Origin of the sequence: Gluconobacter sp. R75690 (assembly GCF_015244525.1) — a bacterium.
Taxonomy (GTDB): domain Bacteria; phylum Pseudomonadota; class Alphaproteobacteria; order Acetobacterales; family Acetobacteraceae; genus Gluconobacter; species Gluconobacter potus.
In genome coordinates this window covers 226,993-282,308 of record NZ_JABCQB010000004.1, presented here as the reverse complement: position 1 = coordinate 282,308, position 55,316 = coordinate 226,993, and the positions used below count along the sequence as shown (strand labels likewise).

The following is a 55,316-nucleotide window of genomic DNA, read 5'->3' as shown; positions in this document are numbered from 1 at the left end:
TGGATTTCCACGAGATGGGCGCCCACACGGCGCAGCAGGCCCACGCCAACCGGCTGATCGCAGATATAGGCACGGGAGCGGGCATCCGGCGTAACGATACGGCGCAGGACAACCGGATCCGTCGGGTCTTCGCGCACGATGCCGTGCTCGTCGAGCAGGGCAAAGACGGGATGGTCGCTGGCGATTTCGAAAATGGCCGACACGCTGGCCTGAGACGCTCCCGAGCGGACGAGGCCGCCGCTGGCCCGCTCGCCAAGGGCCAGTCCCAGACTGTCGAGCAGGATGGACTTGCCGGCTCCGGTCTCGCCGGTCAGGACCGTCAGACCGGGGGCGAGACCAAGATCGAGCTTTTCGATCAGAACGACGTCACGGATCGAGAGATGTGTCAGCATGACAGCAATGTTGGGAGCATGCCGTCCCGTTTCAAAGGGACGATATCAGAAGACGCTGTGCCAGACGCGGGAGAAGAAGCCACGGTGAGCCTGCTGTTCCGTGTGAATGACCGGCTTTTTGAGGTCGCTCTTGAGCAGGTGGTTTTCCCGAAGATCATTATAGGCATAACGATACCACTGGCTGTCGGGATAGTTATAGCCCAGAACGGCGGCCGTCTGGTGCGCCTGATCCTTCAGGCCAAGAGCCAGATAGACCTCCACGAGACGCTCGAGCGCTTCGGCGACGTGGTTGGTCGTCTGGTAGTCCTGCACGACGCGCTGGTAGCGGGTCATGGCCGCTTCATAGTTGCGCTGCTGCTGGTACCAGCGGCCGACCAGCATTTCCTTGCCGGCCAGATGGTCACGGCAAAGATCGATTTTCAGCTGGGCGTCACGGGCGTAGGATGTCTGCGGGAAGCGGGTGATGACCTCTTCCAGCGCATCCAGGGCTTCAACGGTGCCCTGCTGGTCACGCTCGACGTTTGCGATCTGCTCGTAATAGCAGAGCGCGCGCAGATAGAAGGCATAGGCCGCATCCGGGCTGGTCGGGTGCAGCTGGAGATAGCGTTCAAGCTGCTGGACTGAAAGCGCGTATTCGCCCTGAAGGTAGTAGGCATACCCTTCCATCAGCTCGGCGTTACCCGTGAAGCCGGAATAGGGGTAGTTCTGCTGGAGCAGTTCGAATTCACCGCCGGCCAGTTCGTAATGGCCCGTGTGCAGGGCATCGATCCCGTAATTGTACAGGGTCTCGGCATCGGCGGTTTTGGGAATCGCGGGCTTTTCATGCTGGTGCGAAAACAGCGAACAGCCGGAAAGCAGCAGAAACCCGCTGACAGCCGCAGCTCTCAGAATGAAACCACCATTCATGACCGATGCTTCAAAATGACGCTGAGTGCTGCTTGTCATACCTGCTCTTCCCGTGGAAGCCCGTCTTATATCACGGGAATGCGCTGACGAAAGACCTGCCATGTGTCTCAGGCAGCAACGCGCGCGCGCAGGGCCTTGGGGACGGCTCGCGATGAGCCTGTGGGGACGAAACGCCAGTTGGCAGCATCGGAAAAAACTGCCCGCAGAAGCCTGTTATTGAGCGCATGACCGGATTTGTGACCAATAAATCCGGCCTGCATCCGGTGGCCAGCGCAATAGAGATCGCCAATCGCATCAAGTAGTTTGTGGCGGGCGAACTCGCGCTCGATTTTCAGGCCTGCCGGATTGAGGATATTTTCTCCATCCACGACGACAGCCGTGTCCAGGGAACCACCGCGCGCCAGTCCGATACTCTGCAGATACTCGATGTCCTTGCGGTTGACGAAGGTGCGGCAGAACGCGAGTTCTTCCATGAAGCGACGTTCATCAAGCTGGATGGCGTAACGCTGGTTTCCGATGGCCTGCGCCGGAAAGCTCAGTGAAATGGCCAGGGAGAGTCCGCGCTGGGCAGGGCGCAGTTCGGCAAAGGCGCCGTTCTCGCCTTCGACCCGGACGTTGCGCAGGATCTCGATGACCTGACGGGGCTTGTCCAGTGTTTTGCGGCCGGCGCAGCGGATCAGGAAGGCAAAGGCATCCGACGCACCATCGAGAACGGGCAGTTCGGGGCCACTGACCGTCACGAGGATATTGTCGATCTCGCAGGCGTTGAGGGCCGCCATGAGGTGCTCGATCGTGGCAACACGCAGGGAGGGATCGGTGGGGCAGCCGACAACCGTTGAAAGACGGGTGTCCACGATATGGTCGTAGAGCGCGGGAAAGGAGGGGGAGCCCTCGATGTCCGAGCGCTGGAACCTGACGCCGGTATCCGCGGGGGCGGGGGAAAGAACCAGATCGACGGTTACGCCACTGTGCAGGGCGATGCCCTGACAGTGAATGGGGTTGGCGAGAGTTGTCTGCAGGTTTTTCGAGCTGCCGCGCTCCGGGCGGGAAGGCGTTCCATCAAGGGCAGAGACCGTTTCCGGCTGTCCTGCCTCAACGCCTTTCGCCGTGCTGCCGCCATGCGTTGGCGTAACCTGCATAAAGCCTCCGAAAAATCTGATTCCGGGGACTAGAAAACAGATACCGGGCGTCAGTTCCAGTCAACGATTGTTGCCGGATATTTCCCCCTCATGGTGTGCATGAGGGGGAAAGACGATCAGCGGCGCAGGTAGGTCGGAATATCCAGGTTGGAATCGTCAGCATTGCCGGAAGGCTGTTCCTGCTGCTGCGGTGCCTGCTGGGGGTATCCGTCGCGGGTGCTGGGCTCCGTCCGCTGGGTGGTCTGCGGGGGCTGCTGCGGCTGGGGCGGACGGCTGCGGAAGGCGCCCGTGACCATGCCGAACAGGCTCCGCGGCGCTTCGGGCTGCGGCGGCGGGGCATGACGGGACGGATCGGAGAACAGACCGGCCCGGGGAGAAGGCTGGTGGGTGTTTTCCTGACGGGGCGTCTGGGTTTCAGTGGCCGCAGGCTGGGTCGCCGGGGCTTCCTGCTGCGGCTGCGGGGCTGTGTTCTGGGCCTGCTGCTGCTGGGGATCAATCGCGAAATTCGGGCGCGGCGGCCCCCCGGCATAGGTCGATCCTGGCTGGAACGAGGACGCTGCCGCGCGGGTCCCGGCGCTTTCGCGCGGAGCGGCCGTTCCGGCGTTCGTCTGCGGCGCAGCGGCCTGACGGGTTTCCGTGCTCGGAGCCGAAGGATCCTGACGCGGCTGTGTGTCGATGCCGGTGGCAACGACGGACACGCGGACACGACCGTTCAGCTTTTCGTCGATCAGTGCGCCGAAAATGATGTTGGCATCATCGGCCACTTCCTCACGGATGCGATCCGCAGCAGCGTTGACTTCGTACAGCGTCAGGTCTTCGCCACCGGTGATGTTGATGAGCAGGCCACGCGCACCTGCCATGGACGCGTCTTCCAGCAGGGGGTTGGAAATCGCGCGCTCGGCTGCGAGCACGGCACGGTCTTCCGCATCTTCCTCGCTGGAGGCTTCACCTGTCCCCATCATGGCTTTGCCCATCTCTTCCATTACGGCCTTGACGTCCGCGAAGTCGAGATTGATGAGGCCCGGGGAGACCATGAGGTCCGTAATGCCGCGAACGCCCATGTTCAGGACATTGTCGGCCATCCGGAAGGCTTCGCGGAAGGTCGTGTTCTGCGTTGCCGAATTGAACAGGTTCTGGTTCGGGATGACGATCAGCGTATCAACGTGCTTCTGCAGCTCGGCAATGCCGTTTTCTGCAGCAGTCGTGCGACGGCGGCCTTCAAAATTGAAGGGTTTGGAAACAACGCCGACCGTCAGGACGCCGCGCTCACGCGCCATACGCGCGATGACCGGAGCCGCACCCGTGCCCGTGCCGCCGCCCATGCCGGCCGTGATGAAGACCAGATTCGCGCCTTCGAGCTGACGGTCGATTTCCTGTGCGGCTTCTTCGGCGGCTTCGCGACCGATTTCCGGCTTTGCACCTGCACCCAGACCGCGCGTCAGATGTGGGCCAAGCTGGACGCGGCGTTCGGCCTTGGAGTGGGCAAGCTGCTGGGCGTCGGTGTTGGCAACGACGAATTCCACGCCCTTGAGTTCAGACGCGATCATGTTGTCGACGGCATTCGTGCCGCCGCCGCCAACGCCGATCACGGTAATCCGTGGCGCCAGCTCAACGTGGGAATTGGGAGTAGGAGTAAGGTTCAGCGTCATGATCTGGTCCGGAACTTCATGAAAGCGACAGGTGTGGGCGTTGTCATCTGTAGTAGACTACACATTGTTGCGTATGAAGCCTACGAGACGTTTAACAAGTCCGCGAGGTTTGGGTTCAGGAACGGAAATATCTCCGAAATCCCGATCCGCACCCGCTGCCCAGGCCAGAAGCCCCGCAGCGGTTGAAAATCCTGCCGAAGCCGCGGCTGTCTCGGGCAGGCCGTAAATGTTCTGGGGTTTTCCCATCCGGACAGGCCGGCCAAGAATACGCGTTGCGACGGGCACGATTCCTTCAAGAAGCGATGCGCCGCCTGTCAGCACGACCCGACCATTGGCCAGGCGCCCCAGTCCCGCATTATCGAGCGACTGCCGCACGAGTTCGAGCGTTTCCTCGATCCGGGGCTGGATGACGGAAATGACCTTGGAGCGCTGAAGCCGGACCAGCCGGTCGCTGTTCTCGCCGATCAGCGGCACCGAAAGGATTTCCCGCTGGTCGTCCGAACCCATCTGGGCGGCACCATACATCGTCTTGAGGCGTTCGGCCGTTTCCAGAGACGTCGAGAGCACGCCGGCAATGTCGCGCGTGACATGCAGGCCGCCAACCCGGATCTGGGCCGTGTGGAGCAGCTTGCCTTCACAGAAAACCGCCAGTGACGTCGTGCCGCCGCCCATTTCCACCACAGTTACGCCCAGTTCGCGCTCTTCGGCGGCCAGAACTGACACGCCGGAGGCAAAGGGACTCGCGACCAGCCCGTCCAGCTTCAGTTCGGCGTGTTGCAGGACGGCATCCAGAGTGCGCAAGGCGCTGGAATTCATGTCCACGACATGCATCCGGGTGGCTAGTTCTTCGCACTGATGCCCGATCGGATCTGCGATTCCCGGAATGGAATCCACGACATATCCGATGGGAAGCGTGTGGATGACTTCGCGGCCTTCCATCCAGGCACGGGCCTGTCCTTCGGCGATCAGGCGCTGCACGTCACCGGCGGTAACTTCGCGGCCACCGATCGGAATCTGCGCGTCAACCAGACGGCTCAGCGGGCGGCCGCAGGAGAGGTTGACGACGAGCGAGTCCATGCGCCGCTCGGCGGCTTCCTCGGCCTGTCCGACGGTAGCCCGGATCGCGGCTTCGGCTTCGCGGATATCGACGATGGAACCTGACCGGATGCCGTGGGAACGGCGCCATCCATGGCCCAGAACCTGAATGGATCCATCCGGTTCGCCCTTGCCGATCAGGCAGGTCATTTTCGTCGTGCCGATGTCCAGCGCACCGAAAATCCCTGGACGCCAGCTGACGTTCCGCTGGGTGTCTTCGGGGGGAAGCGGCAGGATGTCACGCGGGACGCGGTTGACGCTGACGTCACGTTCGCCGCCAACGGGAATGAGGGACCGGCCCCTGAGACCGCCCCGGCGCCGGAATGCCGGAAGATCTGACATGGAGTTGTGGTCGTTCATGGCTGCTTCGTGCTGTCTGCTGGTGGTGACGGTGAGGAAGGGTCAGGCTTTGCGCCATCCGGGGGCGGAGCTGCCTGAGGCGGCTGGAGGACGACCATCCGGTCCGGAAGGCGCAGATCGATCGACTGGACCGGCCGCTCCAGCAGACGCATGCTCTGCTGATAGCGGGCCAGACGGGTGAATGCCGCGGCTTCCTCGCCCTCAGGCAGCATGACTGTCGTCCCGTCCTTGAGCGTGGCATTCCAGCGCCGGTTGCCCACGCGGATCAGGGCCGTGACCTGGCTTTTGACCAGCGGCTCCTTGTTCAGGGCGTCGATCACACTGGCGGCTGCCGTATTCGCACCTTCCCCCACCACGAGGGGAAGTTGCAGAAAAGCCTGTGCATTTTTCCCGGTCAGGCCCTGATCGGAGACTTCCTCTCCCGCCCGGTTGATGAGCATGAAATGCCCGCGATCCTGCCAGACGGCGATCGGCGTGCGCTCCACAAGCGTGATGATGACGGTATCGGGCATGTGCCGTTCAACCGTTGCGTGGTCGATGAACGGCAGTTCATCCAGCCGCTGCCGTGCGGCTTCAACGGAAAATCCAAAGATCGGACGTCCGACGGATGTGCCCAGCGCTTCCTGGATCGAGGCTTCGCTGGTCATGCCACGACCGTTGATGACGATGTGGCGGATGGGCAGCGGCTCCATTTCGACCAGCCGTGCCCGCAGCGGGGCGAAGCGCTCTTCGGAGGCCGCGTCATACAGAAGGCGAATGCCCGCCCCGGCAATTCCCATCACAACCAGAAACACGATCGCAGGCCGGACCAGCCGCCGTTGCCGGCGCCAGAACAGCTTTGCCCGCGAGGGGCGGTCTTCCTGGGGCGGGAGGGCCCCGGAAAAACGCTCCCGAACAAAATCGTCTCTCTGAAAGGACGGATCCTCCCGCATCAGCGCGCCAGTGCCTCCTGGACCATCCAGTCACACAGTTCCGGATAGGAAATCCCGCAATAGGCGGCCTGCTCCGGCAGCAGGGATGTCGGCGTCATGCCGGGCTGCGTGTTGACTTCAAGGATGACCAGCGTGTCGGTGTCCTCGTCGTAGCGGAAATCCGTGCGGCTGGCCCCCTGACAGCCCAGTGTCTGATGGGCGCGCAGGGCGTAATCAAGCGCACGGTCCGTCACCGCCTGCGGAAGCTCCGCAGGGACCACGTGCCGCGAGCCGCCAGCCTTGTACTTGGCCTCGAAATCATAAAACGCAGCCGTTTCGCTGGGCAGGATGTCCGTAACGGCCAGAGCCCGGTCTCCCATGACGCCTGCGGTCAGCTCGCGGCCGGGAATGAAGCTCTCGACCAGTGCCTCTTTCCCGAAACGCCAGGTCCGCGCGATTTCGGCGCGACGGTTGTCTCCTGTCCGCACGATCTCGACACCGACGGAGGAACCTTCTGCGACCGGCTTGATGACATAGGGTGCGGGGAGCGGATCGGCTTCGGCCAGTTCATCCACCGTTACGACGCGTCCCTGCGCCACGGGCAGACCGGCGGCGGCCAGAAGGATACGGGTCGCACCCTTGTCCATTGCCACGGCTGAAGCGCGGATGCCGGAATGGGTATAGGGCAGGCCAAGCCATTCCAGAACGCCCTGAATGGCACCGTCTTCGCCACGCGGCCCGTGCAGGGCGTTGAAAACGACGTCCGGTGCGGCGGCTTTCAGGCTGGCGATGGTTGTTGCGATATCCGGGCCGACATCGATCGGGGTGACGTCATGTCCCTTTTCGCGCAGCGCCTCGATCGCGGCCTCGCCACTGACGAGACTGACAGGCCGCTCACTGGATGTTCCCCCCAACAGGACTGCGACCTTCATACCGTCTGTTCTCCTTCGGACTGACGTCCGATCCGTTTGATTTCCCAATGCAGGTCCACGCCGCGCTGTGCCAGCACTTTTTCGCGTACGGTTTCACCCAGCGTTTCCAGATCCGCGCTGCTGGCCTGTCCCAGGTTGAGCAGGAAGTTGCAGTGCTTCTCGCTGACCTGCGCGTCCCCGATCTGAAGACCACGGCATCCGGCTTCGTCAATGAGCTGCCAGGCTTTGTGGCCTTCGGGATTACGGAAGGTGGAGCCGCCGGTTCGTGCCCTCACGGGCTGCGAGGCTTCGCGCGAGGCCCTGATGTCCGCGATGCGGGTGCGGATGGCTTCTGCGTTGTCCGGTGTGCCGCGCAGGCTGGCGCGGATCACCACGCTGCCTTCGGGAAGCGCCGAATGACGATAGGCAAAACCGAGCTCGTCATGGGACAGGCGACGGAGTTCGCCTTCAGCCGTCAGGATGTCTGCCCATTCGAGAACGGCATTGATATCCGATCCGTAGGCGCCAGCGTTCATGCGGACGGCGCCGCCGATCGAGCCCGGAATGCCAGCCAGGAACTCCAGCCCTGCCAGACCGGCAGCGGCGGCATGTTCGGCCACGGTGATGTCGAGGGCTGCCGCGCCCACGATCAGGCTGTTGTCCTGAACGGTGATGTCCGCGAAGCCGCGCGCCAGACGGATGACCGTACCGGCAATGCCACCGTCGCGGATGATAACGTTCGAGCACGCGCCCAGAACCGTAACCGGCATGGTGGCTGGCTTTTCGCGCAGGAAAAGGGCCAGATCATCCTGGTCTTCGGGGACGAACAGCCAGTCCGCCGGGCCGCCCACGCGGAACCAGGCGCGGGGGCCGAGCGGGGCGTTCGGGGTCAGTCTGCCGCGCAGGCCTTTGACGGGAAAGTCGCTGCTACCCGTCATGCCGCGCCTTCGGTTGCGGGCTGGCGGTTCAGGGCTTCGAGCTGGGCAGGGAGGGCCTGCGCCCACTGGGTGATGGTGCCGGCGCCGAGGCAGACGACGTAATCGCCCGGCTTGGCGATGGCGTTGATCATTTCCGCCAGATGAGCCGGATCGGGGAGCGGCACGACGGAGCGGTGACCGCGGTCGCGCAGGCCTTCAACGAGCGCATCGCGACCCGCACCCTCGATCGGCGTTTCGCCTGCGGCATAGACGTCAGCCACGATGACTGTGTCGGCATCGTTCATGCAGGTGCAGAACTCGTTGAACAGGACCTTCAGGCGCGAATAGCGGTGCGGCTGCATGACGGCGATGACGTTGCGCGCACCGGCCTGACGGGCCGCCTTAAGTACGGCGGCGATTTCAACGGGGTGATGGCCATAATCGTCGATGATGGAAATGCCGTTGTATTCGCCCGTGCGGGTGAAGCGGCGCTTGACACCTTTGAAGGTCGTTAGGGCGGACGCGATCACGGAATCACTGATTTCCATTTCAAGCGCGACGGCGATGGCGGCGAGCGAGTTCAGGACGTTGTGGTGTCCGAGCATTGGCAGGCGGAACGGCCCGGCGCGGCGCGAGCGGTTGCGCTGGCGATTGGTGACCACGACTTCGAACGTGGCCCCCCGCTTATCCATGACGACTTTCTCGGCGCGGATATCGGCCTGCGGGCTGAAACCGTAGGTGATGACGCGATGATCGGACAGGCGCGGGATCATCTGCTGCACCTGTGGGTGATCCACGCACAGGACCGCAAAGCCGTAGAACGGGATGTTCGAGACGAACTGGTCATAGCCGGCCTGCATGGCCTCTTCCGTGCCCCAGTGATCCAGATGTTCCGGATCCATGTTCGTCACCACCGCAATCACGGCGGGCAGGCGCAGGAAGGAGCCATCACTCTCATCGGCCTCGACGACCATCCAGTCGCCCGAACCCATGCGCGTGTTGGTGCCATAAGCCTCAATGATTCCGCCATTGATGACGGTTGGGTCCAGACGGGCATGTTCGAGCACGCAGGCCACGAGGCTGGTTGTGGTGGTCTTGCCATGCGTGCCACCGATGGCAACGGACCAGCGCAGGCGCATCAGTTCGGCCAGCATTTCCGCGCGTCGCACGACCGGAATGAGCTTGGCGCGGGCGGCCACGACTTCCGGGTTGTCTTTTTTCACGGCCGTGGAGGTCACGACAACCTGTGCATCGCCCAGATTGGAGGCATCATGGCCAATATGCACGACAATCCCCGACTGGCGCAGGCGCTGCACATTGGCGCCCTCGGCAATATCGGATCCCTGCACCTTGTAGCCCAGCATGTGCAGGACCTCGGCGATGCCGGACATGCCGATGCCGCCGATACCGACGAAGTGAATGGTTCCGATGTTCAGGGGCAGGGCGCGCATGGGGCAGGTACTCTTGGGCAGGAACGATAAAAACAGGGATCAGGACCGCAGGGCGGATTCAATCAGATCAGCGACTTTTGCGGCAGCATGAGGGCGCGCGCACAGATGAGCGGCTTTTGCTGCGTTTTCGAGCTTTTCTGGATGGGAAAACAGGTCTGTCAGCAGAGCCGTCAGGGCAGCGGGCGTGAAATCGGGCTGTCGGATCATCCAGGCCGCACCGGCATCCACGAGCGCCTGACCATTCGCGCCCTGTTCATCGGACGCGGCGATGGGCAGCGGCACCAGAATGGACGGCAGACCGGCCATGGCTAGTTCCGCAACCGAAGAACCGCCTGCGCGTCCGATCACGAGATGGGCGTTTTTCAGACAGGCCGGAACATCCGTGAAGAAGGGGGCAGCCTCGACTTCGATCCCCGCATTTTCGTAAATGGCGCGGACGCGCTCCAGATCATCGGCCTTGATCTGCTGCGTGACTTTCAGGCGTTTGCGGAAGTCTTCGGGAAGGGCGGCCAGCGCCTGGGGCACGATGTCGGAGAACACGCGTGCGCCCAGAGACCCCCCCCAGACCAGAAGGTTGATCCTGTCTTCGGGCGGGGCATAGACATGACCAAACAGCGCTTCGATGCCCGCACGGACGGGCATGCCGGTCAGTGTCGTTTGGGCATTCTTCGGAAGCCGGGCGACCTTCGCGTAAGATGTTGCGATCAGCGGCGAAAAGCGGGACAGGAAAGCATTGGCCTGTCCGAGCACGGCATTGCCTTCATGGATGACCATCTGCGGGCGCTTTGCGGAAGGCAGAAGGCGTGACGCGGTCAGAGGCGGGATGGACGGATAGCCGCCGAAACCCACCACCGCCGCGGCATCAAGCGAAGCGAGGATACGGCGCGCGTCCATCATGCCGCGCAGCAGGGCCAGTATGCCACGGACTTTCCCGCCAACGCCTTTGCCAGCCACGCCAGCTCCGTCCAGCACATATTGCGGACGGTCTTTGAACAGGCCGGTTTCGCGGCGCCCATGTCGGGCATCGGTCATCAGGACAAGGTCGTGACCCCGTTCCGCGAGCACGGTTGCCACGGCTTCGGCCGGGAAGAAGTGTCCGCCCGTGCCACCGGCGGCGATAACGATGGGGCGGCTCACGGCGCGTTCCTCTCAAACAGTGGTCCCTGGCCGTAAGGCGCAGAGGTTCTCTGACCAATCCGGCTCTGCCCGACATGATGACGTGTCAGGGCCAGAACCATACCCATGGTCAGGGCCACCGACATTGCCGAACTGCCGCCATAGGAAATGAAGGGCAGGGTCATGCCCTTTGTCGGGATCAGATGCAATGTCGAACCCATGTTGACGAAGGCCTGAAGACCAAACCCCGTTACTAGACCCGCAGCGGAGACGATGACGAACGGATCATCCTCATGCATCAGCTTGAGCAGGGTGCGCAGGACGATGACCCCGAACAGGAGGATGATGCCGATGCACAGGATGAGGCCGTATTCTTCACCCGCGACCGCAAAGACGAAGTCGGCATGGGCGTCGGGCAGCAGATCCTTCACGCGGCCTTCACCGGGCCCCCGGCCGAGCAGGCCGCCATTTCCGAACGCCCGCAATGCGGTGTCAATCTGGTAGTGGTCACCCACATCGGGATGCAGGAAGCGCTGCACGCGGGACTGCACGTGCGGAAAGACGATATAGGCGACCGCAAAGGCTCCCGCCATGCCAGCCACGCACAGGCCGACCCAGTAGAGCTTGAGGCCATCCACGAAAAGCTGGGTCATGAAGACCATCGTGATGACGGACAGCATTCCGATGTCGGGCTGGGATTTCAGCAGGACCAGAATGACCCCGAAGCACAGGAAGGCAACCAGCATACCGGGGAACGCGATATTGCCCCACATCACGACGGAACGCCGTGCGGAAAGCAGCCAGCCGGTTACGACCGCAAAGCACGGCTTGAGGAACTCGGAAGGCTGAACCGACATCATCGGCAGCGCAATCCAGCGGCGCGCGCCCTTGATCTCCATGCCGTGCACCAGCGTCATGGCCGTAGCGCCGAGCGCTATGATGCCGCCGATGATCGCGAGTTTCTTGATGGCCTGCCGCGATAGATAGGATGTCCCAAGCACGATAGCTCCGGCCAGCGCCAGAAAGATCACCTGCTTGAGAATGAACATGTTGCGCGAAGCGCCGATACGCGAGGCGACCGCAGGACTGGCCGCCAGCATCAGCACATAGCCCAGGCCGATCAGCAGACCGACGCATGCCAGCGTCACACGGTCCAGGTTCCGCCACCAGCGGGCTACCGCAGAAGTATCGACACGGGACAGTCCCGACATGGTGTCAATCCTCCTGTTTCTGCGTGGGGTTGGTGCCCGAATGGCCTGATTTTACGATATTATCGCAAATCTGAAGGAAGTGTGAACCTCGATCCTCGAAACTGCGAAATTGATCGAAACTTGCACAGGCCGGTGACAGTAGGACGACGGGAATGTTTTCGTTGAGAGCGGCCTGAAAAGCGGCCGGAACAGCCTTTTTCAGCGTTCCGCACTGCTGGAAGGGTACGCCATGCGTTTCCAGCGTCGCGGCCAGGATATCCGCGTCCTGTCCGATCAGGAAAGCCTGCGCGATGCGACCGAAAAAGGGCGCGAGACTTTCGATGCCACCCGCTTTTGCAACGCCGCCTGCAATCCACATGACTTTGTCATAGGCGGCGAGCGCCTTGGACACGGCCTCGGCGTTCGTGGCCTTGCTGTCGTTGATGAAAGAGACGCCATCGCATTCCGCGACTTTCTGCAGGCGATGTTCCAGACCGGGAAAGGATTTTAGGCCGGTCCGGATTGCCACATCATCAAGGCCGAGATGGCGTGCAATGGCCAGGGCCGCGCCGACATTCTGGGCATTGTGCCGTCCGGGAAGGGCCGGGCCGTCGTAAGGTGGCAGGGCGTCTGCGTCCAGTTCAACGACCTGTACGCCGCGCGATGCGACCTGTGAGGCGATGGCGGGGCACCAGTCATCGTCCATGCCGATCACGGCCAGATCGTCCGGGCCCATATTGTCGAAGACATGGGCCTTGGCGGCGGCGTAGCCTTTCATGTCGCCATGCCGGTCCAGATGGTCGGGGGTCAGGTTCAGCAGGCAGGCGGCGTTCGCGTGGAAGCGATCCAGCCGTTCGAGCATGTAGGACGACATTTCGATGACGTAGACGCCGTCATCGGGCAGGAGCGGCAATGCCAGCGATGCCGTGCCGAGATTGCCACCTGCCGCGCAAGGGCGCCCGGCCGTTGTAAAAAGATGGGCGATCAGCGCTGTCGTCGTCGATTTCCCGTTCGTTCCCGTGACGGCAACGAAGGCGGCTTTCGAGCCGGATTTTCGGACGACGCGGTACAGGATCTCGGCATCGGACAGGATCTGGATTCCCTGTGCCCGGGCAAGGTCCGCGACGGGATGAGCCTTGGGCAGCAGATGGGGAATGCCGGGGGACAGGATGAGGGCCGTCATGCTGGACAGATCGGTCAGGGGGGCGACTGTCAGGTTCGATTGCGCCGGAAGATCGGCATTGCGGTCATCCCAGGCCTGAACCTCTGCACCCATCCCGAGCAGCGCCTGCACAACGGCTGTGCCATTGCGCCCCAGACCGCAGACGGCATAGCGCTCGCCTGCGAGGAGGTTGGACGGAAAGCCGCTCATCGCAGTTTCAGCGTCGCCAGACCGCACAGGCCCAGCACGATGGAGACGATCCAGAACCGGATCACGATCTTCGGCTCCTGCCATCCTTTTTTCTCGAAATGGTGGTGCAACGGTGCCATCAGGAACACGCGCCGGCCCGTCCGCTTGAACCAGAAGATCTGGATCACGACGGACAGGGTTTCGGCAACGAAGACGCCGCCCACGATGCACAGGACGAGTTCATGCTTGGTGGCAACGGCCACGGCTCCGAGAGCGCCGCCGAGGGACAGGGATCCGGTATCACCCATGAAGACGGCGGCCGGCGGGGCGTTGAACCATAGGAACCCGAGACCCGCGCCAATCAGGGCCGCACAGAAAACCGCGAGTTCGCCCGTGCCGGGAACTGGATGGAGCTGCAGGTAATCGGCGAAGACGTGGTTGCCGACCAGATAGGAAATCAGCGCGAAGACCAGTGCGGCGATCACGACCGGGACGATAGCGAGGCCATCCAGACCATCCGTGAAGTTCACGGCGTTGCCGAAGCCGGTGATGGTGATCATCGCAAAGATCGGGAAGGCATAGCCCAGCGGAAGCAGCACGTCCTTGACGAACGGAAAGGCGACCATGTTGCGCAGTTCAGGCGGGGTCAGGGACTGGAGCCAGATGCCTGCGATCAGCGACGCCAGAAACTCGCAGCCCAGCCGGGTGCGCTTGGACACGCCGGTCGTGTTGCGTTTGGAGAGCTTCAGGTAGTCATCGGCAAAACCGACGGCCCCGAAGGCTGCCGTCGTCAGCATGACCGCCCAGACAAATCCGTTCGTCAGATCGGCCCAGAGCAGCGTGGCTGAGAACAGCGCAATCAGGATCAGCATGCCGCCCATCGTGGGGGTGCCAGCTTTTTCCAGAATGTGCCGCTCGGGGCCAACGGTGCGAATTGGCTGGCCTTCGCGCTGGATGCGCTTGAGCTGCGCGATGAAGGGGTTGCCCAGTGCCAGCGAGATGACCAGCGCCGTCAGGCAGGCGCAGCCCGAACGGAACGTCAGGTAATGGAACAGGTTGAAGAACCCGCCATGGGACGTGTCATGGGCGGCGATGAGATTGAAAAGCATCAGGCAGAAACCGGGCTGGAAGCGTTGTCGAGGACTGAGATCACGTCACGCATCCGGCTGCCGAAGCTGCCTTTCACGAGCAGGAGATCACCGGGGCGAAGGGCTTTGAGGAGCAGCGGGGCCAGAGACGCGGCATCAGCGGCGTATCCGCCCTGAAGCTCGGACGGAAGCGCGTCGTAGAGCGCGCGCATGTGGGGGCCGCAGCAGAAGGTAATGGCTTTGGCGTTCTGAACGGCGTCTGCCAGCGAACGGTGTTCGGCATCGGCGAAGGTGCCGAGTTCGCGGATGTCCCCGAGGGCCGCGATGTGCCGCTGGGCCGGAAGCAGTGCGAGGGTCGCCAGTGCCGCGCGGACGCTGGGCGTGGACGCGTTATAGCTTTCGTCCAGAAGGCGCACGTCGTTCAGGATCGTGCGCATCTGTCCCCGTCCGGCACCCGGCACGAAGTTCTGCAATGCGAGGGCGGCAACGGCGACGTCTTCGCCCAATGCGGCAACCGCGCCGAGAGCCAGGGCCGCGTTGCGGGCCAGATGCTCTCCCGGCGCCGTCAGCGTCACGTTCTGAACGCCAGATGGAAGATGCAGCGTAAAATGGCTGCCTTCTGCCGAGCAGTGCAGATTTTCGATCCGGAGCTGTGCCGTCTCGGAGAAGCCCGAACGCCACAGCGTACATCCTGCGGGTAGGGCTGTCTGGAAATGCTCCTGACCGGCTGCGTCGTCGGGGACGATGGCGCTCCCCTTGTCCGCAAGCGCGCCGAACAGGTCGGATTTTTCCTGCGCAATCGCCTCGATGCTGCCCATATGGCCGAGATGCGCTGTGCCGATCGTGGTGATGATGGCCACATCGGGCCGGACCTGAGCGGCGAGGGGGGCAATTTCCCCGACATGGTTCATGCCGATCTCGCTGATGCAGAACCGGGCGTCCTGCGGCAGGCGTGCCAGTGTCAGGGGCACGCCCCAGTGATTGTTGTAGGAGGCGACGGCGGCGTGCGTCGGGCCGATGGCGGACAGCGCAACTTTCAGCATGTCTTTGGTCGTCGTCTTGCCGACACTTCCCGTGATGGCAACGACTTTTCTGCGAAAACGCGCGCGCGCATAGCGACCCAGATCTACTAGGGCGGTCATGGTGTCGGGGACGATCAGAAGGCGCGGATCGTCCAGATCAGCCGTGTCATGCACAAGCGCGCAGGCTGCGCCTTTATCCAGAGCCTGCCGGACATGGGCGTGACCGTCGCTCGTCTCGCCTCGCAGCGCGATGAACAGGTCGCCCGGGGCCAACGTTCGGGTGTCGATCGAGATGCCGGTGACCTGAACGTCCGCGTTCAGTGTTCCGCCTGTCGCGGCCCGAAGATCCGCACTGTTCCACAGAACGTTCATGCCACACCTGCCAGTTCACGGGTGACGATACGGTCATCGAAGGGCAGGATGTCCGTGCCGACGATCTGGCCCTGCTCATGTCCCTTGCCGGCCACGACAAGGATATCGCCGGGCTTCAGGGCCTCAAGTCCCGCTGCGATAGCGCTGCGACGGTCCGCGATTTCGAGTGCGTCCGGGCATGCCGCCAGGATTTCGGAGCGGATGGAAGCGGGCTCTTCCGTGCGGGGATTGTCGTCCGTCACGATCGCCAGATCCGCCATTCGCGCGGCAACTGCACCCATGAGCGGGCGCTTGCCGCGGTCACGGTCGCCGCCCGCGCCGAAGACCACGACCAGACGCCCTGCCGTATGCGGGCGCAGGCTGGACAGGACGCAGTCGAGCGCATCGGGGGTGTGGGCATAATCGACATAGGCGGCGGCCCCATTGGGCAACGCAACGGCCCGCTCACACCGGCCGTGTACACCCGTCAGGCGCGGCAGAAGGGCCACAACCTGTCCGGCATCGGCGTCATCTTTCCAGCACATGGCAGCCGCCAGCATCACGTTGTCAGCCTGAAAGCGCCCGGGCAGCGAAAGGGAGATTTCGGGCAGTTCCTCGCCATGCAGGGCGAGACGCAGGATCTGCCCTGACGGCGTGGGACGGGCTTCGATCAGTCGCAGCGTGGTGCCATTGCGCCCGACGTTGCGGAGTTTGAGGCTTCGACGGGCTGCAATGTGCTGAAGGGCGGAGAAGGTCTCGCCGTCCATATCTGCATTGACCGCCGCGATGCCCCCCGTGGGAAGCACCTCGTCAAACAGGCGCAGTTTTGCGGCGCGATAGGCTTCCAGGGTCAGATGATAATCCAGATGGTCGCGCGTCAGATTGGAGAAACCGGCCGCCGTCAGTGTGACGCCGTCCAGCCGGTGCTGCTCCAGTCCGTGCGACGAGGCTTCAAGGGCGACATGCTCCACGTCGTTGCGGGCCAGCGCGGCGAGTGTCTGGGACAGCGATACGGGGTCCGGTGTGGTCAGGCTTGGTGGAGCCGGGACATCCGTATCGGAAATGAGGCCCAGCGTTCCAAGGCTTGCCGCCCTGTTTCCCTGAAGAATCCAGAGCTGGCGCAGGAAATCGGCCGTGCTGCTTTTACCGTTCGTGCCGGTGATCGCCGCGATGCAGGAGGGCTGCGGACCGGCAAGCGCGGACGCCATACAGGCGAGCAGATGCTTGGCATCGGGCCGTACGATCACGGGAACTGCGCTATCGGGGCCCGCAGTTTCCTGATCCACGATCACGGCTGCGGCCCCTTGCGATACGGCCTGCGGGATGAAGACGCTTCCGTCCTGTTTCGCGCCGCGCAGGGCAAAGAAGAGCATCCCCGGCTCGGCCCGGCGGCTGTCGGCGGTCACGGCCAGAATGTCGGGATCGTCTGTCAGGGACTGGGACGTGCCGCAAAGGGCGAAGAGCTGGGAGAGGCGCATCAAACGGTTCAGTGCTGTGTTCTGGAGGGCTGGGTCTTGGAAGAGCGGGCCTGATTACGCGGATCGCCCGGATCGTTGCCGGGACCGAGGGCGCGGTATCCTGCGGGAACGGGCGGGTTCATCGGAATGGCCAGAGACGCGTCGATCGCATCTTTGTTTGCCAGATCCGGGAACTGGTTCAGGATCGGGCCGACACGCGAAATGATCTTCTTGACGGTCGGCGCAGCGTTCCAGGCGGCTGTCGTCCAGCCATGCGTCGCGGCCGTGCCCTGCGGACTGTCGAGCATCACATAGACGGCGTAATGCGGGTTGTTCATCGGGAACACGCTGGTGAAGGCCGAGACGTTGACGTGTTTCAGGTAGCCACCGTGCGCGCCGATCTTTTCTGCCGTGCCGGTCTTGCCGCCGACATAATAGCCCGGCACTTCGGCGGACTTGCCGCTGCCCATCGTGACGTCGAGGCGCAGCAGTTTACGCAGAAGCGCTGAGGTCTGCTCGGACAGGACGCGCGTGCCCACGGGCGTTTCGGCTCCGATCTCGTCACTGTCCGCACCCGGTCGATAGGCCACGGGCCGGACCTGTGCCGCATCGGCGTCGGGCGCAGGCTTGCTGTCGTCCTCGGTATCGCGTGCCACGAGGGTGGGCTTGAGCAGGATACCGCCGTTCACCGTCGCTGCCGTGCCGCGCACGATGGCCAGCGGCGGTTCGGCAACACCGTGACCAAACCCGACCGTCATGACCGTGGAAATGCCCCAGTTGCGCGAGGCGGGAACGAGCGGGCGTCCGGCTTCAGGCAGTTCGACCGGAACGCGGTTGAAAAAGCCCATGTTCCGCAGCCAGTCCTGCTGACGCGTCGCACCCACATCAAGCGCGATATGCGCCGCCGCCGGGTTGGACGAATAGGCCAGAACGCCGGGCAGGGAGAGCCATGGGGCGAAATGGTCGGTCTTCATGTCGCGGATGGTGAAGCGGCCGACCCGGATCGGAATGGTTGAGAAGCGGTCCCAAGGGTGGATGATTCCGAGTTGCAGGCCCATCGCCGCAGTCTGGAGCTTGAAGGTCGAACCCGGCTCGTACATGCCGGTGACGGCACGGTTGAAGCGGGCGTCGTTGGGCGCGTGGCCGAAATCATTGGCATCGTAATCGGGCAGGCTGACCATGGCCAGGATCTCGCCCGTGCGGACATCCATGACGATCGCGCTGGCTCCGATGGCCGAGAACTCGTCCTTTGCAGCCTGAAGCTCATCATGCGCCACGGTCTGCACGCGCACGTCCAGTGACAGGCGCAGCGGCGACTTGTCGGAGTTCAGGCGCTTGTCGAAATACCGCTCCACACCTGCAATGCCGTGATCGTCGATATCGACGCTGCCCATAATCTGCGCGGCCGTGCGGCCCAGCGGATAGTGGCGGCGTTCGCCGGCTTCGAAATAAATGCCCGGGATGCCCAGATTGTTGATGGCAATTTCCTGGACGGGCGAAATGTCACGCGCCAGATAAACGAACTGTTTTTTTAGCGACAGGCGCCGGATCGTCTCGTCGCGGTCAAGCTGCGGCAACACTTTCCGGAGCTTGTCGGCGGCATCCGCCGGGTCGATCAGCTCCATCGGGTTGGCATAGACCTGCGCGACAGGTAGCGAGAGGGCCAGAGCCTGACCCGTGCGATCGGTAATGGTCGCGCGCTTGACGGTGGGCAGGACGAAATCGCCCGACATTTCCCCGCGCGGATCGCTCTTGGGGATTTCCGGAACCTGCGGCGCGATCTGGCGCTTTTCCGGCTCCATCGGCATCAGGACGGTGGCGACGGTCGCCTTGAGCGCCACGGCGCCATAAATCGCAAGAAACCCCATCCCGACGCCGAGCAGTCGCCCGTGCATCTGGTCAAGATTCAGCCTGCGGAACCCCCGCGGCGGCGCGCTCTTCCGGGAACGCCCTGACGGCACATCCGGACGCTCGGGGCGCTGCGAACCGGAAGAAGGTGGCACGTCCTGGGGCATCGTGCGGGGGTGCGTCCTGTTGAAGGGCTCGCCCTAAGCTATCCGAGAATGCTGAACGAGCGGTTAACGATGAGAAGGCTTTCAGTTAGCCAACGGCACCGGCGCGGGCAATGCGTCATTCGCATTTCCCAGAGCGGAAAGCTGGGTGTGATGCGTGCGGGGCGGCTCTTCGGCCAGACGGGTCGAGGCTGCGCTATGGCTGACATGTACGGTCTGGGGGTGCCAGGCCGCAACCATCAGCGGGGCAGGATGGCTCTCACGATAGTTGACCAGTCGGACGCTGGGCGCGCTGTCGGCATGGGCGTGAACCGGCGTCGAAACTGTACGCGGTGCAGCGGACGCGATCTGGGTGTCCGCGCTGCGGGCATGGGAGGCATGCGCCGGGATAGTGGCCGGCTTCGGTGTTGCGGCGGGGTGCGATGCCATGGCTACAGCCACTGGGCGCGGAGCCGGGATCGGCTGGGAGGGGGCAGGAGCATGTACGACAGTCTGCGGAGCGGGCAGGGGCAGATGAGCGGCTTCGGCCGCACGGTTCACGACCTCATGCAGTTCCTCGCGCGGATCGGCCGGCTGCGCTTTCGAACCCGGAGCGGGAAGGCGCGCTTCGAGCGAGGCCATACGGATGAACTGGTCCGGTTCCATCGGATGCAGGGCGGGAACAAAGCGGGCCGCCAGGGTTTTCAGGCGGTCAGGCTGGTTCAGCAGGGCCCATTCCGTACGGAGCATGGCGGTCTGGCCACGCACGCGCTGCGTCTCCTGCACGATCTTCGTGATCTTCTGGTCCAGAACCGTGGTCTCATGCTTCTTGGTATAGAGAAACAGACCAGATCCTGCGGCGAGGACAGCGCAGGCGACGGTGAAGGGCCGGATCATGAGGGCATTCCTGAGACGGGCATCTTGGGGGCGGGGTTGCGAACCAGTGCACGTAGACGGGCGCTGCGGGCGCGGGGGTTTTCCCGGGATTCCTCATCCGTGGCGGAGAGGGGACGGGAATAAAGAAGGGAAAAAGCCGGTGCTTCCTGACGAAGCGGCGCCGGTTCGTAACGGGAAGGATTTCCCGTCCTGCCTGCAAGGACGGCCATGGCACGTTTCGCCAGGCGATCTTCCAGGGAATGGAATGTTACGACCACGAAAATGCCGCCGGGAGCCAGAAGGCGCGGCGCGGCTTCCAGCGCCCGCTCCAGTTCGCCAAGTTCGTCGTTCACGGCAATCCGCAGACCCTGGAAGCTGCGGGTGGCCGGATCGATATTGGCGCGGTCGCGGGGGACGCAGCAGCGGATGATATGCGCGAGCTGGCCGGTTGTCGTGATCGGGGCCTCGGCGCGGGCAGCCACGATGGCGCGCGCGATGCGACGGGAGAGCTTTTCCTCACCATAGCGGTACAGGATGTCCGCGAGCTCGGCTTCCTTGCATGTATTGACCAGATCAGCCGCCGAGGGGCCCTCCGAGCCCATCCGCATGTCCAGCGGGCCGTCATTGCGGAACGAGAAACCACGCTCGGCCTGATCGATCTGGAAGGAGGAGACGCCCAGATCCAGCACGATGCCGTCAAACGGACCTTCCGCTCCGACCAGGGCTTCCATGTCGCCAAACGTGCCCTGATGCATCCGCAACCGCCCGTTGGCCTGAACAGCCATGGCGTTTCCGCGCTCGATGGCAGCAGGGTCGCGGTCGATGGCATCGAGCGTGCAGTCAGCCGCATTCAGGATGGCGCGGGCATAGCCGCCACCACCGAACGTGCCGTCCAGATAGCGTCCGCCAGCACGCGGGGAGAGCGCTTCGAGAACCTCGTGCAGCATGACCGGAACATGGCCGGAATGGACCAGGGTAATCGCGTTCATTCCGCTGCTCCCGCTGTATTGCCGGCGGCAGGCGCGCTGGCGGGGCGGCGGCTGGTTGCGAGGGTTCTGGCACGGCTGCGGGCGGCCTGACGCCGTTCTGCCGCAGCTTCGGGGTTCCAGATCTGGAATGTGCGGCCAAGCCCCATGAAGGAAACTTCGTCGGTCAGGGCTGCGTGGGTGCGCAGGTTTTCGGGAAGAATGATGCGGCCTTCCTTGTCGCTGTCCAGCGGATAGGCATCCGCATAGAGGCTGGCGGCCAGATCTTCATGATCTTCCGAAAAGGGATCGTATTCGTCGAGCGGTGTCGCAAGCGACGCGAAAGCGCCGACCGTCCAGCCTTCGATGCAGGGATGGAGATGGGACGGACGCAGAATGACCAGTGGATCTCCCGGCTGAGCCTGTGATTTCAGGGCGGCGCGGAAAGATGCGGGAATGGAGACACGTCCCTTGGCATCGAAACGGTTCTGATGCGTGCCGAGGAACATGCTCATGGATGATGTGCCTCCTTCCTGCGTCAGAACCGGTCATGCGGTTGCTGGTTATTTGGCTTGGTCTTGACTGGGATATCATGGGATTTCATGGGACGTCAAACAGATATCGTCCGAAAACCGCAGAAAACTGCGACATTTTCAAAATCTGAAATGTGACGGAATTTTTTTGCTTTTTGTTAGGGATTATCAGGGATAATCGCGAAGGCGGATCTATACCTGCCGTTATTTGTTCTTTTTTTGTTCTTATCCGGAAAGGGGAACAATTACTGGAAGAACGGATTTTTTCAGAGGGGCCAGACGGCCTGTAAGCCGGGTTCTGTCCGCCCGAAAGCGGGACGATCATTCCTCTGGGACCTGCATTGCTGCAGGCCTCACGCAACCAACCCGAACGACGGGGCGAGAAACCCCCGGTCTCCTTGCGGAAACCTGCCGTTCCTATTCGGTCTTGCTCCCGGTAGGGTTTACCATGACCATCGCCGTTGCCGGAGATGCGGTGCGCTCTTGCCACACCGTTTCGCCCTTACCCGCAACATGTTCCCCCGCGAATGAACGCATGAGGCACAGTCCGGCGGGCGGTCTGTTTTCTGTGGCACTGTCCCTGGGGTCGCCCCCGCCGGCAATTAACCGGTACCGTCTTCCCATGGAGCCCGGACTTTCCTCCCTGTATGCGATCCTCATCGCACACACAGCGATCGTCCAGCCGTCTGGCGGCGCAGACACTGCTCCGGGACGCCTGCGGGGTCAAGGGCAGACTTTTGGGCATGATCCCGGCATAATGGTGAAATGCGCCCGACCCTGACATTACGGATCTTCCTGTCCTGGCTGGCCTGGCAGAGCCGCAGACGTGGCGTTACGCCGCGTATGATCGCCCTGGACGAAATACCGCCCATTCCCGCTGCGCCGCCTCCCGCGCCGATCCTGAAGCAGATCCGGCGTGTCACGGGGCGCCCGAGTTTTCCTGTGGCCCTGTCCTCACTGCGGATCCGCCGATGGCGTGAGATCCGTGTGCCCGGAGCCGATGGCTTCCGCACCGCCCGCCTGTATCGGCCGCGCGGAAAGGTCCGGGGGGTCGTTCTCTTTTTGCACGGGGGCGGATTCGTTCATTGCGATCTGGTGTCCCATCACGGGATCTGCTGCCGCCTTGCGGCCGCGTCCGGCGCGATGGTGGTTTCGCTGGATTACCGTCTCGCGCCCGAGCACCGCTTTCCGGCAGGGCTTGAAGATGCCAAGGCGGCGCTGGACTGGATTTTCCGGACCGTTGGCGAGGATGTGCCAGTCGCGGTTGTGGGAGACAGTGCAGGGGGCAACATGTCCGCAGCGCTCACGCAATGGGTGCGGGAGGAGGGACTGCGTCCGCTGAGCGCGCAGCTTCTTTATTACCCTGCTCTGAGCGGCCCGTTCGTTCCGCCTTCACGTCAGGCCTATGCCGAGGGCTACATGCTGAGCGCGGAGCTTCTGTACTGGTATTGCGGCCAGACGCTGCGCAGCCCCGAGCAGCTTTTCGATCCGGCATTTTCGCCCCTTCTGGCGGATGACTTCCAGGACCTTCCGCCGGCCATGATCGTGACCGCGGGTTTTGATCCGCTCAGGGGAGAGGGCGAGCTCTACGCCCGATGTCTCGATGAGGCAGGCGCGCCGGTTCGACTGAAGAACTTTCCGCGCATGATTCATGGTTTCCTGAACGGCTATGCGCTGTTCCGGGACGGGCGTCAGGCGTTGCGGGAAGGGGGATTGTTCCTGCGCGAAGTCTTTGCACAGAAAAACGGCGGAGCCTGCTGACAGCCTCCGCCTTCTTGAAGTGTCTTAAAGAGGCAGGTCGTGGAACGCGCCGGGCGTTCCCGCATCTGTCTGTACTGTTCGCTCCGAGCGGTTGATCTTCAGGCTGAACAGCTTGTCCGCCGAAGGTGTCGTGCCGGGGCAGCCATTGCCGTGCCGCCCCAGGACATCCATCGTCGGCGTATTGTCTGCCGCGTTGCCATTGACCACGAAAACGAGGCAGTTGCGCGGCAGGTCCGTCAGGTTGTCTTTCACGACTGCCAGACGGAGATGCTCCACCAGGGCTGTGTTGTCGAACCAGCTCAGCTTACTGAACGTGATCTTGTCGTAGGACATGTCCAGCAGGCCGGTCCGGACCGCGATGAACATCAGCAGAAAGGCCGGGATGACGACCAGAAGCCGCCGCAGCAGAAGCTGTTTGAAGCTGCGGGGCTGCCGGCGCGTGCCCCGGCCCGGAGTGCGACCCAGGCGGGGCGTTGCGCTTTTATCATCGCTCAAATGCGGTTACTCCGAGGCTTCATGCCAGGTGTCGCCATGGCTGGCGAGCAGTTGTGTCGCCTGTTCCGGCCCATAGGAACCCGCACTGTAGGTCTGCATGGGCGCCTTGTCATGCTTCCAGGCGTCGAGGATGGGCTCGGCCCAGCGCCATGCGGCCTCGACCTCGTCACGGCGGATGAACAGCACCGGATCACCCCGCACGGCATCCAGAAGAAGTCGCTCATAGGAATCCGGGAAGGGCAGGCCGCCTTCCATGCGGATGGAGGTATCAAGATCCGCCGTCCGCAGGTTGAAGACATCCAGCGCGGGGTTCTTGACGTTCAGGCGCAGGTCCACGCCTTCGTTGGGCTGGATGCGCAGGACCAGCCTGTTGCTGGCGGGGGGGGCGCCGAACATGGTGGTCGCGGCCGGGCGGAACGTCACGACGATCTCGCTGACCTTCTTGCCGGAACGCTTGGCCGTGCGGATGTAGAACGGCACGTTCTTCCAGCGCGGCGTGTCAACCCAGGCGCGGATTGCGGCATAGGTTTCCGTCGCGCTGGGCTTGCCGAGCTCTTCAAGATAGCCCGGAACATTCTCGCCATCGACCACGCCTGCCGTGTACTGCGCACGCACCGTCTCGGTGGCGGCTGTGGCATCCGTGATGGGGCGCAGGGCGTTCAGGACGGCCAGCTTGGCGTTGCGGACGGCATCGGCCTCAAGGGAATCGGGAGCTTCCATCGCGACCAGACACAGTACCTGAAGCAGGTGGTTCTGGATCATATCGCGAAGCGCGCCGGACGTGTCGTAATAGGCCGCGCGGCCTTCGACGCCCACAGTCTCGACCGCCGTGATCTGCACGCTCTCGATATGCTCGCCGGACCAGGCGGCGTTCATGAGCGGGTTTGCAAATCGCAGGGCGAGGACGTTCTGGACCGTCTCTTTCCCGAGATAATGATCGATCCGGTAGATCTGCTTTTCCGGAAAATACTGGCCGACCCCGTCATTGATGGCGGTGGCGGTGGCCATGTTCGTGCCGATCGGCTTTTCGAGAACGACCCGCGACGTGGGGGTGATCAGCCCGTAGCGGTTCAGGTTCTCGCAGATGCTGCCGTAAAGCTGCGGTGCGGTTGCGAAATAATAGACCCGCACCCGGTCAGGCTGCGCCTTGGCCAGCAGGGACTTCAGGGCGTCCCACTGAGGGCCCTCGCGACTGCTGTCCAGCGTCACGTAATCGAGACGGGCGAGGAAACGCTCGACCAGTCCCGGGCTCAGGATGTCTGAAGGAAGGAAACGCTCAAGGGCATCTCGGGCCCGCGCGACATAGGCCTCCCGGTCCAGCTCCGTACGGGCGGCTCCGATGATGCACGCATCATCTGGAATCTGACCCATCCGGAGACGGTTGTAGAGCGCGGGCAGCAGCTTGCGCATCGTGAGATCGCCAGTGGCGCCGAAGATGACATAGTCGAAAGGCTCGACCTGCTGGAAATGTTCCATGGAAGACTCTCTGACCTCTCGAACCCGCAGACCGGGAAAAAAGGGTTAGGGTTCAGGCCTTTTCAGGCACCGTCTAGTTCCCTGTCACGGGCCTTCCTGTCAAGGGACAGGCTCTGCACGACCTCGGGAGAAAATCTTCGTCATCTTCACGCGTTCATGAAACGTGCACATAATTCCGTTGACCGTCCGGCCCTCATCACGATAAGCCGCGCGGCGGGTGCTGTGTTCGTGCAGCGCCGGAAAATACAGCCAAGACTTACGCCTCAGGAAGGAAACCGGACATGGATGCAGAAAGCAAAAGCGAAGGCGCTGCCACGGGCGGGATCGCTGCGGACCGTCTGCGCTCCATCATTGAGCGCGTCGAGCGTCTGGAAGAGGAGCGCAAGGCTCTGGCCGGGGACATCAAGGATATTTTTTCCGAAGCCAAGTCCGCCGGATTTGACGTAAAAGTCATCAAGCAGATCATCCGTCTGCGCAAGCAGGAGCCGGCCGAGATCGAAGAGCAGGAGACGCTGCTCGATATCTATCGCCGTGCCCTTGGTATGTAATTGCGGGGTATGTAATTCCGTTCTCCGGATACCCGAACGCGCCACCTTCAGACTGGACCAGGCCTCCTCATGATGTCTGATTTTTCATGGCTGCCGGGCTGGGCCTTCGGGTGCCTGGCCGTGGTGGCCGCCCTGTTTGCGCTGGCGCTGCTCTGCATGCCCTTCGCCGTCTTCGGTACCAAGCCGCGGTTGCAGGAACTGGAGTTCCAGATCGCGGAACTGCGGGCGGAACTGCGGGCGCTCAACATGCGGCTGGCCGTTTCGGCGCGGCCTGACAATCTGTCTGCCGCTCTGGACAGGCAGACTATGACGGCTTCCGAAACACGTGCGGTTCCTTCAGGCCCAACCCTGCCGGATGAGGATTATCTCATGCCGGTGCGAAGTCTGCGTTCCGATCTGCCATCCTATGAAGATAGTCCGGAAGTGGGAGATCCTGAAACCCTGCCGCGTCGCGGTCAGTCCTCCCAATCCGCCCTGCGGGAGGAGATGTCCGACGCCTCCGAACGCGCCTGGACCCGGGCTCCATGGGAAAAGGACGCTGCGGCAACGGGGCGCCAGCCTCTTGGCCGCAGCATGGAGCGGAGACAGGGTAACAGACCGGTCGTCGAAGAAGACGCCTACCGGCCCCGCTCGGAGCCCAAGCTCCGCTGGCCGCCCAGAGACTAGCCAGCGGCGCGCAGGGACGACCCGTCAGGGAAGATCGAGCGCCAGATCATCCCGATGGATCAGGGCATCACGTCCGCGATATCCCAGAAGCTGTTCCATCTCGCCGGAGCGATGGCCGATCAGCTTCTGGCTCTCTTCGGAATCATAAGCGATCAGACCGCGCCCGATAATGCTTCCGTCAGCATCACGGATGAGTACGAGATCGCCGCGCCCAAAACTGCCCTCAAGGCTGGTCACGCCCGCGGGCAGGAGGGATGCGCCTTCTTCAAGAGCACGACGGGCGCCGGCATCGATCGTAAGTGTGCCCTTGGGCTGAAGGCTCCCGCCGATCCAGCGCTTGCGGGCTGATCCGGCATCCGTTTGCGCCATGAACCAGGTGCACAGGCCCCCGTTCTGAAGCCTGCGGAGCGGATGATGCTCCTGTCCGGCTGCGATCACCATGTTCGCACCCGCGCGCGTCGCAATCCGGGCCGCGAGGAGCTTCGTGCGCATTCCGCCAGACGAATAACCCGGCGGCGGCTCGCCCCCCATCGCCATGATCTCGTCCGTCATCTGTTCGACAACGGGAATATGCCGTGCGGACGGATCCTGTCGCGGGTCCGCTGTATAAAGCCCGTCGATGTCGGACAGCAGCACCAGACAGTCGGCCCCGGTCATCTGGGCCACACGCGCGCCCAGGCGGTCATTGTCGCCGAAGCGGATCTCGCCGGTCGCGATGGCATCGTTTTCGTTGATGACGGGAACGCAGCCCAGATCGAGCAGGGTCTGAAGCGTTGCGCGCGCGTTGAGGTGGCGCTCACGGTTTTCCGTATCGTCCGGGGTCAGAAGAAGCTGGGCCGCGACCAGATCATGGCCGGCGAGGGCCGCGCTCCAGCCTTGCGCCAGTCCGATCTGGCCGACACTGGCCATGGCCTGCTTTTCGTCCAGCCGCAGACGGCGGGATGTCAGGCCGAGACGATGCCGCGCCAGGGAAATCGCGCCCGAGGACACGACGATGACTTCCGCGCCCCGGGAACGCAGGTCGGCAATATCCGCACAGACGCTCTGCAGCCATTCAAGACGAAGGCTTGCATTCGCGGAGTCGACCAGAAGCGCACTTCCGATCTTGATGACGATCCGGCGGGCCTGCGCCAGACGAGGAGCAGAAGCCGGAGCGGTCATCCCTGACGGTCCCTTTTGGCAGCGGTCACGCGATCCTGAAGCAGCCGGAGCAGTTCGGGCAGGCCTTCCTGCGTCGCGCCGGACAGCATCATCACTTCCGCGCCAGAAGCCTTTGCCAGAGCCCGTTTCTTGGCGGAACGCTGGGTGGGGGTGAGGGAATCGCACTTGTTCAGAACGATGATTTCCGGCTTGGCCGCAAGCTCGGGATCATAGGCCTCAAGCTCCTTGCGGATCAGGCGCCAGTGCTTGACGATCTGGCTTTCCGTGCCGTCGATCAGATGCAGCAGTGTCGCGCAGCGCTCCACATGCCCGAGGAAGCGGTCCCCAAGCCCGGCGCCTTCGCTGGCTCCTTCGATCAGGCCGGGAATATCGGCGATTACGAACTCTTCCGTATTGTTCAGCCGCACCACGCCGAGCTGCGGATGCAGGGTCGTGAACGGATAATCGGCAATCTTGGGGCGGGCCCGGGAGGCGACGGAGAGGAGGGTGGACTTGCCTGCATTGGGCAGACCCACGAGGCCGATATCGGCGATCAGCTTCAGACGCAGCCACACCCAGCGCTCTTCGCCCGGCCAGCCCTTGTCGGCCCGGCGTGGCGCACGGTTGGTGCTGCTTTTGAAATGGGTATTGCCAAGGCCGCCATCGCCGCCGCGGCACAGCAGGACTTCCTTGCCCTCGGCATCCAGATCGGCCAGCAGGGTCTCGCGGTCCTCATCAAAGATCTGCGTGCCGACCGGCACATTGATGGTGACATTGGCCGCAGCCGCACCTGTGCGGTTGGAGCCTGCGCCATTGCCGCCCTTGCGGGCCTTGAAATGCTGCGTGTAGCGGAAATCGATCAGCGTGTTCAGGCCGGGAACCGCGCGGAAAATGATATCGCCACCACGGCCGCCATCACCGCCGTCCGGTCCACCGAACTCGATGTATTTCTCGCGCCGGAATGCGATCACGCCGTCCCCACCGTCACCGGAACGTACATAGATCTTGGCCTGGTCGAGAAACTTCATCGTATTGTCCGCAAGAAAAGGTGAGGGGCGCTTTATACGCAAAAAGGCCGGTCCCGAACAGGACCGGCCCCTTCCGCTCGCGCTGGAAAACGCGGGCTGCTTATTCAGCAGCTTCCGGCAGTGCCACGGAAACGTGGACACGGCCTTCTGCGCGGCGCTGGAACTTCACATGACCGTCCACGAGAGCGAACAGCGTGTGGTCGCGGCCGATACCGACATTGGCGCCAGCCTTCATCTTCGTGCCGCGCTGGCGGACGATGATGTTGCCTGCGATGACGCTTTCGCCGCCAAACTTCTTCACACCCAGACGACGACCTGCACTGTCGCGTCCGTTACGGCTTGAGCCGCCTGCCTTTTTTTGTGCCATGGCTGTTTGTCCTTACCTAAAGTGTCGGGCCAATCAGGCCGCGTTGATCGCGTTGATGCGCAGGACGGTCACCGGCTGGCGGTGGCCGTTCTTGCGGCGGCTGTTCTGACGGCGACGCTTCTTGAAGATGATCACCTTTGGCAGACGATCCTGAGCAACCACGGTTGCCGTCACGGTTGCGCCAGCGACCAGCGGTGCGCCAACGGTCAGGGTGCCTTCGCCGCCAACCATCAGGACGTCGGTGAAGGTGATGGTGCTGCCGGCTTCAGCTTCGAGCTTCTCGACCTTGAGGATGCTCTCGGGAGCAACGCGATACTGCTTACCGCCGGTGCGGATGACTGCGTACATTCTGGAAACTCTCTCTGTTCCGATCTCGTGGCCGCTTCTGCCGGGTTGACCCGATCTGGCGCGACCCAGTCGCTTTTTGTCGTTGGCTCCATGTCGCCCAATAAGAATTGGAACACGGAACAGCCGCGGTCGATACAGATACGAAGGCTTCCAGTCAATCAGAAACGGCGAAAAAACCCTTCCCAGAGAATCTTTCTCTCAGGAACATCCTCTGGCCCTCTTGCAATGTCCGAAAAACCCCGTCATAAGCCCCTCCGTCGATCAGGTTCAGCGCAAAAGCAGAGCCGTACGGAGAGGTGCCAGAGTGGTCGATTGGGGCGGTCTCGAAAACCGTTGTGCCTTCGCGGGTACCGTGGGTTCGAATCCCACCCTCTCCGCCATCCGATCTGAAATCATTTAAAAATAATCAGCCCTGACCGGAATTGAGCAGGCGGCTGTTTCTCTCGCCGCGGAACGGTTTGCTGGCATCGAGGAAGTCTTCGTTCGTCCGCATCGTGTAGGCGATGACGACGAGATAGGTGATGGCGCGGGTCAGTTCGAGGCGCGTTACCAGATCCGTTTCCTGGGCATCGAGAATACGCAGGCGTCTGACTGCGGCTTCCGCAATACGGGCCGCCTTGTCATGCCGCTTCGTGGATTGCTCGACATAATGCAGAACCAGCAGGATCGGGCGTCGCGCGCTTTCGGGTAGGTATTCACGGTCAAGCAGCGTGCGCAATCGGATGACGTTCAGGCCGAGCGTTAGCGTTGCCAGCGTCCCGAGGATACAGGCTTCGATCAGCGGGGCCGGGGTGGGACCGGCATGACGGGTCAGCCGGGCAAAGCGATCCGTATTGCGGCCGATCCAGACGCTGATGCGGGGCGTGAAGCCCGGATGGGCCAGATGCTGCAGTTCTCCGAGCATGATCCGACGCAGACGGAAGCGCTCGGCATCGCTGCTGAACGGCAGGACGCTGCGGAACACGATGACACTGACAGCCACCGCCAGAACGGTCGCCATATTCCCATTGTAAAAGGCGATTTCATTCATTACGTGATGGTTCTCAAGCCCCAGCATCGCTGGAAGCAGAAGCCCGTAAGCCGCTGAGCCACCCGCTGTCGCAGGATTGCCCTTCGCCAGGCCGCCCAGAAACATTGCCGGCCCCAGAAAGAGCGTCAGCGTCTCGAAAGTCGTGACTTTTGGCATGAGCACGAAAACCAGGAACCATGCCACGATACAGGCTGCGACGGCTCCCTTGAGGAATTCAGTTGTGCCAAGGACGGGATTTTCCTTGGTCGCGAACAGGCCGCAGACCAGAGTCGTAATGGCGATGAAACCGAGACCGTTCGGCCACGCCGTTACTTCGTAGATATAAGCCGTGATCAGAACAGCGCAGGCACCTCGCAGACCGTTATGCACCGCTTCACGGGTGTCGCGATGGGTTTCAAGCTGGAAATGGAAATGATCGCCTTTGATGCGATGCGTACTGGCCTCGTACTCCTTGATGGCCTGTTCCAGATCTCCCAGAAGCTCGCCCAGGGAGACAAACAGGACACGTTCATCCAGCCTGTCTTCCTGCATTTCCTGACCTTCATCGGTCTGGTCAAAGGGTTCGAGGCCGGGAATGGGTTCAAGGTCGGAGCGGATGTCGCTTTCGCGATGTGGTGCGGCGTAGAGGCGACAGATGTCGCGAAAGTGCTGAAGATCCGCAAGCAGGGCAGGGACGGCATTCTGGTCCGGCAGGCGCTGCGGGAACTGCTTGAGGAAGGCAAGGATCTCGTCAGCGGTTTTCGTGAACGCCGGATGATTGTGGTTGAGCACCTGAAGGCGCATGGCCATGCCGAAACCGCGCGACAGAAGGGCAGACACTGCCGCGAGCGCTGCACGTGCGTGATCGCCTTCATGGCCGTGCGGTCCCATTTCGACTTCCGCGAACTCGATCTGGTCATTGATCGTCAGGATTGTCCCGAACTGCCGCCGTGCGGCATTCAGCGCGCCGCGCTCCTCGCCCAGAAGGCTGCATAATGTCGTGGTGACGAGGACCAGGGCGGATTCAAGCTTCTGCCGAAGCTGTGCCCGGGCATGTCTTTCCTGACTCGTTGCAAAAATGAGCCCCATGAAGGCTTCACACAGCACGCCAAGCACGATGTAAGTGCCGCGTGACATCGCGATCATGAAGACGTTGTCGGGATTGGATGCAGCGCCCATGCAGATGATCGAACAGGTATATCCTGCAAGAACAAGGGCATACGACCGGAAGTTGCTGACGAATGTTGCAAAGCCGCTGCATAGGCCGATCCACAGGGCAATCATGGGGAAGAACATCCATGGGGCCTGTGGGGCGGCTGCCATGATGGCGATGGCCGCTACAGCACCACTGATGGTGCCGACGATACGCCATTTAGCCTTGGACTGACTTTCGCCCCGGCTGGTCTGGGCGACGGCCCAGACGGTCATGGCAGCCCAGGCCGGATCGTCCAGTTCCATCCAGAACGCGATTCCGACGGCAAGACATGCCGCAATGGTGTTGCGCAGGGCAAAGGTGACAGAGGATGGGCTGGGTGCGTACAGCCACGAGAGAAAGGGACGCGCGCGCGGCCGCAGAGGTGCAGGCCGTGTGGTCGTATTATCCGGAGTCGGTTGTCCCGAGGATATGGTGCTGCCACTCATTGCGAGAGTTTCTTAGCCCTAACAGCATTATCCGGCGAGAGCGGAAATTGCCATTCTGAGATCGGTTACAAATTTTGTATATTCGCGTGTCTTCGACTCCTCATCGGGGAGGCGCAGCAGATAAGACGGGTGTACGGTTACCAGCCCGATACTTCCGTCGGGGAGTGGAATATGTCTTGAACGTTCACGCGACACTGTCACCTGACGCCCAAGAACAGCGCTGGCTCCTGTAACGCCCAGCATCACGGTCACTTTCGGGGCCAGAACCTTGCGCTCTGTTGCCAGCCACGGAGAACAGGCCGTTATTTCTGTCGCGTCCGGTTTCTGGTGGATACGACGGTTTCCTCTCGGCATAAACTTGAAATGTTTGACGGCATTGGTGATCCACGCCTGTGCCCTGTTTCCCCCTGCCTCCTTCAGGGCGCGATCGAACAGTTGTCCCGCCGGCCCCACGAATGGCCGTCCCTGAAGGTCCTCCTGATCTCCCGGCTGTTCGCCGACAAAGATGATTCTGGCCTCAGGATTGCCCTCTCCCGAAACAGTCCGTGTTGCGGGGCCACAGAGATCGCACATCCGGCAGTCGATCGCTTTTCCGCGCAGGCTGGGCAGGGAAGAAGAGGAAGCAATATCGGCGGCGTCAGGATGCAGGCGGACCGGAGCAATTCCATCCCACCACTCATTGTCGGTACCGGCCGTTGCAATACTGCGTGCGGCTGCGACAACTTCGGCGTGGTCAGCAATATCATCTCCCAGTCCCGGGCCGAAACGGTATTCCTGACCATTCCAGCAGAGTGTCCGATCCGGGGCCGTTACGACCCAGGGCGTGGGTCGCAGGTCTGCAAGCGCGGCCGCCTGACTGTCGATCAGGGCGGAGGCATGGGAGGTACGGATTACCTGCCAGTCAGGATTGCGTGCGTCGGGCATCTGGCAACGCAGGTCAAGCACGCGCTTTCGGCTCTCGGTTGCGAGTCTCGTGAGCTCTCCTCCAAGTTCGTCCGGAACAGACAGGCCGTCACGCAGGGTCTGAAGTGTAATATAAAGTAACCGGAACCGTTCAGGTGCCTCGGAGATGAAAACAGCGGGGAATAGAGTCGCGAGAGACCGGGGGACACTGGTTGTCGAAGGGGCTGTGGGAAGAACACGTGTGGCAGAAGGGCTGTAAAGGTCTGTCGGATTCTTTACGATCCACCGTATTGACTCGGCTGGTACTCTCTCGTGAAGCAGTTTTCGCGACCAGGCACGCCAGCCGGAAAAATCACTTGTCGTTGAGAGCACAACAGTTTCGAGGTTCATGTCATCATTCCAGTTGTGAGCTGCAAGACTGAATACTCCGGAAAACGCGCTTGCTTTTTTGTTTGCGGGTTATTTTGATATGATGATAATCCTGAGTCGGTAAAGGCGTGTGCCAAATATTTCCATGCAGCATTTACCTGACCCTTTACAGGCGTTATGGAACTGAAAAACATTTGATCAGAGGGGTGAAATAGCATGTCCGAAAACACTTCGAGTACAGGTCTCCTGGAACTTACTGCCAAGATCGTTGCTGCCCAGGCATCCCGCGGAACACTTGAAGCAGAAGCACTGCCTGCCCTGATTCGCCAGGTATACGATGCCCTTGCCAAGGCTGGAGTTCCTGAGGAAGAGCCCCAGTCCGAGCGTCCGCAGCCGGCAGTTCCCATCAAGCGCTCTGTCTTTCCTGACTACATCATCTGTCTCGAAGACGGCAAAAAACTGAAAATGCTCAAGCGCCATCTTCAGAGCGCTTATGATATGACTCCGGAACAGTATCGTGAACGGTGGGGTCTTCCTTCGGACTACCCGCTGGTTGCTCCTAATTATGCACAGCGCCGCTCTGCTCTGGCGCGTGAGATTGGTCTTGGACGCAAGATCAGTGCCGCAACCAGCGAAGGCAAGAAAGAGAGTGCCCGCGGACGTCGTACCAAGAAGGAAGACTGAGGTATCGTCAGGGCAGGTTGGTGAGGTCCTTTCAGAGAGAAGTGGTATCGCCAACCAGTCATCTTGAGGTGACAGGGACAGGAGCAGTTCCATTAACGCTGATCTGAATGCCTTTCTGGCGGGGCGGGTAAAACACCGGCAACTGCTGGTGTGGCGGGTTGGGGCTCTTGTCGCATTTTTCGGCGCCGTGGTCATTTCAATGGCCGGTCATGGGGGCGCCGTCAGTGCGAATTCCACTCACCGGCCGCATATCGTCCGGCTGGCCATTAGCGGCATCATCAAAAATGACGTCTCCCAGACCGTGCGCGCCCTGAAACAGGCGCAGGATGCATCGGATGTGACCGGCCTCCTGCTCGTGGTGGACAGTCCCGGCGGCGGCGTAACGGGAGGAGAGCGGCTGCATGAGGCCGTCAAGCGCTTTGCCGCCGTAAAACCCGTCGCCGTTTCAATGGGGGATATGGGGGCGTCTGCCGCCTATATGCTGTCCGTGCCCGCGCAGCATATCGTGGCTTTGCCCTCTACGCTGACAGGTTCGATCGGCGTGCTTTTCCAGCGTCCCGATGTTTCCGCGGGTCTGGGGCGTCTGGGAATTGGCGTGGATGCCATCACGTCCGGCGCCATGAAAGATCAGACCGATCCCACCAGTGCCTTGACACCCGAAGGCCGCCAGATGCTTCAGGGTCTTGTGAATGACCTCTTCGGCCAGTTTGTTTCGATGGTCGCCGAAGGGCGCCATCTGACTGAGGAAAAGGTCCGTTCCCTGGCGGATGGCCGGGCTTATACGGGCCGCCAGGCGATTGCCCTGGGGCTGGTGGACGAGCTCGGCGATGAAGCTGCAGCCCGGCTCTGGCTCCGGAAGCAGCTGAAGATCGGTAATGCGTCTTATCCCGTGGTGCCGCTGATCCCCGAGCACTCACGGTACTGGTATCAATGGCCCGGCAAAAAGGCGCTTCTGAAGGGCCTGCTGGGAGGGACTTTCTCAAGTGTGATCGATCGCGAAGGCCTTGACGGAGCCGTTGCGATTTTGCAACTCTGATGGCCCGTTTCAGAAGGCGGAGTCAGGTGGAACAGTTGTCATGACCCGATCCGAACTCATCGCCGAACTGGCGGTCGCGTACCCGCATCTCCTTACCCGCGATATAGAACGTATCGTCCATGCGGTCTTTGACGAGATCGGTGCAGCGCTTGCGCGGGGAGACCGGGTCGAATTGCGAGGCTTCGGAGCATTTCTTCCCCGCGAACGGGCAGCCAGAACGGGACGTAACCCGCGGACAGGCGATATCGTGCCGGTCGAGGAAAAAAGCGTCCCCTTCTTCAAGGTTGGCAAGGAACTCAGGGAACGCGTCAATCAGCGTCTGTCTACCCGGAAAAGCGGTGACTGAACGGGCTGTGTCCATGTTGCATCAGGCGTTTTCAAGGAACGCCATGCTAAAGGCCGGGGCTGGTTCGAAAGGCCGGTTCTGCGGTATTGTAGGGTTATGAAACCTGTCTCGCATTTTCTGGTTGTGTCTGCCTGGGCCGTCAGCCTGTGCCTGATGGGGAGATCTTTTCTGGCTCCGTCAGCCGCTCTGGCTCACGGAGTATTGAAATCTCCAACCAGGACATCGCTGCATCACACGGCCAGATCCCGCTCAGCGCAGGCGCGAATCTGTTACCGAATGGCCTCCGGCGTCATTGTGCTGGAACAGATGCCCAACAGCGCTAGGCATCTCGGACGTGGAAGCGGGTTTGCCCCGATCGGCGAAGCGGTCTTCCGCTCCAGCAACCGGCTTCACGCCTGTCCCGAGATGCATGGACGCAGGGGATAGGGGGACGGATCAGTCTCGGTTTCGTCCTAGTCGTATCCCTTGAGGTTGCTGATTTCTGCAAGAAGGAAATCCCGGAACACCGCGATCCGCTTGGACGTCCGCAGTTCTTCCGGATAGACGAAATAGGCTTCCACCAGTGGGACCTGCTGGTTCGGCAGGATCCTGACAAGGCCGGGATAACCGGTTGCGGCATAAAGGGGCAGGGAGCCGATCCCGGTTCCGGCCGCAATGGCATTTGCAACGGCAGAAATATTGTTGATTGCCAGCCGTCGGCTTCCCTGACGCGCAACGCCTTCCTGCCGCAGCAGATCCAGCAGCCAGTTCACGTTGGGGAGCGGCAGATGCCAGCCCGCAAAGCTTATGATCTGGTGATTGGCGAGGTCTTCCAGAGAATGCGGCGTGCCGTTGCGCTCAAGATACTCGGCGCTGGCATAGATCGGCATGGGAAAGTTCGCGAGATGACGCTGGACCAGATCCGGCTGTGTCGGCGGATGGAGCCTGATCGCAACATCGGCCTCCCGCATTCCCAGATCCAGATCCGCATCCTCGAGCAGAAGCGTGACTTCGATATCGGGATGCAATTCCAGAAACCGGTTCAGACGCGGAGAAAGCCAGGACAGACCAAAGCCGGTCGTCGTGGTGATCTTGATCTTGCCAGCCGCCCGTTCCTTGCTTTCGCTCAGAAACGCCTGGGTGAGGGCCAGTTTCGAGAAGACTTCCCGCACCGTACGGTTCAGGACATCGCCCTGTTCCGTCAGGATCAGTCCACGCGCATGCCGATGGAACAGCGGCACGCGCAGGACATCTTCAAGCGCGGAAATCTGGCGCGATACTGCCGACTGACTCAGCCCCAGCCGGTCACCGGCATGGGTGAAGGACCCGGCTTCCGCCACGGCGTGAAAAATCCGCAGCTTGTCCCAGTCCATCTGGTTTTCTCCCCGTTCGCCGATGCGACGGTCTTCGTCCTTCTTGCCCATACGTCCCGGCGTTATCCGTCAAGATATGTCGTTGAATGGACGAAACTGTCTGAACCGCAGGCGAGGGTCAAGTTTTTGTCATGGCAGGTATGCCAGAAAGATATCGTTCCGCCTCCAGCGCCGCCATGCAGCCCGTTCCGGCTGCCGTCACGGCCTGCCGGAAAATCCGGTCCTGGATGTCACCGGCTGCGAACACGCCTTTGACGGACGTTCCCGTGCCGTCGCTTTCCGTCAGGATATACCCGTCGCTATCACAGGCCACTTCATGCCGGAACGGACCGGCATTGGGCGTATGACCAATGGCCACGAACACTCCGTCCACGTCCAGCCTGGAGAGGGCGCCCGTCTGCGTGTCCTTCAGGGCCACGCCGCAGACGACTTCCGGCTCACCCGTCCCCAGGATTTCCTCGACAGCCTGGTTCCAGTGAACTTCGACCTTCGGATTGGAGAACAGGCGCTCCTGCAGGATGCGCTCGGCCCGCAGGCTGTCGCGGCGATGGATCAGATGCACCTTGTCCGCGTGATGCGTCAGGTACAGCGCTTCCTCGACCGCCGTATTGCCGCCGCCGATCACAGCGACCGTCTTGCCGCGATAGAAAAAGCCGTCACAGGTCGCACAGGCCGAAACACCGCCGCGCTGAAGACGCTTTTCCGATTCGAGACCGAGCCATTTGGCCTGGGCCCCCGTGGCGATCACAACCGTGCGGACCCGGAACTCGTCTCCCGAGTCTCCGACCAGCCGGAAATATCCGTCTGGTCCCGGACCGTTCTTCAGATCGGCCTGTACGATCAGGTCATAGATCAGCCGCGTCCCGACGTGCTCGGCCTGCGCGCGCATCTGCTCCATCAGCCAGGGACCCTGCACAGGAGTCGCAAAGCCGGGATAGTTTTCAACATCCGTCGTGATGGTGAGCTGGCCGCCGGGCTGCATCCCGGTGACGAGAATCGGCTTGAGGCTCGCGCGGGCCGCATAGATCGCAGCGGTGTAGCCAGCAGGGCCGGCGCCAACGACCAGCAGATCCGTATGATGGATTTCAGGCATGATGGGTCCTCAATGGGTATCTGGTCCCCCATATAAAGACTTCCGATGCATCTGCCATCTTTGCGGATCATGTCGCCTGCCATATACGTCAGAGTGAAATGAACGTACCGCCGTACCCCGCACCGATTGAACTGGACGCCATCGACCGGCAGATCATTGCCGAACTCCAGGCCGATGGACGCATGACCAACGTGGAACTCGCCCGTCGGACCGGCATTTCCGCGCCGCCCTGCCTGCGACGTGTCCGGCGGCTCGAAGAACTGGGGATCATCAAGGGCTATCACGCAGAAGTGGATGCGGCCCTGCTGGGCTGGTCCCTGAATTTCTATGCCCTGATCGGCCTCGAGAGCCAGAAAGGCAGCGTGCTGGAAGCCTTTGAGGCGCAGGTCGGCGCCTGGCCCGAAACGCGGGAATGCCACATGATCCGTGGCGGCGGCGATTTCCTCGTGCGCCTTGTCGCCCGCGACGCCGCCCACCAGAACGCCCTGACGCGCCTGCTGACCGACAGCCCGCATGTCGTCCGCGTCCAGACCCTCCAGACCATCCATACAAGCCGTGATCTCGCCGGCGTGCCGATCTGACGGCTGACTCCATGACCGCCTCGCGGCTGCTGCCTCTTCCGGCCGAACTGAGCGTCATCGTCCCGTGTTACAACGAGGTCGCCAATGTGGCGCCCATGGTCGCCGCATTGGACAGCGCGCTCGAAGGCCGGAAATGGGAAGTCATCTTCGTCGATGACAGTTCTCCGGACGGCACGGCGGCCGAGGTGTCCCGCATTGCACGTCTGGATCCGCGGGTCCGGGTGCTGTGCCGGGTCGGGCGTCGTGGCCTGTCATCCGCCGTAATCGAGGGAATTCTCTCATCAAGTGCCCCCTGGGTCGCGGTCATGGACGGCGATCTGCAGCACGATGAATCCGTCCTGCGCACCATGCTGGCCGAACTGCAGTCCGGCGCGGATATCGTCGTGGCGAGTCGACATGTCGAAGGCGGAGACAGCGCCGGACTGGCAGGACACTGGCGGCACATGCTCTCGGATGCCGGCATCCGGGCCGCGCAGGCCATCATGCCGCACCCGCTCAGTGATCCGATGAGCGGCTTTTTCGCCATGCGCCGGGATCTCTTTGACACATTGCTGCCCCGACTGTCGGGAACCGGCTTCAAGATCCTGCTCGATCTGGTGATGTCCGCACCCCGGACCGTGCGTATCGTCGAGGTGCCTTTCGTTTTCCGTCCGCGACTGGCCGGCGAGAGCAAGCTCGATATCGTTGTCCTGATCCAGTTCGCGACCATGCTGCTCGACAAGCTGACCCGCGGCTGGCTGCCGACGCGCTTCATGGCTTTTGCGCTGGTCGGGCTGATTGGCGTGGCCGTGAATGTGGCCGTTCTGAATCTGGCAGGCGCCTGCGGTCTGGGTTTTTCCTGGGCCCAGCTGGCCGGCACCGCCGTCGCCATCCTGACGAACTTCATGCTCAACAACCGCTTCACCTATCATGACCGTCGTCTGAAAGGGGTGAAGCTCTGGCGCGGGCTGGTTATTTTCATTGCCGTCTGCTCGCTGGGTGCGATCGCCAATATCGGTATTGCCCGCATGATGCTGGACAGCGCCGGCCATGGCCACTGGGACCGTTCCTCCGCTGCCGGAGCCGTCGTCGGCGTTGTCTGGAACTACGCGGTCTCTTCCACGCTCGTCTGGCGCTGACCCCTTGAGTGATACGCCTCGCCAAATCCGGCTGTTCTGGGCGCTTCTTGCCGTCCTGACTATCATCCGGCTGTGTCTGGCGGCCAATGTCCCGCTGACGCCCGACGAGGCCTATTACTGGGTCTGGTCCCGTAATCTTCAGCCGGGCTATCTGGATCATCCCTTCATGGTTGCCCTCTGGATCCGTGTCGGGACATGGATCGCCGGGGAGACACCGCTTGGTGTCCGTCTGCTGGGGCCGCTCTCCGTTCTGCCCGGGAGCTGGGCGCTTTATCACGCTGCCCGTCGCCTGCTGCCGTCCTGCCCATGGCCGGCCTGCGGCCTTAAGGCAGCGCTGCTGCTCAATGCCACGCTCATGCTGGGTCTGGGCGCTGCCACCATGACGCCAGACACCCCGCTGCTGTTCTTCATCACGCTGTTTCTCCACACGCTCAGCCGCGCTGTCGATCCGGAGCAGAAACCGCGCGCCGCTCTTCCGTGGTGGATCGGTTCGGCTGTTCTTCTGGGGCTGGCTTTCGATTCAAAATACACTGCCGTCCTGATCGGTGCCGGGCTGGGTGGCGCTGTCCTCACGACGGGACGCCTGCGTCGTCAGCCTGGTCCCTGGCTGGCCATTCCGGCTCTGTTCGTGGCGATGTCGCCCGTCATCCTGTGGAATGCGTATCACCACTGGGCCAGCTTCCTCAGACAGGGAGGCAGGGCAGGAGACTGGCATCCGGCCCGTGCCGTCCAGTTCATGGGCGAACTGATCGGAGGGCAGATCGGTCTCGCCACGCCGCTCATTTTCGTTCTGTTCGTGGTCGGGCTCTGGGCGTGTCTCAAGCGCAACCGCCTTCTGATCTGGCTGGCTCTTGTGCCGATGGCCGTGTTCGTCACGCATGCCTTCGGGGACCGGGTCCAGCCCAACTGGCCGGCCGTGATCTATCCGGTCTTTGCACTTGCCGCTCTTGAAACAGGCTGGCGCATCCGCTGGCCCGTCATCAGCGGGCTGGCCCTGACGCTCATTGTCTGCATTCAGGCCGTTTTTTCGCCGCTGCACCTTGTCCCGCATCGGGATCCGGTGCTGCGCCTGACCGGCGGCTGGGAAACATTTTCCCGACAGCTCGCCCTGAAGGCCAAGGCTGAAGGCGCAACAGCGCTCGCCGCCGAGGATTACGCTCTCGCCTCAAGACTGGCGTTCACGCAGGATATTCTGCCCGTAATCGGGACGGATCCGCGCTGGCACCTTTTCCGCCTTCCCGCAGCGGAAAGCGCAAAAGCCGTCATGGTCGAGGAGCAGCGGCACGGCGCGGTTCCCGAAAAATCCGCAACCCTGTGCCGGGAAGTCCGCGCTCAACCCATCCGCTGCTACACCGTAAGCCCGCCAGGTTTCACAACCGGTGTGCAGCTTCCCAAGCGTTCTTAAACCTCTCCTTAAGACCTTGCCCGCCATACTGGGAACACTCAGGAGGCGGGATGTCCAACCAGAACGGCAAAGAAGCTCGAAAGATCATCATCAAGCGTTTTGATGTGGTCGAAGGCGGTCATCATGGCGGGGCGTGGAAGATTGCCTATGCCGATTTCGTAACGGCCATGATGGCGTTTTTCCTTGTCATGTGGCTCATCAATGCCACGACGGAAGAGCAGCGCAAGGGTATCGCCAATTTCTTCAATCCGATGGCGGTCTGGAAGGATATGCCGCCGCCGGTGGAGAATGTCCTGCCCGCGGCACCGGAGCCGGTGTCTCTGGAGACGAAGCCGGTTGCCCTGAAGCCGGGAAAAGACCAGTACGGCAAGGCGCCCCAGGGTGCAGCAGGCTCCCAGCAGGGGAAGGACCAGACCGCGCCGGGCGTGCATACGGCGCAGATCGTCGTTCTGCATGACAGCCAGATCCAGCCCGGCGAGCCCCCCGTTACGCCTTCTGCCCAGAAAGCCGAGCAGGAGGCCAGGGCTGAGGCGGCCCAGAAGATCCAGGCGCTCATCAGCAATACGCCCGAACTGGCGGATGTCCGTTCCCAAGTCTCGGTCACGGTTGGTGATGACGGGCTGCATGTCCAGATTGCGGATTCCGATCACCAGCCGATGTTTGCCATGGGGCTGTCTTCGCCCAATCCTCATGCCGTCCAGCTGATCAAGGCGATTGTACCTTATCTTGAGAAGCTCCACGGCAAGCTGTCCATCGCCGGATACACCGATGCCGCTCCCTATCGCCCGGGGCAGCTGAGCAACTGGAGCCTGTCGAGCGCTCGTGCGGTCGCTGTGCGGGATCTCGTTGTCCAGAGCGGCTTTCCGGACCGACGGCTGAAATCCGTCAGCGGATATGCCGACCGCAATCTTTTTGACCCCACCCAGCCTCTCAATCCCCGGAACCGTCGCATCGTCCTGGTGCTGTCGCCCGATATTTCTCAATAAATTCAAGTCAGTCAGGAAATTTTCGGATGTTCATCATTATCGGTCTGGTCGTTGTTCTGGGCTGTGTTTTCGGATCGTTCGTCGCGTCCGGCGGTGCTATCGGCCCGCTCGTCTCGTCAATGCCGTTCGAGCTTCTGACCATTCTGGGAGCCGCGGTCGGAACCTTCCTGATGGCCAACTCCCTCGGCGCCGTCAAACATCTTCCCGCCGGGATCAAGAAGGCCATGAAAGGCTCCCAGTACGGCCGGGCGGATTACGTCGACCTTCTGAGCCTGCTGTTCCATATCGCGAAACTGGCATCCTCCAAGGGGTTCATGGCGCTGGAATCCCATATCGAGGATCCGCAGGGCAGTACGGTTTTCGGTGCCTTTCCGAAAATCCGGGATAATCCCCATGTCTGTTCGTTCATCTGCGACTATCTGCGCATGGCGGGCATGAATGCCACCGATCCGTACCAGATGGATGAAGTGATGGGGAACGAGCTCAAGAAGAACATGCGCGAGGAAATGCATCTTCCCCATGCGCTTCAGTCCGTCTCCGATGCGCTGCCTGCGCTGGGCATTGTGGCGGCGGTTCTGGGCGTCATCAAGACCATGGCGTCCATCAGCAAGCCGCCGATCGTGCTCGGCGAAATGATTGCCGGCGCGCTGGTGGGCACATTTTTGGGTATTCTTCTGGCCTATGGAATTGTGGCTCCGATCGCGAGCCGGCTGGGGGGCGTGGTTGAGGAAGAGTCGTCCTATCTCGACCTTGTTCGCTCCGTCATCGTTGCACATCTTCAGGGCAATGCGCCGCAGGTCAGCGTTGAGATCGGGCGCAAAAGCATCCCTTCAGATCTGATGCCGAGCTTTCAGGAAGTCGAGGAAGCGGTTAGCGCAGCGGCTGTGGCCTGATCGGCCGGATGTCTTTACGATGTCGATATTGTCGGTATCGTAAAGGCTTTCCATGTTTCCTGTTCTTGCGAGAGCACTGTGCCTGTCTCTCTCCATCCTGCCTCTGGCAGCCTATGCAGGTTCGCCCTCTCTCCCGTCTCCTGCTGAACTGAGTCAGACGGATGGCGCGAAGGCTCTGGACTGGGTGAGGGCACAAAATGCTCATACAGAGGCGGTCCTTACATCTGATCCCCGCTACAAACCCCTGTATCAGAAAATCCTGACGGCCCAGCAGTCTCCGGTCCGTCTTGCTGTTCCCACGCAGCAGGGCGGGGAAATCTGGAACTTCTGGCAGGACGATGTTCATGTCCGCGGGATCTGGCGTAGCGCTTCGGTCGCGTCCTTCAATTCCGGTCATCCGGAATGGAAAACGCGCTTCGATCTTGATGCTCTGGCCCGCACCGAACATGCCAACTGGGTCATGGAGGGTCTTGAGTGTCTTGCGCCGCAGGATCGCTTCTGTCTGATGTCCCTGTCCAAGGCAGGGGAAGATGCGCATGTGGTCCGGGAATACGACACGCAGACGGACAGTTTCGTAGAAGACGGTTTCGCTCTGCCGTCCGGAAAACAGACTGTCACCTGGGTGGATGCCGATACGCTTCTGGTTTCGCGGGACTGGGGAACGGGCGATGCGGGGCTGACCAAGTCAGGTTATCCCTATTCGGTCCGGTTGCTGCGGCGGGGGCAGTCACTGGCTCAGGCGGTCGAAGTCTATCGTGGGCAGACCACGGACATGGATGTCTCGCCGGAGAGGCTGCGTGATGAGAAGGGGCGGCAGCTTTTCCTTATCAGCCGTCACCGGGATTTCTTTCACACGGAAGTCAGCCTTTTCAATCCTGTCACGCATCAGCTGAGCCGGCTGCCCCTTCTGGAGAAATACGACAGCCTCTCCTATCTGGATGGTCAGCTGGTCCTGCATCTGCTTCAGGACTGGGTCTTGCCCGGACGGACATTCCGGGCGGACAGCATTGTTGCCCTGGATCCGGCAAAGCCGTCTGAACCCCGGCTGATCCTGTCGCCGACGTCCCGTCAGACCATCGGGGATGGTATGGGTGACGCTGTGGCGGTGACCAGGGATGGTCTGATGGTTGTGGTGTATGACAACGTCCAGCCTGTCCTGAAGCTTTTCCGCCATGAGGCGAGCGGGGCATGGACCGCGCGTTCCATTGCGCTGCCCAAGAATATGGCGGCGGAAATCGTCTCGTCAGATCCGAAGCTTGCTCAGGCCTATCTTCAGCTGGAAGGGTTCATTCAGCCGCCGCAGCTGTGGAGTCTGAATACGACGTCACAGACCGCGCAGCCGCTGTATCGTCAGCCGGATCTGTTCGATACGTCCGGTCTGGTCGTGGAGCAGATGTCGGCGACCAGCACGGATGGCACGGCCATTCCCTATTTCATCGTTCATGCCAAGGACTGGCAGAAGGATGGCGCCCGTCCGACCCTGATGACGGCTTATGGCGGGTTCGGGCTTTCATATCTGCCCGTCTATCATCCGGATCTGGGGATCACGTGGTTTGACCGTGGTGGCGTTTACGTCATGGCCAATATCCGTGGTGGCGGAGAATTCGGCCCGGCCTGGCATGATGTTGCACGGCGGGAAGGACGGCAGAAAGCCTATGACGACTTTGCGGCGGTGGCCCGCGATCTGATCGCCAAGCATATCACGTCGCCGAAGCATCTGGGTCTGCGGGGGCGGTCCAATGGTGGTCTTCTGGCGGGGGTGGAGTTCACCCAGCATCCCGACCTGTGGAATGCGGCGATCATTGGTGTCCCGCTGCTGGACATGATGAATTACGAGCAGATGGCGGCTGGTGCGTCCTGGGCTGCGGAATATGGCAGCGTCTCCGAGCCGGGGCCGCGTGCCTTCTGGGAAAAGATGTCGCCCCTGCAGAACCTGAAGGTCGGTGTGTCCTATGCTGAGCCGTTCATCTTCACGTCAACGCGGGATGACCGGGTTGGTCCGATCCATGCGCGCCGGTTTGCGGCCCGGCTGGAAAGCCTGAAGCTGCCTTTCCTGTATTATGAAGATGTGGAAGGTGGCCATGCGGGTACGGTCAATGCTGCTGAGATCGCGCATGAGCGGGCTCTGGAAGCGATCTATCTCAGCCACAAGCTGATGGACGCGCCATAAATCACGTCACGCCCCTGTCCGTTCAAAGGAACGGACAGGGGAGAGGGCCGGATTTCAGGCACAAAAAAAGCCGCTGTCCCGAAGGACGCGGCTCTTTTTCCGTTCGGAGGACGGGAAGGCTCAGAAGCCTTCACGCTCCAGACGCTTACGCTCCATCTTGCGGGCGCGACGAACAGCTTCGGCTGCTTCGCGGGCGCGCTTCTCGGAGGGCTTTTCGAAGTGGCGACGCAGCTTCATCTCACGAAACACGCCTTCGCGCTGCATCTTCTTCTTGAGCGCCTTAAGCGCCTGGTCAACATTGTTGTCACGAACGAGAACCTGCACGGTGCCGTCAACTCCTTATGGGCCCGCTCTTCAGCGCCACCCGTGATATGGCATTCCAACTAAGGATGGTGCCCTTAACACATCTTTCGCGGGGAACGCAATTCATTCAGGAACGCTTGAATGGATTATTCCCAACGCGCACTCTGGGACACCCGGATGCCACTCCCGTTTGAAGGACAGACGTTTTCATGGCCCTGCTCAAGATTGCCCGCATGGGCAACCCCGTCCTGCATCAGGTAGCACAGGCCGTTTCCGACCCGAAAGCCCCGGAAATCCAGTCGCTCATCGCAGATATGCTGGAAACGATGGCCGATGCCCGGGGGGCCGGACTGGCTGCGCCGCAGGTTCATCAGCCCCTGCGGATTTTCGTCTATCACGTTCCCACGAACCGCGTGGCGAATCCCGAAGAGGCATTGCTGCCCCGCGTTCTCATCAACCCCGAAATCACGCCTGTCGGTGATGAGATGATGATCTGCAGCGAAGGCTGCCTGTCGATTCCGGGTCTGCGGGCCGATGTGCCGCGCCATGCGAAGGTCCGGTATTCAGGCCTGGATGAGAATGGTGCGGTGCTCGAAGGCGAGGCGACCGGTTTTCATGCCAATGTCCTGCAACATGAGAACGATCATCTGAACGGCATTCTCTATCCGCAGCGCATTACCGATTTCGAGCGATTCGGATATGTGGAAGAAATTCTCCGGTGAGTTCCCGTCTCATGGACGTTCCGTCCTCTGCCACGGCGCATCTTTATCTGCGCGAAGACCGTATCCGTCAGTCCTACGAAGCCATGATGCTGGCCTGGCGGACCCTGAATGCCGATTGCGAGGCGCTTTTGCGTGAAAAGGGGCTGGGGCCTGCGCATCATCGCATCCTGTTTCTGACCGCCGCCCATCCGGGGATCACGCCTGGTGTTCTGCTGAACAGTTTGGGCATTACCAAGCAGTCTCTGGGGCGTGCTCTGGGAGATCTGCGGGAGCGCAAACTGCTTATTCAGGAAGAAGACCGTCATGACCGCCGCAGGCGGCCGCTGCGGCTGACGGCGAGTGGAGAGGCGCTGGAGCGCGAACTCTTTCTCATGATCCGCGAAGTCATGACCCGGGCATATCGCGAAGCCGGCATGACGGCTGTCGAGGGATTCCGGCGGGTTCTGGCGCCCCTTCAGGCTCCGTCGGAAAGTCGCGCACGATGAGCGATGAACATATCCTGGTGGTCGATGACGATCCGCGTCTGCTGCGGCTGCTTCAGCGTTATCTGTCGGAAAACGGCTATCGTGTCAGTACGGCGCTTGATGCGCAGACGGCACGGGACGTCCTGCAGCGCATTCAGCCGGATGCTCTTGTCCTCGATGTGACGATGCCGGGTGAGGATGGCCTGTCCCTGACGAACAGTCTGCGCAGGGACGGTCTGTCGCTGCCGATCCTGCTTTTGACGGCGCGTGGTGAGCCGGCGGACCGGATTGGTGGGCTGGAAGCGGGCGCGGATGACTATCTGGGCAAGCCTTTCGAGCCGCGGGAGCTTCTGCTCCGTCTGCGGGCGCATCTGCGCAGGATGGTGCCGTCTTTGCCAGCTGTGGATGAGGTGCCGGATGTCCTGCGTCTGGGGGAGCTGGAATTTGACGTCAAACGTGGCCTGCTCAGCGGGCCGCAAGGAGCGGTCCATCTGACGGGTGGTGAGTCCGCTCTTCTTGGGGTGCTGACCCGTCAGCCCGGGACGGTGCTCTCCCGTGAAGCCATCGCCCGTGCTCTTGAAATGGATGAAATCGGCGAGCGGGCCGTTGATGTGCAGGTTACGCGCCTGCGTCGCCGGATCGAGGCCGATCCCAAGGAGCCGCGTTTCCTTCATACCGTCCGGGGAAAGGGCTATGTTCTCAAGCCGGGACGCTGAGTCTGTGGGGGAGCGGGACGATGCCTGGCAGAAGCTGGACCGCCCGCTGAGGCGTATCCTGCCGCGTTCCCTGATGGGGCGATCCATGCTGATCGTCCTCATTCCGCTGCTGGTCACGCAGGCCATTGCGCTGGGCCTGTTTTATGGCACCTACCTGAATGTGGTCTCCCGGCGCCTGTCGGACGGTGTCACGGGTGAGGTCTCGCTCGTCATTGCCATGATCGAGCACACCTCTTCAGAGGTCGAGCGGACGCTCGTTCTTCAGGACGCGTCGTCCCGGACCCAGCTCGGATTTTCATTCCAGCCCGGCGAAACGCTTTCCCGGTATGGCACCAATCATGTTCTCGGCCCGATGGATGACGATTTCGCGCGTTCCATCCGGCAGAATCTTAGCCGCCCCTATGATGTGGACTGGTCGGAGTCTCCGCAGACCGTCCGGGCATCCATCCAGCTTCCGCAGGGTGTGATGGTCGTCATGGTGCCGGTGAAGCGTCTGAATATCGGGCCGATCTGGCTGTTCGTCGTCTGGGCTGTCAGCAGTTCGATCGTACTGTTTCTGATCGCCGGTCTGTTCATGCGCAATCAGGTGCGGGCCATTCGCAGGCTGGGTCATGCGGCTGAACTGTTTGGTATGGGGCGGGACCAGGGACCGATCCGTCCGCAGGGCGCGCGGGAAGTCCGTCAGGCTGCCATTGCCTTCAACCGCATGCAGGCGCGCGTCAATCGTTTCGTGGCGCAGAGGACGGCGGTTCTCGCCGGGGTGTCGCACGATCTGCGCACGCCTCTGACCCGGCTGCGTCTGACCGTCGCCATGATCCCGACCTTTGGTCCGATCCGCGCCGAGACCCTGAAGCCGGATCTTGCGGATATGGTTGCGGATATTGAGGATATGGAGCGTCTGATCGGCAGCTATCTGTCATTTGCCCGGGGGGAAGGCGCGGAAGAGCCCGTTCTGACCGAGTTGAGAGGCATGCTGGATGATGTCGCAGCAGCCACGGTGAGGGCCGGGGGGCAGGTTCTGGGCGTGGAAGGACGTGAGGGCGTGGAAGCTACGGTGCGCCCCGATGCCCTGCGGCGTGTGCTGACAAATCTTGCGGAAAATGCCCGCCGTCACGGGGGGGCGATGCGCTTTTCCCTGCGTGAGGGAGAGCGGAACGTTGAAATCACGGTTGAGGACAACGGTCCGGGTCTGTCGGCCAGTCGCCGGGCAGCAATTTCGGAACTTAATGGCACGACGGCCAGTCAGGATGGGAATAGCGGGCTGGGGCTGACGATCGTGCGGGACATCATTCATGCCCATGGCGGATCGATCCGTCTGGTGGAGAGCCCGCTGGGAGGTCTGGGCGTGGTGCTCAGCCTCCCGAAATAGTCAGGCTCAGGGCAGCGTATTGCCAGCGCCGCCATTGCCGGTGCCCTGACCGCCCATCGGGCCGGTGCTGCCACCGAACTGGCTGCTCATGCCGCTCATCGGGTTGTAGCGGCCGACATTGCCCAGCAGCTCCTGCAGGATAGATGAGCTGGTGCCTGGGGTCGGTGTCTTTGCCCCCACCATGCCCACATACATCGCGTTCTTCTTGTTCAGCGTGTCCATCTTGCGCAGGACGCCGCCGTTATCGAAGTTCAGGACCACGACCTGCTGCTTCTTCACGCTCGGGAAGGTCAGCGGCGTCGGGGACGTGATCATGGACACGTAGATCCATGTGTTGTCGTCGAAGGTCGCGTGGGCGGTCGGCGAGCCCAGCAGATCCAGAACATCCGTGCGTGTGCTCGTTCCGGGAACGAGCTGCGCGTAGTCGGTCTTTTCGATCAGGGAGCCGCGCGGCTCGGGAATCGGGGAAAAGAACGAGCATCCGCCGAGCAGCAGCGGGACACATGCCACTCCGGCCTGTGCGAAACGGCGAAGGAGGCGTGTTCTGCTTTGGGGCGTCGGGGAAGATGCGTTATTCATGGATCCGGAAACTATCCTGTGCAAGAGAACCGCTCAAATGAGCGCGTGCCCGAACGGCGCCTGCATGTCAACGATTTCCCCCATATTCCGGGGGCTGGAGTGCCTGAATGTCCCATTCACCCGAATTTTCCCGACGCATCCCCTTCAATCGGCTGGGATCGGGACTGGACGAGACGATCGAGGCCTCGGCCGCCGAGCGCAAGGCTCTCGCCGCCCGGCTCGGAATCCCCGAGATCGAAACCCTGGTCTGCCGCTTTCGCCTGACACCTTCGGAGAACCGGAGCGTTCTGGCGGAAGGGCATCTTTCGGCGAAGGTTACGCAGATCTGCGTCATTACCTCCGAGCCTTTCGAGGACGTGCTGGCCGAGACCTTCTTCCTGAAGTTCATCCCTGCAGCCGACATGCCGGAAGACGAATTCGACATCGATTCCATCGATCTGGATGGACCGGACGAGGTTCCGCATGATGGCAAGGCCGTCGATATCGGTGAGGCGGCGGCCGAGCAACTGGCCCTGATGCTGGACCCGTATCCGCGCAAACCCGGCGCCGGTCTGGAAAATGCAGTTGACGTGGCGCCTGCAGAAGGGGAAGAAGGGGCACATCTGTCTGGCGAGGGGCCGGATGGTCCGCGCCGTCCCAATCCGTTTTCGGCGCTTTCCGTGCTGAAAAACGGGGACAGGAAAGAATAAAATCCCACGTCTGACTTGCGGGTTGCCCCGGGCTCTGCTAGAGCCGCCCGCCTGAACTCGACGTAATTACGAGACGACGAACAACAGGGCACCGGATGCCGCGGGGAGCGGAGCAGGGGTGCCGACACTGAAGCAGAAAGAGGCATAAAAGCCATGGCCGTCCCTAAAAGAAAGACTACGCCGTCCCGTCGTGGCATGCGTCGCAGCCACCAAGCCCTGGGTGTCGAGGCTCATGCAGAGTGCTCGAACTGCGGCGAGATGAAGCGTCCGCATCACGTTTGCAGCCACTGTGGCCATTATGATGGCCGTGAAGTGGTCGCTGCTGGCAACAGCGGCAAGGGCCTGAAGACCGCCGTCCGCGCCTGATCCCTATCTGCGGATACGTACTCCTCGGGGTGCGGTCCGCATCTGTGATGCTGTCCGGGAAACTGTCTCAATGACCAAAGCGCCTGTCACGCCCGAACGTGACATCGCGGCCTCCGGGCCTTACGCCCTCGCCGTCGATGCAATGGGTGGTGACAGGGCCCCGGATATCGTCCTCGCCGGACTCGATCTGGCCGCCGACCGGCACCCGAAGGCCCGTATTCTCCTGATTGGAGACGAGGCCCTTCTCAGGCCGGCTCTGGCAAAATATCCCAAAGCTGCCCGTCTGTGTGATATCCGCCATGCTGCGGCAAGTATCTCCATGGATATGAAACCGACTGCGGCGCTCCGCGTGCGGGGCTCATCCATGCGCATGGCCATGGAAGCCGTCGCCGCCGGGGAAGCCTGTGGTGTCGTGTCGGCTGGTAATAGCGGCGCCATGCTTGCGCTGGCCAAGATCATCGTCAAAGCCCTGCCAGGCATTTCCCGTCCGGCCATGATCGCTGTCGAGCCTTCCGCGCGCGGTGATATCGTGATGCTGGATCTCGGGGCGAACATCGCCTGCGATGCCCGCAACCTGGTTGAGTTTGCGGTCATGGGAGAGGCTTTCGCCCAGGCTGCGCTCGGTCTTCCGTCTCCTACGATCGGTCTTCTTAATGTCGGCTCAGAAGAGCTGAAGGGGGATGACCGTCTGCGACAGGCTTCCGAGCGCCTCCGGGCCAGCCCTCTGGCGCCCCAGTTCCATGGCTTTGTCGAAGGGCATGACATCACGGCCGGGACGACCGATGTGGTCGTGACGGATGGCTTTACCGGCAATATCGCCCTGAAGACCGGTGAGGGCGCGCTCAAGCTCGCTTTCAGTCTCCTGCGGCGCGTCTTCGAGACCAATCTTCTGACCCGTCTGGGGTATCTACTGGTCAAGCCGGGTCTGGAGCGGATGCGGGAATGGATCGATCCGCGTCGCTATAACGGCGCCCTGTTTGTCGGCCTGAACGGTATTGTTGTGAAGTCGCACGGCGGTGCGGACGGCGAGAGCTTTGCCGCAGCCATTGATGTTGCCATGGATGCCGTCACGCACCACCTGAACGACAAGATACGCGCCCGCCTGGAGCAGCTGGGAATGGGGGCTCCCGAGCCTGTCGCTTCTGCCGCTGCCAAGGCCGCCCCTGAACCTGTGAGCTGAAAAACATGTCCGATCCCATTCGTGTCCGCCTGACGGGTGTCGGGGGCTATCTGCCGCGTGACGTCGTAACCAACGACGATCTTGCCCGGAAATTCGGTATCGAGACTTCGGACGAATGGATCAAAACCCGGACCGGCATCGCCCAGAGGCATATCGCCTCCGGTGACGAGACGACGTCCAGCATGGCGGCCGAGGCTGCGCGTCAGGCGCTGGAATATGCCGGCGTGGATGCGTCACAGGTCGATGCCGTTCTGGTCGCCACGGCGACGCCGGATCAGGTCTTTCCGGCCGTGGCTGTGCAGGTGCAGGCGCGTCTTGGCATGACTGCCGGGTTTGGCTTTGACATCAGTGCGGCCTGCTCGGGTTTTGTCTATGCCCTCGCGACGGCAACGGCCCTGATGCAGTCCGGACAAGCCAAAAAGGTCCTGGTGATCGGCAGCGAAGTTTTCTCGCGTCTGCTGGACTGGACCGACCGGTCCACCTGCGTCCTGTTTGGCGATGGTGCGGGGGCGGTTCTTCTGGAAACCGGTGCGGGGGAAGGCGAGGGCGTTCTGTCCACGCATCTGCATTCGGACGGCCGGACCGGCGATATCCTGTATGTGGATGGTGCGGCGGGCTGCCCGTCCACATCGCAGCATCTGCGGATGCAGGGGCGTGAGGTTTTCCGTCATGCCGTCGTCAAGCTTTCGCAGGCTGTCGATGAGGCCCTCGAGGCCAACGGTCTGACCGGGCAGGATATCCAGTGGATGGTCCCCCATCAGGCGAATCTGCGCATTATTGACGGGATGGCCAAGAAGCTGGCGCTTCCGGCGGAGCGGGTAGTCGTGACCGTGGATCGTCATGCCAATACCTCTGCGGCGTCGATTCCGCTTGCTCTGAACGAAGCCGTGCGGGATGGACGGGTCAGGAAGGGCGATCTGGTGCTGATGGAAGCGCTGGGCGGTGGTCTGACCTGGGGATCCGCCCTCATCCGGATGTAAGCCTGTGCCCTGACAACGGGCAGGTTAATGATTGATTCCTTTGACTGTTCTGAACGTCATGATACGCAAGTGACATGAGCACAGTCACGCGCGCGAATCTTGTCGAGCATCTTTATAGTCGTGTCGGTCTTTCCCGGCATGACTCCTCCATGATTCTTGAAAGCCTGCTGGGTGTGATCTCAGACCGCCTTGAAGCAGGCGAATCCGTGAAACTGAGCGGATTCGGAACATTCTCTGTCCGCCAGAAGGGCGAGCGTATCGGCCGCAATCCCAAGACGGGTGTGGAAGTTCCCATCCTGCCGCGGGCCGTGCTGGTGTTCAGACCTTCCCAACTGCTGAGGGACCGCATGAACGGTTCCGAGAATGGTGCAGCGGCTGAGGCTTCCACCCATGACAGATAATTCCACATCCCAGGCCGTCATGGTTTCGCCAAACGATGATCTTGCTTCCGCTCCGGAAAAGGTCAGGAAGGCGCCCGAGGCGTACCGCACCATCAGTGAAGTCGCTGAAGAGCTGCATATTCCCCAGCACCGTCTGCGGTCCTGGGAAACCATTTATCCGGGCGTAAAGCCTTTCCGTGGGGAAAGTGGCCGCCGCTATTACAGCCCCGAGCATATCGAGACGCTACGGCTGATTTCGGATCTGCTTTATGTGCAGGGCTACAAGGGGCAGGGGGTTCTGCGGGTTCTGAGAGAGCGTCGTGCCGAGAAGGCGCGTGCGGTCGCCCAGAAGGCTGTTCCGGAGGCTATGCCTGAAACGGTGCAGGAGGTTTCGGCAGCATCTGCGGAAGCGGTTTATGTTACGGTTGAGGCGACTGAAGAAAGTCCTGCGCCTGTTGTGGACGCAACGCCGGTGGCCGAACCTGTCGAGAATGAAGATACTCCGGTGACGCCGACAGAAGCCAGCGTTGACGACATTGTTTTTCCGGAAATTCCTGCTGCCGCCCATGAGGTCGTCGTGACGGAAACGGTTGACAGCACGGCGGAAAATGAGAGCCCCGAAGCCGAAGCCGAAGCCGAAGCCGAAGCCGAAGCCGAAGCCGAAGCCGAAGCCGAAGCCGAAGCCGAAGCCGAAGCCGAAGCCGAAGCCGAAGCCGAAGCCGAAGCGCCCGATTCTGCTCTGCTCGTGACCCTACGTGACGAAAACGAACTTCTTTTCAATACGCTGGAAAAGACCGAAGCTGAAAACAGCCTGCTGCGTTCGGAACTGCGGGAAATTCTCGAAGAGCTTCGCAATTTGCGAAATCTTCTGCCCGTCTAGTCACAATGCCCCATTGCGGTGACGGCGGGACACTGCTAAACCACCGCCACCGCAGGACGACGGGCAGTAGCGCAGCCTGGTAGCGCACCAGTCTGGGGGACTGGGGGTCGTGGGTTCGAATCCCGCCTGCCCGACCAGTCCTGCGGTAATTTCCCTTTCTTAAGATTTCTTGTCTTCTGCATAGACGCCCTTGCGCGGATTGACTTCCGTCCAGAGTGTCCACAGCAGATGCAGCGCGGCCATGATGGCCGGCCCAAGGAACAAGCCCAGTAGACCCCAGGTCTCGGCGCCTCCCAGAATTCCCAGCAGAACCCACAGGAACGGCATTTTCGTGCTGCCGCCAATCAGGGCGGGGCGGATGAAGTGGTCTGCGATGAAGATCACGACCGAACCGATGGCCGAGACGACGATCGCACCGATCATGCTGCTTTTTGCCAGCAGAAGCAGGGCCACCAGTCCGACCGTCGGCCAGGCCAGGAACGGGATCATTGCCGCCACGGCCGTCACCATCGCAAACAGCAGGGGCTGGGGCGCACCTGTTGCCATGTAGACGATGCCCATGATCGCCCCTTCGCCCAGACCCACCAGAACAAGCCCCGCCAGCGTGCCGTGCACGGACGAGATCATCTGCTTGGCCAGGCTCTCACCCTGTTCGCCGAACAGGCGCTGCGATCCGAGCAGGCATTTGCGGATCACGCTGTCTCCATCCTTGAGCAGGAAGAACAGCGTCAGGAGCGAGAAGGCGAACAGCGTGCCGCGGCGTGCAAGCTGCGATCCGACCTGTTTGGTCATCTGCATGCCATGTCCCACATCCACCGAATGAAGCAGATGGGACAGGCGCTGCGGGCTCGTCATGTGGTTCTGCCACCAGTTGGTGGCCTGTGCGGACAGGAACGGCAGGTGCGGGACCCATTCCGGCATCGGGATGCCGTTGTTCCGCACGTCATCAATCCATTCCAGCGCACTTCGCGCCTCATCCGCGACCTTCACACCGACCAGCGAGACGGGCACCAGGAAGATCAGTGCTACCGCCAGCGTGAATACCATCGGCAGCCAGTCGCTGCGTCCGAAGCGCAGTTCGGCCCTGCGGTAGAGGGGCCAGATCGAAATGGCGAACACGCAGCCCCACAGCAGCGCGGGCAGGAAGCCCTTGAGTGTGTAAAGGCCGATCGCCACGAAGAAGAGCGCCAGAAAGCCCCGGGCACGCCGCTGGATCGTTCCGGTCGAGGCAGAGGCCTCGACCGTGATGGTGTCGGGAGAAGGGGGCGGAGAAAAATCGGTCATGAGAATTCCGGAATGAAAATATGTCTGAACTGTCGTCCTGTGCAGAGAGACCTGCTCCGACGAGAGAAGTCCGGATGAAGAAAGATGCAGGAACCTGAGTAACACTGTTCCGCATCATGGAACTATTCCACGGGCACGTTTTCGAATGAAGAGCAGCCGGACTGGATGGCCAGTCCGACGGCCTGCTGACTGAAACGTTTCTGATACGCCTGACGAATGGCTTTCAGATAAGGCTGCAGGTTGCGATCCGAAGACAGAGCCACGATCCAGACGATTCGCGATGCTTCGCGGATGATCCGGTGGCCTGCTGCATCATAC

Annotated in this window: 55 protein-coding genes, 2 tRNA genes and 1 other RNA gene (2 of these 58 only partly in view); 24 read left to right on the top strand and 34 right to left on the bottom strand. The window is 61.9% G+C overall.

The genetic code is table 11. From position 1 onward, the window contains the following. The 20 genes from recN to rnpB all read right to left on the bottom strand — a co-directional run. Positions 1-392, bottom strand: partial view of a DNA repair protein RecN gene (recN, locus tag HKD27_RS06935; RefSeq protein WP_194688993.1) — the 5' portion only. Its footprint begins 1,330 nt before the window's first position; 392 of the gene's 1,722 nt are visible here — the first part of the coding sequence; the start codon lies at positions 390-392; its stop codon lies beyond the left edge, outside the window. A 45-nt stretch (positions 393-437) separates the two neighbouring features. Next, a complete protein-coding gene (locus HKD27_RS06930) occupies positions 438-1,298 on the bottom strand; it encodes an outer membrane protein assembly factor BamD (protein WP_370544251.1) in 861 nt (286 codons plus the stop codon). 107 nt (positions 1,299-1,405) lie between these two features. Continuing rightward, entirely contained in the window at positions 1,406-2,437 is a 1,032-nt protein-coding gene (lpxC, locus tag HKD27_RS06925) for a UDP-3-O-acyl-N-acetylglucosamine deacetylase (RefSeq protein ID WP_062494767.1), read from the bottom strand. Positions 2,438-2,553: 116 nt separating this feature from the next. Next, positions 2,554-4,086 (bottom strand): cell division protein FtsZ, encoded by a 1,533-nt coding sequence (ftsZ, locus tag HKD27_RS06920; RefSeq protein WP_194688991.1) that lies wholly within the window; start codon positions 4,084-4,086, stop codon positions 2,554-2,556. A 57-nt stretch (positions 4,087-4,143) separates the two neighbouring features. Further along, a complete protein-coding gene (ftsA, locus tag HKD27_RS06915; RefSeq protein WP_011251759.1) occupies positions 4,144-5,541 on the bottom strand; it encodes a cell division protein FtsA in 1,398 nt (465 codons plus the stop codon). Next, positions 5,538-6,473, bottom strand: coding sequence for a cell division protein FtsQ/DivIB (locus HKD27_RS06910; protein ID WP_194688990.1), 936 nt, complete (start codon positions 6,471-6,473; stop codon positions 5,538-5,540). Before HKD27_RS06910 ends, ftsA begins: the two co-directional genes overlap by 4 nt. Further along, complete coding sequence (locus HKD27_RS06905) at positions 6,473-7,384, bottom strand: D-alanine--D-alanine ligase (RefSeq protein ID WP_194688989.1); 912 nt, start codon at positions 7,382-7,384, stop codon at positions 6,473-6,475. Before HKD27_RS06905 ends, HKD27_RS06910 begins: the two co-directional genes overlap by 1 nt. After that, positions 7,381-8,301 (bottom strand): UDP-N-acetylmuramate dehydrogenase, encoded by a 921-nt coding sequence (murB, locus tag HKD27_RS06900; RefSeq protein WP_194688988.1) that lies wholly within the window; start codon positions 8,299-8,301, stop codon positions 7,381-7,383. Before murB ends, HKD27_RS06905 begins: the two co-directional genes overlap by 4 nt. Further along, positions 8,298-9,731: a UDP-N-acetylmuramate--L-alanine ligase gene (murC, locus tag HKD27_RS06895; protein WP_041110611.1), complete on the bottom strand. Its 1,434-nt coding sequence runs from the start codon at positions 9,729-9,731 to the stop codon at positions 8,298-8,300. The genes murB and murC overlap by 4 nt, the downstream gene beginning before the upstream one ends. A 39-nt stretch (positions 9,732-9,770) precedes the next feature. Beyond that, positions 9,771-10,868, bottom strand: coding sequence for an undecaprenyldiphospho-muramoylpentapeptide beta-N-acetylglucosaminyltransferase (gene murG / locus HKD27_RS06890; protein WP_194688987.1), 1,098 nt, complete (start codon positions 10,866-10,868; stop codon positions 9,771-9,773). Next, positions 10,865-12,058, bottom strand: a complete 1,194-nt coding sequence (locus tag HKD27_RS06885) for an FtsW/RodA/SpoVE family cell cycle protein (RefSeq protein ID WP_194688986.1) — start codon at positions 12,056-12,058, stop codon at positions 10,865-10,867. The genes murG and HKD27_RS06885 overlap by 4 nt, the downstream gene beginning before the upstream one ends. A 4-nt stretch (positions 12,059-12,062) precedes the next feature. Beyond that, entirely contained in the window at positions 12,063-13,409 is a 1,347-nt protein-coding gene (murD, locus tag HKD27_RS06880) for a UDP-N-acetylmuramoyl-L-alanine--D-glutamate ligase (protein ID WP_194688985.1), read from the bottom strand. Further along, positions 13,406-14,497, bottom strand: coding sequence for a phospho-N-acetylmuramoyl-pentapeptide-transferase (gene mraY / locus HKD27_RS06875; RefSeq protein WP_011251751.1), 1,092 nt, complete (start codon positions 14,495-14,497; stop codon positions 13,406-13,408). The genes murD and mraY overlap by 4 nt, the downstream gene beginning before the upstream one ends. Next, the gene (gene murF, locus HKD27_RS06870) at positions 14,497-15,870 is read right to left on the bottom strand and encodes a UDP-N-acetylmuramoyl-tripeptide--D-alanyl-D-alanine ligase (protein ID WP_194688984.1); all 1,374 of its coding nucleotides are present in this window, start codon (positions 15,868-15,870) and stop codon (positions 14,497-14,499) included. The genes mraY and murF overlap by 1 nt, the downstream gene beginning before the upstream one ends. Continuing rightward, positions 15,867-17,327 (bottom strand): UDP-N-acetylmuramoyl-L-alanyl-D-glutamate--2,6-diaminopimelate ligase, encoded by a 1,461-nt coding sequence (locus HKD27_RS06865; RefSeq protein ID WP_194688983.1) that lies wholly within the window; start codon positions 17,325-17,327, stop codon positions 15,867-15,869. Before HKD27_RS06865 ends, murF begins: the two co-directional genes overlap by 4 nt. 8 nt (positions 17,328-17,335) lie before the next feature. After that, positions 17,336-19,321 (bottom strand): penicillin-binding protein 2, encoded by a 1,986-nt coding sequence (locus HKD27_RS06860; protein WP_062494742.1) that lies wholly within the window; start codon positions 19,319-19,321, stop codon positions 17,336-17,338. Between the two features lie 81 nt (positions 19,322-19,402). Beyond that, entirely contained in the window at positions 19,403-20,194 is a 792-nt protein-coding gene (locus tag HKD27_RS06855) for a hypothetical protein (RefSeq protein ID WP_194688982.1), read from the bottom strand. Then, a complete protein-coding gene (gene rsmH, locus HKD27_RS06850; protein ID WP_194688981.1) occupies positions 20,191-21,162 on the bottom strand; it encodes a 16S rRNA (cytosine(1402)-N(4))-methyltransferase RsmH in 972 nt (323 codons plus the stop codon). Before rsmH ends, HKD27_RS06855 begins: the two co-directional genes overlap by 4 nt. Then, a complete protein-coding gene (gene mraZ / locus HKD27_RS06845) occupies positions 21,159-21,653 on the bottom strand; it encodes a division/cell wall cluster transcriptional repressor MraZ (RefSeq protein ID WP_011251745.1) in 495 nt (164 codons plus the stop codon). The genes rsmH and mraZ overlap by 4 nt, the downstream gene beginning before the upstream one ends. A gap of 289 nt (positions 21,654-21,942) precedes the next feature. Beyond that, an RNA gene (gene rnpB, locus HKD27_RS06840) (RNase P RNA component class A) lies at positions 21,943-22,361 on the bottom strand. Between the two features lie 75 nt (positions 22,362-22,436). On the opposite strand from rnpB, the gene HKD27_RS06835 reads away from it, so the two are divergent. Beyond that, complete coding sequence (locus HKD27_RS06835; RefSeq protein ID WP_194688980.1) at positions 22,437-23,432, top strand: alpha/beta hydrolase; 996 nt, start codon at positions 22,437-22,439, stop codon at positions 23,430-23,432. Between the two features lie 24 nt (positions 23,433-23,456). Here HKD27_RS06835 and HKD27_RS06830 read toward each other — a convergent pair whose 3' ends face one another. Then, complete coding sequence (locus HKD27_RS06830) at positions 23,457-23,927, bottom strand: hypothetical protein (protein ID WP_194264538.1); 471 nt, start codon at positions 23,925-23,927, stop codon at positions 23,457-23,459. A 6-nt stretch (positions 23,928-23,933) separates the two neighbouring features. Continuing rightward, positions 23,934-25,403, bottom strand: coding sequence for a glucose-6-phosphate dehydrogenase (gene zwf, locus HKD27_RS06825; protein ID WP_194688979.1), 1,470 nt, complete (start codon positions 25,401-25,403; stop codon positions 23,934-23,936). Between the two features lie 281 nt (positions 25,404-25,684). On the opposite strand from zwf, the gene HKD27_RS06820 reads away from it, so the two are divergent. Beyond that, positions 25,685-25,951, top strand: a complete 267-nt coding sequence (locus HKD27_RS06820) for a DUF2312 domain-containing protein (protein WP_011251740.1) — start codon at positions 25,685-25,687, stop codon at positions 25,949-25,951. Positions 25,952-26,020: 69 nt separating this feature from the next. Next, a complete protein-coding gene (locus HKD27_RS06815) occupies positions 26,021-26,617 on the top strand; it encodes a hypothetical protein (protein ID WP_228518361.1) in 597 nt (198 codons plus the stop codon). Positions 26,618-26,641: 24 nt separating this feature from the next. Here HKD27_RS06815 and proB read toward each other — a convergent pair whose 3' ends face one another. The 4 genes from proB to rplU all read right to left on the bottom strand — a co-directional run bounded on the left by proB (position 26,642) and on the right by rplU (position 29,500). Next, positions 26,642-27,778 carry a glutamate 5-kinase gene (gene proB, locus HKD27_RS06810; RefSeq protein ID WP_194688978.1) on the bottom strand — a complete coding sequence of 379 codons (1,137 nt, stop codon included), beginning with the start codon at positions 27,776-27,778 and terminating at the stop codon, positions 26,642-26,644. Further along, a complete protein-coding gene (obgE, locus tag HKD27_RS06805; protein ID WP_011251737.1) occupies positions 27,775-28,785 on the bottom strand; it encodes a GTPase ObgE in 1,011 nt (336 codons plus the stop codon). Before obgE ends, proB begins: the two co-directional genes overlap by 4 nt. Before the next feature lie 100 nt (positions 28,786-28,885). After that, positions 28,886-29,152: a 50S ribosomal protein L27 gene (gene rpmA / locus HKD27_RS06800; RefSeq protein ID WP_008851550.1), complete on the bottom strand. Its 267-nt coding sequence runs from the start codon at positions 29,150-29,152 to the stop codon at positions 28,886-28,888. 33 nt (positions 29,153-29,185) lie between these two features. Next, entirely contained in the window at positions 29,186-29,500 is a 315-nt protein-coding gene (gene rplU, locus HKD27_RS06795) for a 50S ribosomal protein L21 (protein WP_011251736.1), read from the bottom strand. Between the two features lie 290 nt (positions 29,501-29,790). Here rplU and HKD27_RS06790 point away from each other — a divergent pair. Continuing rightward, positions 29,791-29,880, top strand: a tRNA-Ser gene (locus HKD27_RS06790). 26 nt (positions 29,881-29,906) lie between these two features. On the opposite strand, the gene HKD27_RS06785 is transcribed toward HKD27_RS06790, so the two are convergent. Together HKD27_RS06785 and HKD27_RS06780 are read right to left on the bottom strand one after the other, a co-directional pair. After that, entirely contained in the window at positions 29,907-32,150 is a 2,244-nt protein-coding gene (locus HKD27_RS06785; protein WP_194688977.1) for an FUSC family protein, read from the bottom strand. A 27-nt stretch (positions 32,151-32,177) separates the two neighbouring features. Then, on the bottom strand, positions 32,178-33,443 hold the full coding sequence (locus tag HKD27_RS06780; protein ID WP_194688976.1) for a UdgX family uracil-DNA binding protein: 1,266 nt from the start codon (positions 33,441-33,443) through the stop codon (positions 32,178-32,180). 195 nt (positions 33,444-33,638) lie between these two features. On the opposite strand from HKD27_RS06780, the gene HKD27_RS06775 reads away from it, so the two are divergent. From HKD27_RS06775 to HKD27_RS06765, 3 genes are all read left to right on the top strand, one after another. Continuing rightward, positions 33,639-34,106, top strand: a complete 468-nt coding sequence (locus HKD27_RS06775) for a MucR family transcriptional regulator (protein WP_194264546.1) — start codon at positions 33,639-33,641, stop codon at positions 34,104-34,106. A 91-nt stretch (positions 34,107-34,197) separates the two neighbouring features. Further along, positions 34,198-35,142: a signal peptide peptidase SppA gene (sppA, locus tag HKD27_RS06770; RefSeq protein WP_370544250.1), complete on the top strand. Its 945-nt coding sequence runs from the start codon at positions 34,198-34,200 to the stop codon at positions 35,140-35,142. Between the two features lie 40 nt (positions 35,143-35,182). Beyond that, complete coding sequence (locus HKD27_RS06765) at positions 35,183-35,488, top strand: integration host factor subunit beta (protein ID WP_194264547.1); 306 nt, start codon at positions 35,183-35,185, stop codon at positions 35,486-35,488. 452 nt (positions 35,489-35,940) lie between these two features. On the opposite strand, the gene HKD27_RS06760 is transcribed toward HKD27_RS06765, so the two are convergent. After that, positions 35,941-36,840, bottom strand: coding sequence for a LysR family transcriptional regulator (locus tag HKD27_RS06760; protein ID WP_194264673.1), 900 nt, complete (start codon positions 36,838-36,840; stop codon positions 35,941-35,943). A gap of 118 nt (positions 36,841-36,958) precedes the next feature. Then, entirely contained in the window at positions 36,959-37,933 is a 975-nt protein-coding gene (gene trxB / locus HKD27_RS06755) for a thioredoxin-disulfide reductase (protein WP_194688975.1), read from the bottom strand. 98 nt (positions 37,934-38,031) lie between these two features. Between trxB and HKD27_RS06750 the strand changes: the two genes are divergently transcribed. Genes HKD27_RS06750 through HKD27_RS06725 form a run of 6 tightly spaced genes read left to right on the top strand, consistent with a single transcriptional unit; the run spans position 38,032 to position 45,086 of the window. After that, positions 38,032-38,514, top strand: coding sequence for an Lrp/AsnC family transcriptional regulator (locus tag HKD27_RS06750; RefSeq protein ID WP_194264549.1), 483 nt, complete (start codon positions 38,032-38,034; stop codon positions 38,512-38,514). 11 nt (positions 38,515-38,525) lie between these two features. Beyond that, entirely contained in the window at positions 38,526-39,632 is a 1,107-nt protein-coding gene (locus HKD27_RS06745; RefSeq protein WP_041110526.1) for a glycosyltransferase family 2 protein, read from the top strand. A 4-nt stretch (positions 39,633-39,636) separates the two neighbouring features. Next, a complete protein-coding gene (locus tag HKD27_RS06740; protein ID WP_228518360.1) occupies positions 39,637-41,037 on the top strand; it encodes a glycosyltransferase family 39 protein in 1,401 nt (466 codons plus the stop codon). Positions 41,038-41,087: 50 nt separating this feature from the next. Continuing rightward, the gene (locus HKD27_RS06735) at positions 41,088-42,023 is read left to right on the top strand and encodes a flagellar motor protein MotB (protein ID WP_194688974.1); all 936 of its coding nucleotides are present in this window, start codon (positions 41,088-41,090) and stop codon (positions 42,021-42,023) included. A gap of 26 nt (positions 42,024-42,049) precedes the next feature. Next, positions 42,050-42,916 carry a flagellar motor stator protein MotA gene (gene motA, locus HKD27_RS06730; RefSeq protein WP_011251724.1) on the top strand — a complete coding sequence of 289 codons (867 nt, stop codon included), beginning with the start codon at positions 42,050-42,052 and terminating at the stop codon, positions 42,914-42,916. Between the two features lie 52 nt (positions 42,917-42,968). Continuing rightward, positions 42,969-45,086, top strand: a complete 2,118-nt coding sequence (locus tag HKD27_RS06725) for a prolyl oligopeptidase family protein (protein ID WP_194688973.1) — start codon at positions 42,969-42,971, stop codon at positions 45,084-45,086. 120 nt (positions 45,087-45,206) lie between these two features. On the opposite strand, the gene rpsU is transcribed toward HKD27_RS06725, so the two are convergent. Next, entirely contained in the window at positions 45,207-45,410 is a 204-nt protein-coding gene (gene rpsU, locus HKD27_RS06720) for a 30S ribosomal protein S21 (RefSeq protein ID WP_011251722.1), read from the bottom strand. A 188-nt stretch (positions 45,411-45,598) separates the two neighbouring features. Between rpsU and def the strand changes: the two genes are divergently transcribed. From def to HKD27_RS06700, 4 genes are read left to right on the top strand one after another with little or no spacing between them, the layout of a single operon-like run. Beyond that, positions 45,599-46,111 (top strand): peptide deformylase, encoded by a 513-nt coding sequence (def, locus tag HKD27_RS06715; protein WP_194688972.1) that lies wholly within the window; start codon positions 45,599-45,601, stop codon positions 46,109-46,111. An 11-nt stretch (positions 46,112-46,122) separates the two neighbouring features. Continuing rightward, entirely contained in the window at positions 46,123-46,596 is a 474-nt protein-coding gene (locus HKD27_RS06710; RefSeq protein WP_228518380.1) for a MarR family transcriptional regulator, read from the top strand. After that, positions 46,593-47,291 carry a response regulator gene (locus HKD27_RS06705; RefSeq protein ID WP_062449639.1) on the top strand — a complete coding sequence of 233 codons (699 nt, stop codon included), beginning with the start codon at positions 46,593-46,595 and terminating at the stop codon, positions 47,289-47,291. The genes HKD27_RS06710 and HKD27_RS06705 overlap by 4 nt, the downstream gene beginning before the upstream one ends. Continuing rightward, positions 47,269-48,660, top strand: a complete 1,392-nt coding sequence (locus HKD27_RS06700; protein ID WP_194688970.1) for an ATP-binding protein — start codon at positions 47,269-47,271, stop codon at positions 48,658-48,660. The genes HKD27_RS06705 and HKD27_RS06700 overlap by 23 nt, the downstream gene beginning before the upstream one ends. 6 nt (positions 48,661-48,666) lie before the next feature. Here HKD27_RS06700 and HKD27_RS06695 read toward each other — a convergent pair whose 3' ends face one another. Further along, a complete protein-coding gene (locus HKD27_RS06695) occupies positions 48,667-49,239 on the bottom strand; it encodes an outer membrane protein assembly factor BamE (protein ID WP_041110521.1) in 573 nt (190 codons plus the stop codon). Between the two features lie 107 nt (positions 49,240-49,346). On the opposite strand from HKD27_RS06695, the gene HKD27_RS06690 reads away from it, so the two are divergent. The 7 genes from HKD27_RS06690 to HKD27_RS06660 all read left to right on the top strand — a co-directional run bounded on the left by HKD27_RS06690 (position 49,347) and on the right by HKD27_RS06660 (position 53,851). Beyond that, a complete protein-coding gene (locus HKD27_RS06690) occupies positions 49,347-49,928 on the top strand; it encodes a DUF177 domain-containing protein (protein ID WP_041110520.1) in 582 nt (193 codons plus the stop codon). A 153-nt stretch (positions 49,929-50,081) separates the two neighbouring features. Beyond that, on the top strand, positions 50,082-50,294 hold the full coding sequence (rpmF, locus tag HKD27_RS06685; RefSeq protein ID WP_011251715.1) for a 50S ribosomal protein L32: 213 nt from the start codon (positions 50,082-50,084) through the stop codon (positions 50,292-50,294). A gap of 70 nt (positions 50,295-50,364) precedes the next feature. Further along, positions 50,365-51,474: a phosphate acyltransferase PlsX gene (plsX, locus tag HKD27_RS06680; protein WP_194688969.1), complete on the top strand. Its 1,110-nt coding sequence runs from the start codon at positions 50,365-50,367 to the stop codon at positions 51,472-51,474. Positions 51,475-51,479: 5 nt separating this feature from the next. Further along, a complete protein-coding gene (locus HKD27_RS06675; RefSeq protein ID WP_194688968.1) occupies positions 51,480-52,454 on the top strand; it encodes a beta-ketoacyl-ACP synthase III in 975 nt (324 codons plus the stop codon). 74 nt (positions 52,455-52,528) lie between these two features. After that, complete coding sequence (locus tag HKD27_RS06670) at positions 52,529-52,855, top strand: integration host factor subunit alpha (protein WP_062494694.1); 327 nt, start codon at positions 52,529-52,531, stop codon at positions 52,853-52,855. After that, on the top strand, positions 52,845-53,714 hold the full coding sequence (locus HKD27_RS06665; protein WP_231748105.1) for a MerR family transcriptional regulator: 870 nt from the start codon (positions 52,845-52,847) through the stop codon (positions 53,712-53,714). Before HKD27_RS06670 ends, HKD27_RS06665 begins: the two co-directional genes overlap by 11 nt. Before the next feature lie 60 nt (positions 53,715-53,774). After that, positions 53,775-53,851: transfer RNA gene (locus tag HKD27_RS06660), tRNA-Pro, on the top strand. 22 nt (positions 53,852-53,873) lie between these two features. Here the strand turns inward: HKD27_RS06660 and HKD27_RS06655 are convergent. Further along, on the bottom strand, positions 53,874-54,998 hold the full coding sequence (locus HKD27_RS06655; RefSeq protein ID WP_194688966.1) for an AI-2E family transporter: 1,125 nt from the start codon (positions 54,996-54,998) through the stop codon (positions 53,874-53,876). A 122-nt stretch (positions 54,999-55,120) separates the two neighbouring features. Then, positions 55,121-55,316, bottom strand: partial view of a DUF3574 domain-containing protein gene (locus tag HKD27_RS06650; protein ID WP_194688965.1) — the end only. It continues 251 nt past the right edge of the window; only the last 196 of its 447 coding nucleotides appear in the window; its start codon lies beyond the right edge, outside the window — the gene reads right to left on this strand; it ends in the stop codon at positions 55,121-55,123.

What these genes read in the sequence shown, in the direction of transcription:
- HKD27_RS06930 (WP_370544251.1), bottom strand. Translation starts at nt 1,298, where the DNA reads ATGAATGGTGGTTTCATTCTGAGAGCTGCGGCTGTCAGCGGGTTTCTG.
- lpxC (WP_062494767.1), bottom strand. Translation starts at nt 2,437, where the DNA reads ATGCAGGTTACGCCAACGCATGGCGGCAGCACGGCGAAAGGCGTTGAG.
- ftsZ (WP_194688991.1), bottom strand. Translation starts at nt 4,086, where the DNA reads ATGACGCTGAACCTTACTCCTACTCCCAATTCCCACGTTGAGCTGGCG.
- ftsA (WP_011251759.1), bottom strand. Translation starts at nt 5,541, where the DNA reads ATGAACGACCACAACTCCATGTCAGATCTTCCGGCATTCCGGCGCCGG.
- HKD27_RS06910 (WP_194688990.1), bottom strand. Translation starts at nt 6,473, where the DNA reads ATGCGGGAGGATCCGTCCTTTCAGAGAGACGATTTTGTTCGGGAGCGT.
- HKD27_RS06905 (WP_194688989.1), bottom strand. Translation starts at nt 7,384, where the DNA reads ATGAAGGTCGCAGTCCTGTTGGGGGGAACATCCAGTGAGCGGCCTGTC.
- murB (WP_194688988.1), bottom strand. Translation starts at nt 8,301, where the DNA reads ATGACGGGTAGCAGCGACTTTCCCGTCAAAGGCCTGCGCGGCAGACTG.
- murC (WP_041110611.1), bottom strand. Translation starts at nt 9,731, where the DNA reads ATGCGCGCCCTGCCCCTGAACATCGGAACCATTCACTTCGTCGGTATC.
- HKD27_RS06885 (WP_194688986.1), bottom strand. Translation starts at nt 12,058, where the DNA reads ATGTCGGGACTGTCCCGTGTCGATACTTCTGCGGTAGCCCGCTGGTGG.
- murD (WP_194688985.1), bottom strand. Translation starts at nt 13,409, where the DNA reads ATGAGCGGCTTTCCGTCCAACCTCCTCGCAGGCGAGCGCTATGCCGTC.
- mraY (WP_011251751.1), bottom strand. Translation starts at nt 14,497, where the DNA reads ATGCTTTTCAATCTCATCGCCGCCCATGACACGTCCCATGGCGGGTTC.
- murF (WP_194688984.1), bottom strand. Translation starts at nt 15,870, where the DNA reads ATGAACGTTCTGTGGAACAGTGCGGATCTTCGGGCCGCGACAGGCGGA.
- HKD27_RS06865 (WP_194688983.1), bottom strand. Translation starts at nt 17,327, where the DNA reads ATGCGCCTCTCCCAGCTCTTCGCCCTTTGCGGCACGTCCCAGTCCCTG.
- HKD27_RS06860 (WP_062494742.1), bottom strand. Translation starts at nt 19,321, where the DNA reads ATGCCCCAGGACGTGCCACCTTCTTCCGGTTCGCAGCGCCCCGAGCGT.
- HKD27_RS06855 (WP_194688982.1), bottom strand. Translation starts at nt 20,194, where the DNA reads ATGATCCGGCCCTTCACCGTCGCCTGCGCTGTCCTCGCCGCAGGATCT.
- rsmH (WP_194688981.1), bottom strand. Translation starts at nt 21,162, where the DNA reads ATGAACGCGATTACCCTGGTCCATTCCGGCCATGTTCCGGTCATGCTG.
- mraZ (WP_011251745.1), bottom strand. Translation starts at nt 21,653, where the DNA reads ATGAGCATGTTCCTCGGCACGCATCAGAACCGTTTCGATGCCAAGGGA.
- HKD27_RS06835 (WP_194688980.1), top strand. Translation starts at nt 22,437, where the DNA reads ATGCGCCCGACCCTGACATTACGGATCTTCCTGTCCTGGCTGGCCTGG.
- zwf (WP_194688979.1), bottom strand. Translation starts at nt 25,403, where the DNA reads ATGGAACATTTCCAGCAGGTCGAGCCTTTCGACTATGTCATCTTCGGC.
- HKD27_RS06820 (WP_011251740.1), top strand. Translation starts at nt 25,685, where the DNA reads ATGGATGCAGAAAGCAAAAGCGAAGGCGCTGCCACGGGCGGGATCGCT.
- HKD27_RS06815 (WP_228518361.1), top strand. Translation starts at nt 26,021, where the DNA reads ATGATGTCTGATTTTTCATGGCTGCCGGGCTGGGCCTTCGGGTGCCTG.
- proB (WP_194688978.1), bottom strand. Translation starts at nt 27,778, where the DNA reads ATGACCGCTCCGGCTTCTGCTCCTCGTCTGGCGCAGGCCCGCCGGATC.
- obgE (WP_011251737.1), bottom strand. Translation starts at nt 28,785, where the DNA reads ATGAAGTTTCTCGACCAGGCCAAGATCTATGTACGTTCCGGTGACGGT.
- rpmA (WP_008851550.1), bottom strand. Translation starts at nt 29,152, where the DNA reads ATGGCACAAAAAAAGGCAGGCGGCTCAAGCCGTAACGGACGCGACAGT.
- rplU (WP_011251736.1), bottom strand. Translation starts at nt 29,500, where the DNA reads ATGTACGCAGTCATCCGCACCGGCGGTAAGCAGTATCGCGTTGCTCCC.
- HKD27_RS06785 (WP_194688977.1), bottom strand. Translation starts at nt 32,150, where the DNA reads ATGAGTGGCAGCACCATATCCTCGGGACAACCGACTCCGGATAATACG.
- HKD27_RS06780 (WP_194688976.1), bottom strand. Translation starts at nt 33,443, where the DNA reads ATGAACCTCGAAACTGTTGTGCTCTCAACGACAAGTGATTTTTCCGGC.
- HKD27_RS06775 (WP_194264546.1), top strand. Translation starts at nt 33,639, where the DNA reads ATGTCCGAAAACACTTCGAGTACAGGTCTCCTGGAACTTACTGCCAAG.
- HKD27_RS06765 (WP_194264547.1), top strand. Translation starts at nt 35,183, where the DNA reads ATGACCCGATCCGAACTCATCGCCGAACTGGCGGTCGCGTACCCGCAT.
- HKD27_RS06760 (WP_194264673.1), bottom strand. Translation starts at nt 36,840, where the DNA reads ATGGACTGGGACAAGCTGCGGATTTTTCACGCCGTGGCGGAAGCCGGG.
- trxB (WP_194688975.1), bottom strand. Translation starts at nt 37,933, where the DNA reads ATGCCTGAAATCCATCATACGGATCTGCTGGTCGTTGGCGCCGGCCCT.
- HKD27_RS06750 (WP_194264549.1), top strand. Translation starts at nt 38,032, where the DNA reads ATGAACGTACCGCCGTACCCCGCACCGATTGAACTGGACGCCATCGAC.
- HKD27_RS06745 (WP_041110526.1), top strand. Translation starts at nt 38,526, where the DNA reads ATGACCGCCTCGCGGCTGCTGCCTCTTCCGGCCGAACTGAGCGTCATC.
- HKD27_RS06735 (WP_194688974.1), top strand. Translation starts at nt 41,088, where the DNA reads ATGTCCAACCAGAACGGCAAAGAAGCTCGAAAGATCATCATCAAGCGT.
- motA (WP_011251724.1), top strand. Translation starts at nt 42,050, where the DNA reads ATGTTCATCATTATCGGTCTGGTCGTTGTTCTGGGCTGTGTTTTCGGA.
- HKD27_RS06725 (WP_194688973.1), top strand. Translation starts at nt 42,969, where the DNA reads ATGTTTCCTGTTCTTGCGAGAGCACTGTGCCTGTCTCTCTCCATCCTG.
- def (WP_194688972.1), top strand. Translation starts at nt 45,599, where the DNA reads ATGGCCCTGCTCAAGATTGCCCGCATGGGCAACCCCGTCCTGCATCAG.
- HKD27_RS06710 (WP_228518380.1), top strand. Translation starts at nt 46,123, where the DNA reads ATGGACGTTCCGTCCTCTGCCACGGCGCATCTTTATCTGCGCGAAGAC.
- HKD27_RS06705 (WP_062449639.1), top strand. Translation starts at nt 46,593, where the DNA reads ATGAGCGATGAACATATCCTGGTGGTCGATGACGATCCGCGTCTGCTG.
- HKD27_RS06700 (WP_194688970.1), top strand. Translation starts at nt 47,269, where the DNA reads ATGTTCTCAAGCCGGGACGCTGAGTCTGTGGGGGAGCGGGACGATGCC.
- HKD27_RS06695 (WP_041110521.1), bottom strand. Translation starts at nt 49,239, where the DNA reads ATGAATAACGCATCTTCCCCGACGCCCCAAAGCAGAACACGCCTCCTT.
- HKD27_RS06690 (WP_041110520.1), top strand. Translation starts at nt 49,347, where the DNA reads ATGTCCCATTCACCCGAATTTTCCCGACGCATCCCCTTCAATCGGCTG.
- rpmF (WP_011251715.1), top strand. Translation starts at nt 50,082, where the DNA reads ATGGCCGTCCCTAAAAGAAAGACTACGCCGTCCCGTCGTGGCATGCGT.
- plsX (WP_194688969.1), top strand. Translation starts at nt 50,365, where the DNA reads ATGACCAAAGCGCCTGTCACGCCCGAACGTGACATCGCGGCCTCCGGG.
- HKD27_RS06675 (WP_194688968.1), top strand. Translation starts at nt 51,480, where the DNA reads ATGTCCGATCCCATTCGTGTCCGCCTGACGGGTGTCGGGGGCTATCTG.
- HKD27_RS06670 (WP_062494694.1), top strand. Translation starts at nt 52,529, where the DNA reads ATGAGCACAGTCACGCGCGCGAATCTTGTCGAGCATCTTTATAGTCGT.
- HKD27_RS06665 (WP_231748105.1), top strand. Translation starts at nt 52,845, where the DNA reads ATGACAGATAATTCCACATCCCAGGCCGTCATGGTTTCGCCAAACGAT.
- HKD27_RS06655 (WP_194688966.1), bottom strand. Translation starts at nt 54,998, where the DNA reads ATGACCGATTTTTCTCCGCCCCCTTCTCCCGACACCATCACGGTCGAG.